At 59.2% G+C, this 57,671-nt stretch carries 43 protein-coding genes and 1 pseudogene (1 of these 44 only partly in view); 14 read left to right on the forward strand and 30 right to left on the reverse strand.

Annotated features, from left to right (window positions below; translation table 11 throughout):
* Positions 1-154 precede the first annotated feature (154 nt).
* Both JIO00_RS14840 and JIO00_RS14845 read left to right on the forward strand, forming a co-directional pair.
* A complete protein-coding gene (locus JIO00_RS14840) occupies positions 155-451 on the forward strand; it encodes a hypothetical protein (protein ID WP_010460363.1) in 297 nt (98 codons plus the stop codon).
* Between the two features lie 382 nt (positions 452-833).
* Positions 834-1,310 carry a hemerythrin domain-containing protein gene (locus JIO00_RS14845; RefSeq protein WP_010460365.1) on the forward strand — a complete coding sequence of 159 codons (477 nt, stop codon included), beginning with the start codon at positions 834-836 and terminating at the stop codon, positions 1,308-1,310.
* Positions 1,311-1,364: 54 nt separating this feature from the next.
* Here the strand turns inward: JIO00_RS14845 and JIO00_RS14850 are convergent, their stop codons facing one another.
* A complete protein-coding gene (locus JIO00_RS14850) occupies positions 1,365-1,901 on the reverse strand; it encodes a hypothetical protein (RefSeq protein WP_010460367.1) in 537 nt (178 codons plus the stop codon).
* A 138-nt stretch (positions 1,902-2,039) separates the two neighbouring features.
* On the opposite strand from JIO00_RS14850, the gene JIO00_RS14855 reads away from it, so the two are divergent.
* Entirely contained in the window at positions 2,040-2,273 is a 234-nt protein-coding gene (locus JIO00_RS14855; protein WP_010460369.1) for a hypothetical protein, read from the forward strand.
* A 12-nt stretch (positions 2,274-2,285) separates the two neighbouring features.
* Here JIO00_RS14855 and JIO00_RS14860 read toward each other — a convergent pair whose 3' ends face one another.
* Positions 2,286-4,208: a hybrid sensor histidine kinase/response regulator gene (locus tag JIO00_RS14860; protein ID WP_200666097.1), complete on the reverse strand. Its 1,923-nt coding sequence runs from the start codon at positions 4,206-4,208 to the stop codon at positions 2,286-2,288.
* Positions 4,209-4,354: 146 nt separating this feature from the next.
* Here JIO00_RS14860 and JIO00_RS14865 point away from each other — a divergent pair, with 146 nt between their 5' ends.
* Positions 4,355-5,110 (forward strand): DJ-1/PfpI family protein, encoded by a 756-nt coding sequence (locus JIO00_RS14865; protein WP_042932060.1) that lies wholly within the window; start codon positions 4,355-4,357, stop codon positions 5,108-5,110.
* On the opposite strand, the gene JIO00_RS14870 is transcribed toward JIO00_RS14865, so the two are convergent.
* From JIO00_RS14870 to JIO00_RS14880, 3 genes are all read right to left on the reverse strand, one after another.
* Positions 5,091-5,987 carry a zeta toxin family protein gene (locus JIO00_RS14870; RefSeq protein ID WP_010460375.1) on the reverse strand — a complete coding sequence of 299 codons (897 nt, stop codon included), beginning with the start codon at positions 5,985-5,987 and terminating at the stop codon, positions 5,091-5,093. The genes JIO00_RS14865 and JIO00_RS14870 overlap by 20 nt on opposite strands.
* A 128-nt stretch (positions 5,988-6,115) precedes the next feature.
* Positions 6,116-8,395: an ATP-dependent DNA helicase gene (locus JIO00_RS14875; RefSeq protein ID WP_200666099.1), complete on the reverse strand. Its 2,280-nt coding sequence runs from the start codon at positions 8,393-8,395 to the stop codon at positions 6,116-6,118.
* Positions 8,392-9,996, reverse strand: a complete 1,605-nt coding sequence (locus tag JIO00_RS14880; protein WP_234452967.1) for a VRR-NUC domain-containing protein — start codon at positions 9,994-9,996, stop codon at positions 8,392-8,394. The genes JIO00_RS14875 and JIO00_RS14880 overlap by 4 nt, the downstream gene beginning before the upstream one ends.
* A 235-nt stretch (positions 9,997-10,231) precedes the next feature.
* On the opposite strand from JIO00_RS14880, the gene JIO00_RS14885 reads away from it, so the two are divergent.
* Entirely contained in the window at positions 10,232-10,456 is a 225-nt protein-coding gene (locus JIO00_RS14885; RefSeq protein ID WP_010460381.1) for a YgdI/YgdR family lipoprotein, read from the forward strand.
* Between the two features lie 84 nt (positions 10,457-10,540).
* Here JIO00_RS14885 and JIO00_RS14890 read toward each other — a convergent pair whose 3' ends face one another.
* From JIO00_RS14890 to JIO00_RS14960, 15 genes are all read right to left on the reverse strand, one after another.
* Complete coding sequence (locus JIO00_RS14890) at positions 10,541-10,903, reverse strand: hypothetical protein (protein ID WP_010460382.1); 363 nt, start codon at positions 10,901-10,903, stop codon at positions 10,541-10,543.
* A 200-nt stretch (positions 10,904-11,103) separates the two neighbouring features.
* A complete protein-coding gene (locus JIO00_RS14895; protein ID WP_200666103.1) occupies positions 11,104-12,957 on the reverse strand; it encodes a polyurethane esterase in 1,854 nt (617 codons plus the stop codon).
* Positions 12,958-13,053: 96 nt separating this feature from the next.
* Positions 13,054-14,742: a polyurethane esterase gene (locus tag JIO00_RS14900; protein ID WP_010460388.1), complete on the reverse strand. Its 1,689-nt coding sequence runs from the start codon at positions 14,740-14,742 to the stop codon at positions 13,054-13,056.
* Positions 14,743-14,766: 24 nt separating this feature from the next.
* Positions 14,767-17,838: an autotransporter serine protease gene (locus JIO00_RS14905; RefSeq protein WP_200666105.1), complete on the reverse strand. Its 3,072-nt coding sequence runs from the start codon at positions 17,836-17,838 to the stop codon at positions 14,767-14,769.
* Positions 17,839-18,053: 215 nt separating this feature from the next.
* Entirely contained in the window at positions 18,054-21,011 is a 2,958-nt protein-coding gene (eprS, locus tag JIO00_RS14910; protein ID WP_200666107.1) for an autotransporter serine peptidase EprS, read from the reverse strand.
* A 72-nt stretch (positions 21,012-21,083) separates the two neighbouring features.
* A complete protein-coding gene (locus JIO00_RS14915; protein WP_200666109.1) occupies positions 21,084-22,451 on the reverse strand; it encodes a TolC family outer membrane protein in 1,368 nt (455 codons plus the stop codon).
* A gap of 2 nt (positions 22,452-22,453) precedes the next feature.
* The gene (locus JIO00_RS14920) at positions 22,454-23,803 is read right to left on the reverse strand and encodes an HlyD family type I secretion periplasmic adaptor subunit (RefSeq protein WP_010460397.1); all 1,350 of its coding nucleotides are present in this window, start codon (positions 23,801-23,803) and stop codon (positions 22,454-22,456) included.
* Complete coding sequence (locus JIO00_RS14925; protein ID WP_200666111.1) at positions 23,800-25,575, reverse strand: type I secretion system permease/ATPase; 1,776 nt, start codon at positions 25,573-25,575, stop codon at positions 23,800-23,802. Before JIO00_RS14925 ends, JIO00_RS14920 begins: the two co-directional genes overlap by 4 nt.
* A 173-nt stretch (positions 25,576-25,748) precedes the next feature.
* Positions 25,749-26,174: an AprI/Inh family metalloprotease inhibitor gene (locus JIO00_RS14930; RefSeq protein WP_077747857.1), complete on the reverse strand. Its 426-nt coding sequence runs from the start codon at positions 26,172-26,174 to the stop codon at positions 25,749-25,751.
* A gap of 74 nt (positions 26,175-26,248) precedes the next feature.
* Positions 26,249-27,706, reverse strand: coding sequence for a serralysin family metalloprotease (locus JIO00_RS14935; protein WP_077747856.1), 1,458 nt, complete (start codon positions 27,704-27,706; stop codon positions 26,249-26,251).
* Positions 27,707-28,154: 448 nt separating this feature from the next.
* Complete coding sequence (locus tag JIO00_RS14940) at positions 28,155-28,409, reverse strand: hypothetical protein (protein WP_083376724.1); 255 nt, start codon at positions 28,407-28,409, stop codon at positions 28,155-28,157.
* Positions 28,410-28,527: 118 nt separating this feature from the next.
* On the reverse strand, positions 28,528-29,613 hold the full coding sequence (locus JIO00_RS14945; protein WP_083376723.1) for a polyamine ABC transporter substrate-binding protein: 1,086 nt from the start codon (positions 29,611-29,613) through the stop codon (positions 28,528-28,530).
* A 51-nt stretch (positions 29,614-29,664) separates the two neighbouring features.
* Positions 29,665-30,006 carry a cupin domain-containing protein gene (locus JIO00_RS14950; protein ID WP_010460408.1) on the reverse strand — a complete coding sequence of 114 codons (342 nt, stop codon included), beginning with the start codon at positions 30,004-30,006 and terminating at the stop codon, positions 29,665-29,667.
* A 42-nt stretch (positions 30,007-30,048) separates the two neighbouring features.
* A complete protein-coding gene (locus tag JIO00_RS14955; RefSeq protein ID WP_200666113.1) occupies positions 30,049-31,455 on the reverse strand; it encodes an NAD(P)/FAD-dependent oxidoreductase in 1,407 nt (468 codons plus the stop codon).
* Positions 31,456-31,505: 50 nt separating this feature from the next.
* Positions 31,506-32,321 carry a helix-turn-helix domain-containing protein gene (locus JIO00_RS14960; protein WP_083376721.1) on the reverse strand — a complete coding sequence of 272 codons (816 nt, stop codon included), beginning with the start codon at positions 32,319-32,321 and terminating at the stop codon, positions 31,506-31,508.
* A 263-nt stretch (positions 32,322-32,584) separates the two neighbouring features.
* Here JIO00_RS14960 and JIO00_RS14965 point away from each other — a divergent pair, with 263 nt between their 5' ends.
* Entirely contained in the window at positions 32,585-32,860 is a 276-nt protein-coding gene (locus tag JIO00_RS14965) for a DUF1652 domain-containing protein (RefSeq protein ID WP_010460414.1), read from the forward strand.
* A 57-nt stretch (positions 32,861-32,917) separates the two neighbouring features.
* Here the strand turns inward: JIO00_RS14965 and JIO00_RS14970 are convergent, their stop codons facing one another.
* Complete coding sequence (locus JIO00_RS14970) at positions 32,918-35,392, reverse strand: UvrD-helicase domain-containing protein (RefSeq protein ID WP_200666115.1); 2,475 nt, start codon at positions 35,390-35,392, stop codon at positions 32,918-32,920.
* Positions 35,393-35,673: 281 nt separating this feature from the next.
* Here JIO00_RS14970 and JIO00_RS14975 point away from each other — a divergent pair.
* A pseudogene (locus JIO00_RS14975) lies at positions 35,674-36,367 on the forward strand (pirin family protein).
* A gap of 188 nt (positions 36,368-36,555) precedes the next feature.
* Here JIO00_RS14975 and pgm read toward each other — a convergent pair.
* The 4 genes from pgm to JIO00_RS14995 form a co-directional block, all read right to left on the reverse strand.
* Entirely contained in the window at positions 36,556-38,202 is a 1,647-nt protein-coding gene (gene pgm, locus JIO00_RS14980) for a phosphoglucomutase (alpha-D-glucose-1,6-bisphosphate-dependent) (RefSeq protein ID WP_102593491.1), read from the reverse strand.
* A 120-nt stretch (positions 38,203-38,322) separates the two neighbouring features.
* Positions 38,323-39,723, reverse strand: a complete 1,401-nt coding sequence (locus JIO00_RS14985; RefSeq protein WP_200666117.1) for an aminotransferase-like domain-containing protein — start codon at positions 39,721-39,723, stop codon at positions 38,323-38,325.
* A gap of 67 nt (positions 39,724-39,790) precedes the next feature.
* Positions 39,791-41,269 carry a hypothetical protein gene (locus tag JIO00_RS14990; protein ID WP_077747844.1) on the reverse strand — a complete coding sequence of 493 codons (1,479 nt, stop codon included), beginning with the start codon at positions 41,267-41,269 and terminating at the stop codon, positions 39,791-39,793.
* Positions 41,270-41,829: 560 nt separating this feature from the next.
* Complete coding sequence (locus JIO00_RS14995) at positions 41,830-42,852, reverse strand: zinc-dependent alcohol dehydrogenase family protein (protein WP_010460426.1); 1,023 nt, start codon at positions 42,850-42,852, stop codon at positions 41,830-41,832.
* Positions 42,853-43,121: 269 nt separating this feature from the next.
* Between JIO00_RS14995 and JIO00_RS15000 the strand changes: the two genes are divergently transcribed.
* The 4 genes from JIO00_RS15000 to JIO00_RS15015 all read left to right on the forward strand — a co-directional run bounded on the left by JIO00_RS15000 (position 43,122) and on the right by JIO00_RS15015 (position 50,220).
* Positions 43,122-44,039, forward strand: coding sequence for a LysR family transcriptional regulator (locus JIO00_RS15000; RefSeq protein WP_008156370.1), 918 nt, complete (start codon positions 43,122-43,124; stop codon positions 44,037-44,039).
* Between the two features lie 311 nt (positions 44,040-44,350).
* Positions 44,351-45,604: a multidrug efflux RND transporter periplasmic adaptor subunit MexE gene (gene mexE / locus JIO00_RS15005; RefSeq protein WP_010460432.1), complete on the forward strand. Its 1,254-nt coding sequence runs from the start codon at positions 44,351-44,353 to the stop codon at positions 45,602-45,604.
* A 15-nt stretch (positions 45,605-45,619) separates the two neighbouring features.
* Positions 45,620-48,802: an efflux RND transporter permease subunit gene (locus JIO00_RS15010; protein ID WP_169857729.1), complete on the forward strand. Its 3,183-nt coding sequence runs from the start codon at positions 45,620-45,622 to the stop codon at positions 48,800-48,802.
* Positions 48,799-50,220, forward strand: coding sequence for an efflux transporter outer membrane subunit (locus JIO00_RS15015; protein ID WP_010460436.1), 1,422 nt, complete (start codon positions 48,799-48,801; stop codon positions 50,218-50,220). Before JIO00_RS15010 ends, JIO00_RS15015 begins: the two co-directional genes overlap by 4 nt.
* Positions 50,221-50,275: 55 nt before the next feature.
* On the opposite strand, the gene JIO00_RS29955 is transcribed toward JIO00_RS15015, so the two are convergent.
* Positions 50,276-50,404: a hypothetical protein gene (locus JIO00_RS29955; protein ID WP_256577972.1), complete on the reverse strand. Its 129-nt coding sequence runs from the start codon at positions 50,402-50,404 to the stop codon at positions 50,276-50,278.
* A gap of 182 nt (positions 50,405-50,586) precedes the next feature.
* Here JIO00_RS29955 and JIO00_RS15020 point away from each other — a divergent pair, with 182 nt between their 5' ends.
* The 3 genes from JIO00_RS15020 (at position 50,587) to JIO00_RS15030 (ending at position 54,938) form a co-directional block, all read left to right on the forward strand.
* The gene (locus JIO00_RS15020; RefSeq protein WP_200666119.1) at positions 50,587-51,642 is read left to right on the forward strand and encodes a tetratricopeptide repeat protein; all 1,056 of its coding nucleotides are present in this window, start codon (positions 50,587-50,589) and stop codon (positions 51,640-51,642) included.
* A gap of 126 nt (positions 51,643-51,768) precedes the next feature.
* Positions 51,769-53,271, forward strand: coding sequence for an ATPase domain-containing protein (locus JIO00_RS15025; protein WP_010460440.1), 1,503 nt, complete (start codon positions 51,769-51,771; stop codon positions 53,269-53,271).
* A 14-nt stretch (positions 53,272-53,285) separates the two neighbouring features.
* The gene (locus JIO00_RS15030; RefSeq protein WP_186353662.1) at positions 53,286-54,938 is read left to right on the forward strand and encodes an ATP-binding protein; all 1,653 of its coding nucleotides are present in this window, start codon (positions 53,286-53,288) and stop codon (positions 54,936-54,938) included.
* A gap of 30 nt (positions 54,939-54,968) precedes the next feature.
* Here the strand turns inward: JIO00_RS15030 and JIO00_RS15035 are convergent, their stop codons facing one another.
* From JIO00_RS15035 to JIO00_RS15050, 4 genes are all read right to left on the reverse strand, one after another.
* Positions 54,969-55,346: a response regulator gene (locus JIO00_RS15035; protein ID WP_059405185.1), complete on the reverse strand. Its 378-nt coding sequence runs from the start codon at positions 55,344-55,346 to the stop codon at positions 54,969-54,971.
* A 77-nt stretch (positions 55,347-55,423) separates the two neighbouring features.
* Entirely contained in the window at positions 55,424-56,605 is a 1,182-nt protein-coding gene (locus tag JIO00_RS15040) for a hybrid sensor histidine kinase/response regulator (RefSeq protein ID WP_010460446.1), read from the reverse strand.
* On the reverse strand, positions 56,599-57,192 hold the full coding sequence (locus JIO00_RS15045; RefSeq protein WP_010460448.1) for a chemotaxis protein CheB: 594 nt from the start codon (positions 57,190-57,192) through the stop codon (positions 56,599-56,601). The genes JIO00_RS15040 and JIO00_RS15045 overlap by 7 nt, the downstream gene beginning before the upstream one ends.
* On the reverse strand, positions 57,189-57,671 hold the 3' portion of the coding sequence (locus JIO00_RS15050) for a CheR family methyltransferase (RefSeq protein ID WP_010460449.1). The gene runs 351 nt beyond the window's last position; the window shows 483 of its 834 coding nt (coding positions 352-834); its start codon lies beyond the right edge, outside the window; its stop codon occupies positions 57,189-57,191. Before JIO00_RS15050 ends, JIO00_RS15045 begins: the two co-directional genes overlap by 4 nt.

Here is a 57,671-nt window from a genome sequence, read left to right on the forward strand (position 1 = left end):
TTTCGCCTCAAAGAATTTGAAATCCCTGTGCAACTCGACAGTCACAACCTTAATTCCGCCTGTTTTCTTTTATACGGCGGAACCCGACAGGTTCGGTTCCACTGTGGCAACGATGCCTATTAAAAGGGACCTCGAAAAAAGTAAGGTGCCGGTCATGGTTCACTATTCAACTCCCGATCAAATCAAAGCCTGCCGGGCGTTTGCCCTGGAATGCAATCGCCAGATGTTCGAAGACGCCCAGGCGTTGAGCCGAAGCGCTTTCGAGATGCTTGAGGACGGCGACATGGACCTGGAACGGTTCGAGCATTACAGGGCGATGCGCAGGAAGGCTGATTTGAAGTTTCAGGAAGCGATTGAGCACCTGCGTTTGCTCAACGCGGACTTCCCACCGATCCCGATGTCCGTGAATAACGCCCACCGGTTGCGCCAGCAGCTTGAAGACCGGGTTTGATCCTGAAAACCCCCGGGGCATCAGCCCTGACGCACTCCATATAGCCGCTGGCGAATTCGCCTTCGGCTATCGCATCAGTTTCCACGCTCCGTCAGCGGAACATCCCTTGAACCCGGTGTCAGGATGCGGCGAATCTGATCGACGGTAACACCGACAATTCACATTTCTCGACGGAAAACTTCGCGCCGCGAACTGCATGAGTCAATTTACAGACTCATGCAGCCTGCACGACCTCAATTCGCCATCAGAGCTTCTAACTTATTGTTTTATATAACGTTACTCATGGCGCTGAAATCGGCACGACAAATGCTCCCAGTGTAAAAGCGACCTACGGCCATGAGACCGTTTGCGCCTATTCCGTGACTATTTGAGAGATTCGACCATGAACGCCATCGACCTGTTGAAAGCCGACCATGAACGCGTAAAAGGCATCCTGACTCAGTTAAGCGAATCCACCGAACGAGGTGTCAAAAAACGCACCGAGTTGCTGGCCAAGCTCGAAATGGAGATCACCATCCATACCCGGCTCGAAGAAGAAGTCTTGTACCCGGCGTACAAAAAAGCCGGTGGCAAGGAACAGGACGTTATGTACTACGAAGCCAAGGAAGAACACCGCACCGTGGATTCCCTGGTGTTGCCGGACCTGAAAGTCACCGACCCTTCCACCCCGGAATTCGCGGGTCGGGTGAAAGTGGTCAAGGAGCTGCTGGAACACCACATCGAAGAAGAGGAAACCGAAATGTTCCCTCAGGCGAAAAAACTGCTGGGCAAGGCCACCCTGGAAGAATTGGGCGCGCAAATGGAAACGCTCAAGGCTCAGTACAAGAAAGAAATGAGCGCGTCCAATCTGGCGGCTTGATTTGGTAGTCGATGTCAGAGAGCCCGGCAAATGCCGGGCTTTTTAGTCTGCGATTCAGCCACCGGGATTGGTGACCTGGATGTAAACCGCATAAGTGCCCAGCAACACCCAGAACGTCGCGAAAATCCACGGCGTCCGCACGGAAAACAGCAGCGATTTGCGGTAGCCCTTGTGGGACGATTCCATCTCACTGAACAGCGGGGATTCATCGTACGCCAGCCCCATCAATGGCTCGCTGCGCAACAGCTCACTTTGCTTGAAGTGCCAGTGGTCGATGATGTCGTAGGCCGCACGAATGCCCGGCCAGGCGTTCAGCGAGCTCAGTAAACCCAGCAGCGCGAGGAACGGCGGCACCACCAGGGTGAAGAGTTTTCCCCATTCGGGATTGAGGTTGGCCATGCAGGAAGCAAAGGCAATCACCAGGAACGACTGCGCGGCCAGGTAAGCGTCGGTTCGATTGGCGAGGATGCTGGTTTCGTACTGGATTTCCCGACGGTAGAAATCCAGACGCTCCTTGGGCGAGCCGAACATTTTGGCGTTGTGTTCGGACAAGGCTTCTTCGGCGGTAGGTTCGGTCAGTATTCTGGGCACGGAAATTACACAAGGACTGGGAAAGCGTTATGACGAAAACTGTCCCGGCAAAGTTCAGCCGAATTTAATGCGCCTCGCTCGAACGCTATTTCGCTGCCGTGGTCCTTCAAGTACACAGGCTGACTTCAAGGATTGCGGATGGACACTCTCGATTGGGTGCAATGGCCAGCGATGCTGGTCACGGTACTGGCGGCGTGGTTGATCGGCTCGCAATCACCCTCGCGCAGGGTGTGGGGCTTCAGCTGCTTTATCGTCAGCAACCTCTTGTGGGTGATCTGGGGTTACCACACCCACGCCTACGCATTGATCGTGTTGCAGTTTTGCCTGTGTGCCATGAACTTGCGCGGTTTCAAGAAGAACGTGAAAGGCTGAGCACGACGCCCGTTACTTCATGGCCAGCGCAATCACCTCGACCAGATTGAGTTGGGTATACGGTTTGGACAAGCGAGGGAGTGTGGTCGCGAAGCCTTCAAGGCGTTCGGCATAACCCGTGGCAAGAATGATCGGTACGTCCGGCTTCAACGCCCGGATGGCATTGGCCAACTGCTCACCGTTCATTTGTGGCATGGCCATGTCGGTAATGACCAGGTCAACATGCTGCTCGCGTTCGAACAGCTCAAGCGCTTGGGCACCGGACACCGCACTGATCACCCGATGGCCGAGATCCTCAAGCAACAGGCCGGTGCTGGTCAGCACCAGGCTGTCATCGTCCACGACCATGACGCACAACTGAGCCACTGGCGGAGCGGCCACTTCCGATACGGCGGGATGATTGAGCGCAGCTGTGGTCGCGGCGGGTATCCACAGTTCGGCGACAGTGCCGATGTCCTTCTGACTCTTGAGAATGAATCGTCCGCCCAGTTGTTCTATGAAGCCATGGATCATCGACAACCCCAGCCCCGTGCCTTTGCCCACCCCTTTGGTGGTGAAAAACGGGTCCATGGCCGACGCCAGGGTGACCTCATCCATGCCCTCCCCGTTATCGGCAACACTCAGGCAAACATAGCGTCCGGGCTCCGGCAATAGTGTCGATTGGTCGCAGACGTCTTCCGTCCGGGTACTGATGACGATTTTTCCGCCGTTGGGCATCGCGTCCCGGGCATTGGTGGCGAGGTTCAGCACGGCCAGTTCGAGCTGATTGACATCGGCCATGACCGGAACGAGGTCGGGGGAAAAACGGGTTTCGAGCTGTACGGAAGGCCCGAGGGAGCTGCGCAACAATCCGCTGATTCCTTCCACCAGCGCGGGTATTTCGACGGATTCGGACTTGAGTTCCTGACGTCTGGCGAACGCCAGCATGCGTTGAGTCAGGGACACCCCTCGCAGGGCACCTTGGGTGGCGTTGTCGACCAATCGAGTGACTTTCGGATTGTCTCCCACGCGTTTACGGACGATTTCCAGGTTGCCCAGGATAACGGTCAGCAGATTATTGAAATCGTGGGCGATCCCGCCACTGAGTTGGCCGATGGCCTGCATCTTCTGCGCCTGGAACAGTGCTTCACGGGTTTGTTCCAGAACCTTCTGTGCTTGTGTGGCCTCGGTGATGTCCCGGGTAATTTTGGCAAAGCCCAGCAACGTGCCCGTATCGCCCCAGATCGGATCGACCACCACATGGGCAAAGAACCGCGTGCCGTCCTTGCGCACGCGCCAGGCCCTGTTTTCAAAGCGCCCTTCCCGCATAGCCGTCTCCAACGCACGTTGGGGTTCCCCGGCTTCACGGTCTTCGGGCGTATAGAAGAGTGAAAAATGCTGACCGATGACTTCTTCGGGTCGGTAGCCCTTGATGCGCTGGGCCCCTTGATTCCAGTTGGTCAATCGTCCATCCGGGGCGAGCATATAGATCGCGTAGTCAGTCACGCTTTGAACCAGCGAACGAAACTGCTGCTCGCTTTGCTTGAGCGTCTCTTCGGCCATTTTGCGGTCGGTGAGGTCCCGGGTGATCTTGGCAAACCCCAATAGATTGCCTGCCGGGTCGCGAATCGGATCGATCACCACATGGCACCAGAAGTGTGTTCCGTCCTTGCGAACCCGCCAGCCTTCACCCTCGAACCGCCCTTCGCGAATCGCCGTATCCAGCGCGCGCTGGGGCAGACCGGCACTGCGGTCTTCTTCGGTATAAAAGCGCGAAAAATGCTGTCCGAGGATCTCCTTCTCCTCATACCCCTTGAAACGTTTGGCGCCAGCGTTCCAGCTGGTGATGATGCCATCGGGGTCAATCATGTAGATCGCATAGTCCACCACGGCATCAATCAACAGGCGAAAGCGCATTTCCTCGATGGCGTTGGTTTTGGACTGGTTATCACTCATCGATCACACCCGTGACTGTTGTTTTGCGAAGTATGCGTCAAACCGTGGGTTTGGTAAGCCAGAAAACGGTTGTGCACTGGAGCATAGCGTTCACTCCGCCTATTCTCGATGCCAAACGCCATTCCTGGCGGTTCCAAGGCGCCCCGATGATCCTGATTCTGTTACCCACGTCTGACTACGATCCCACAGAGAGCAGCGTTCCATGGCAGGCCATGCGTCAGGCCGGCATCGAGGTGCGCTTTGCATCCCCCCAGGGATTGCCCGCCTACGCCGATTCACGCCTGGTGGACATCGGCTTCGGCCTGTTGAACCCGCTGCTGATGACGCGCAAGGCCGACCTTGCCAGCTACGCCAGGATGATCGAAGACCCCTCCTTCCGCCGACCGCTGAACTATGACGATGTGGACCCCGGCGAGTTCCAAGGACTGCTGATTCCCGGCGGGCATGCCAAGGGCATGCGCAGCCTGCTGGAGTCCGAGCAGGCGCGACGGATCGCCCTGCACTTTTTCAAGACAGACAAACCCGTGGCAGCGGTCTGCCACGGCGTACTGTTGCTTGCCCGAACCCTCGACCCCGATACCGGACGTTCGGTGTTGCAGGGGCGCAAGGTTACCGCCCTGGTCGCCAACACCATGGAGCTGCCTGCCTGGGCAATCACCGCCGCCTGGCTCGGACGCTACTACCGGACCTATACCCAAACCGTCGAAGCGGAAGTCACGGCCGCCCTGTCCAGCCCGACGGATTTCCTGCGCGGGCCCGTCCTCGCGGTGCGTGATTCGGCGGACCAGCCACAACGCGGGTTCGTTGTCCGTGATGGCCTGTTGTTGACCGCGCGCTGGCCGGGAGACTGTCATCGCTTTGCCGCCGAGTGGGTTCGCCTGCTTACCGGTTCACGTATTTGACGATGCAGGCGTACAGGTCGTTGTAAACGAAGTCAGGAACAACCTGGGCGTAAGTCTGGGTGTTGAGTAACGCCAGGTGGCATTCTTTAACTATCTCGTCACGCTCACTCAGGGTGTGGACATGATTATTGATGATGCTTTCATAGGCGCTGTATGCCGTTGGCGTCGCAGAGGGCGTCACGCAAGCGGTTGTGGTGTAGGTGATATGAGCACGCGAGACGCGTTCCTTCAGCGCCCCGAACCCGCGTTCATACACCGTGATTTGTGAACGATCGACCGCCTTCGAGGCGGTTTCGAAGGCCAGGATCACCGCTTGCTCATTCCTCATGGAGCTCTCCAGTGTCGATCGCGTGACAAACCTTTCCAGTTCGCGGTTTTCCAGGCTTTTAAAGGCTCTTTTGATGCACGAAACGTGAGCGAACTCCAGCGTGCAGCCAACGATATGCGTTTCGAACTGATAGCCGGCCGCCGTCGCGAGTGGTGGAAATGCCGCGAAATCGATGCTGTCGAACGCACACTCCATGATGATGTTGTATTTGAGTGTGAAGGCTTCGGTGAAGATTTTGGCGCAAAGCTCTCGTACGAAAGCTTCGGTATGTTCATAGGCATGCAGCACGCCAAGCTTGATCATCTCTGCGTATTGAGGATGTTTCTGCCGGTATTCGGGCAGGTAGAGACGAACATACTTGTCGTAGCGCCTGGTCGGCAGGAGTGTGTTTTCCAGCAGGAAGGTTTTACCCGAGCCTTGAAGCCCGGCAACCACCAGGATTTTCGGCGTTTCCTCGGCCGTGATACCGCGGAACAGCGTGGTTTTGATGGCATTGAACGCGGCGCTGACTTGTTCAGTGGTGTAGGTGTAGTTAGGTGCGGAGGACATGCCTTGATTTCCTTATCAAAGAGCCGGCTGAAATTGATTGCCTGCCCTTTGAATAAAGCGCTGTTTCACCGCTTGTTCAAATACGTCTGTCTTTCAAGATATGTACCTGTTTTAAAAGGTAAATAATCCTACGTACCAGAAGCCAAATGCGCCTGTTCGACCGACCACCAACGCGGCAGCAAGTGCTTGACCTTGCTGTAGCCGAACCGGTCATCGATCAACATCACCACCCCTTGATCCTGCTGAGTGCGGATCACCCTTCCTGCCGCCTGCACGACTTTCTGTACGCCGGGATACAAGTAGGTGTAGTCATAACCGGCGCCGAAAATCGCCGCCATTCGATGCTTCATCTGTTCGTTGACCGGATTGAGTTGCGCCAGCCCCAGGGTGGCAATGAATGCACCGATCAGGCGCGCGCCCGGCAGGTCGATGCCTTCACCGAACGCTCCGCCGAGCACTGCAAATCCGACGCCCTGGCTGTGCACGGTGAACTGGTCGAGAAAGGCCTGACGCTGCCCTTCCGCCATGCCCCTGGACTGCGACCACAAACTGATCTGCGGATGTCGTTCGGCCAGTAACTGCGCCACTTGCTGCAAATAATCGAAGCTGCTGAAAAATGCCAGGTAGTTGCCGGGGCGTTGGCTGAATTGGCGGGCGATGAGTTCGACAATCGGTTCGAGGGACGCCTGGCGATGGACGAATCGGGTCGATATCTGGCTGACGATGTGCACTTTCAACTGGTCTGCATGGAACGGCGATTCGACATCAATCCACACTGTATCCGGCGGCGTACCCAGCAGGTCCGCGTAATAATGCCGAGGGCTCAGCGTCGCCGAAAACAGCACGGTGCTGCGCGCAGCCTTCAGGCGTGGGCGGATGAAACCGGCCGGCACCACGTTGCGCAGGCACAGTTGCGACAGGTTTTGTTTGCGTTCGAGGTCGCGCTTGCTGATGTCGAACAGGAACTGTTCATCGAAGAGTTCGGCCACCCGGCAAAACTGCAGCATGTCGAAGTAAAAACTCTGTAGGGCGCTGTCCAGGCCTTGGGGATGATCGTTGAGATAATCGCCGATGCTCGCGCTGCATGACGACAGCGCCTGGAGAAGTTTTTCCGGTGCCTTGTCGTAGGCCTGATACGGCGCCAATTGCAGATTATGCAGGGCATTCCACTCACGATTGACCCGCTGCAACGGTTTTTTCAGGGCGTCCGGTGCGGTTTTTCGTACCCCGCTGAGGGTCGACTGATCGAGCGTGGCGCTGTACATCTGCCGGCCGCGTTCCACCAGGTTGTGCGCCTCGTCCACCAACACCGCGACTTTCCAGTTATTGGCCTGAGACAAGCCGAACAGCAACGCACTGAAATCGAAATAGTAGTTGTAGTCGGCGACCACCACATCGGCCCAGCGGGCCATTTCCTGGCTCAGGTAATACGGACAGACCTCATGCGCCAATGCCACTCGGCGCAAGGCGTCCTGATTCAGCAGGCTGAGTTCGCTGGCGGCCTGGCGGGCGGCCGGCAAACGGTCGTAAAAGCCCTGGGCCAACGGGCAGGATTCACCGTGACAGGCTTTGTCCGGGTGTTCGCAGGCCTTGTCCCGGGCGATCATCTCCAGCACCCGCAGCGGCGGCGCATCGGCGCTCTCCAGGATGACTTGCGCGGCATCCAGCGCCAGTTTGCGCCCCGGCGTTTTCGCCGTCAGAAAGAACACTTTGTCCAACTGCTGCGGCGCCAGGGCCTTGAGCATCGGAAACAGCGTGCCCACGGTCTTGCCGATGCCGGTTGGCGCCTGAGCCATCAGGCAACGACCGGTGCTGACCGCCTTGAACACCGATTCCGCCAGGTGCCGTTGCCCCGGACGAAAGTCGGCATGGGGAAACGCCAATTGCTGCGCCGCGTGATTGCGTGCTTCGCGATGGGCCATCTCCTGCTCGGCCCACAGCAGGAACAGCCCGCAATGATGCTCGAAGAACGACTGCAGCTCTCCGGCGCTGAAGACCTCGACCAGGCAGGTTTCCTTTTCGCTGACAATGTCGAAGTACACCAGCGCCAGATTGATCTGCGCCAGTTCCAGCTTCTGGCACATCAGCCATCCGTAGACCTTCGCTTGTGCCCAGTGCAATTGCCGGTGGTTGGCCGGTTGCTTGCTCAGGTCGCCGCGATAGGTTTTGACTTCTTCCAGGCAGTTTTGCGCCGGGTCGTAGCCGTCCGCCCTGCCCTTGACCTTCAAGGTTTTATACAGGCCTTCGAGGGCGACTTCGCTTTGATAGCCCTCGCTTCGGCGCGAGGCGACAGTGCGGTGCCCGACGATGCCTTCCAGCGCGGTTGGCGACGGAGTGAAACGCAGGTCGAGGTCGCCGACCTTGGCGGTGAATTCACACAGCGCCCGCACCGCAATGCTGTAACTCAAGCGCTCTGCTCCGCCCATTGCACGTAGCAGACGGCGATTGGCATCTGGTGTTCGTGACAGAACTCCAGCCAGCGCAATTGGTTGTCTTGCAGGCGATCGCCGGGGCCTTTGACTTCGATCATGCGGTAGGTCTTGTGCTGCGGCCAGAACTGGATCAGGTCGGGCATCCCGGCCCGGTTGGCCTTGATGTCCAGCAACAGGCGATTGAACCAGTGCTTGAGGTGTTCGGCGGGCAGGCAGTCAAGCGCCTGATCCAGCAGTTCTTCGCTCAGCGCGCCCCAGAATACAAAGGGTGACTGCACGCCCCACTTGGCGACGTAACGCTCACGGATGGTCTGGCTATAACGCCCGTCATCGAGTTCGGCGAGACAGGCCTGAAACACCTCCGCCCGACGCGCATGGAAGTCTTCGTTGAGCAGGTCCACCGGCCCGCGCTGGAACGGGTGGAAAAACGCCCCCGGCAACGGCGCAAAGATCGCCGGCCAGCACAACAGGCCGAACAGCGAGTTGATCAGACTGTTCTCGACGTAATGCACCGGCGCCGAATCCTCCGCCAGGTGCGCCTGAACATGAAATTCGACCGACAGCGCCGGATCGGTCCTGGGCAAGTGCAGGTCCAGGCGCAGCATCTCCCGGGGAGATGGCCGCTTCATTGCCGGGCCGCCCAGTTTGCGCCGCAACCTGGGCAACACACGCAGCACATGCTGATGCTCGGTGGCGCTTTCCGGCGATTGCTCCGCGTGCGTGGCCAGATGCAGGGCCAACTGATATTCACCACAGCGTTCGAGCACACGGATAAGACGCACCCGAGCGCCGGGGTAGGCGCAATCGCGATAAATCGACAGCGCCGTGGAGAAATCCGTCATGCGTTCACAATGCTGACCAATCTGGAACAGCAACTTGCCCCGGCGTCGTTGCAGCCAAGGGTTGTCGAGTAGCACCTCGTTGATCTGCTCGACAATGTCCGCCACCTCTTCACCGGCCTCGAAACGTTGCTGGCAGTGGTGCAGGAACAGGCAGGCGTCCACGTCTTCACGGCTGCGCAAGCCCCGGGATTCAGCGCAGAATTCGACTTTCTCGTAGGTAAAGATGCCGAGATCGGCCAGCACGAACTCTGACCAGTCCTGATAAAGGTTGCCGAAGAACATCAGCCGCAAGCGGTCGCACAGGTCCATGATGGTCAGCGTGAACAGCCGGTCGTTCAGTTGCGGGCACCATTGCGCGAAGCTCTGCGACTCGCAGAACTGCTCGCTCAGGGTCGCCAGCCATTCGGTCTTCTTGCCTTTGGGTTGATCGATGGCGGCACCGAAGCAGTGAAGAATCTCGGCCTTGAGCAGAACGTCGAACAGTTCCTCGATCTGTAGCGGCGATTGCGCAGAAATCCAGCCTGCCGCCAGCAATGGCTCGGCAGCACTGGCAATGTCGCCAATCTCGACGTAACTCAATTTGCCGGCCCTGAAATGCCGGCCCTTGCGCATCACCATCCTGACCAGCAGCGCCCGGGACTCGCGGGGTTGCCGACGAAAATCGCGGATGAAGGCTTGCTCCTCGACGCTCAGCACATCGGCATAACGATGCTCAAGCCAATCAAGCACTTGCATGAAGTTGTTCAAGTAATAGAACGGGTCGTCGAGAGGATTTTCAGTCACAGGAAAAAAGGGCCATGGCGAGCGAGTACTGGTTATGCGTACAGATACCAGTTACAGCGCGTTCGGTGCAAACGGAAAAGGATAAGCGGCGGCGCTATTTGGCTATTTTCAGGTGGCCATCGAACTTTCTGCCGTTCCACGGCACCAACCGGCATAGCGGCTTTTTTCACGCATTTAAGAGGTGGGTATGAATATCAAGACTCTGGGTTTGCCTTTGGCAGCGGCAGCCTTCCTGGCACTGGCCGGTTGCTCCACGCCAACGGTGGTGACGCTGCAGAACGGCACCCAGTATTTGACCGAGGACATGCCGAAAACCAAGACCAAGGACGGGTTTTACGAGTTTGAGGATATTTCCGGCGCGAAGGTGAAGGTCAATGCCAAAGATGTGGCCACGGTCCGCGAGGAAGACTGAGAACCGCATTATCGTTCTTCGTGGGCAAGCCTCGCTCCTACAGGGTTGTGCGATGTGAGGCTGGCCCGCGAAGAGACCGAGAATCTACGGCATCCACGGCGTACTGTTATCGCAGGAGATGAACTTCCCTCCCCGCCTCCTCAGTTCTTCATGAATCTTCTGGCAGCGCTCGTAATCCTGCTGCATCGCGTGGTCGATGCTGATGTTGCCTGTCATCTCCGGCTGCTTTTCCCCCGAGCGAAATGTCACAAAAGGCTCTTCCGGCTGGAGCTGGAAACGGCTTTTTTCTACCAGCGGGTCGGCGGGTTCCGACGGTGCCGGTGTCGGCAGTTGATCTGGCGTCATGCCATAGCGGCTCAAAATCGAGCTATGAGGCAACTCCGCGGCGGCACTTCCTGATAACAGGGCCAGCGCCAGACCAATGAGGTGCTTCTTGCTGTTACTCACGTTGCGTAATCTCCTGATCCAGTACTCAATCCTGTTGTTGCAAGGTATTGGAGTCCGCAGGTGACTGTCGGGTCACGTGCTCAGGCAGGTTTACCGCGTTATTGTTCTTCGCGGGCAAGCCTCGCTCCTACAGGGTTGTGCGATTCCTTGTAGGAGCGAGGCTTGACCGCGAAGAGGCCCTTACCGGCGCCACATCACCCTCAGGCGATTACGATCCCGGCGCCAGACAAACTGTCCAGCCCAACTCCCACCAACGTCACCGAATCCCCGCCAAACGTCAGCACCGTATCCTGCCCCACCGTCGTGGCATGAGCCCGATAGTCATCATTCGGCGCGACCCCCTGAACCCCGAGGAATACCAGCTTGTCGTTTGCCTGATACCCCACCACCCGGTCCTGACCAAACGCACCGCTGAACAGGAACGTATCAATCCCGCCCCCCGATTCCATCAGGTCATTCCCCGCTCCGCCCACAAACACATCGTTGCCCTGGCCGCCGATCAAATGATCGTTGCCGTCCAGACCGAACAACCAATCGCCCGTCGTATGCGCCTTGAGCGTATCGGCCCCCGTGCCGCCCTTCACCGATGACGCGTATGACGTCAGGTTGTTGCCGACGGCAAGTCCATTGGCCGTCACGCTGTGTGTCACATCATCCTTGAACAGCCCCCACAAGAACCCCGGTTCCTTGGTGACAATACTGCCGATGTCTCGGGTGATGCTGATACCGCCATTGGCGTCACGAACATAGAGGGTGCCGGCGCCGTCATTGGCAAAGTCGACATTCTTCACCGACTGCTGCAAGTCCAGCACGTTGTTGCCATTGCCTCCCAGCAGGATGTTGTAGCCGCCGCCGTCACGGAAGGTGTCGTTACCGTCACGCCCCTCCAGGTAGTCGTTACCTTTGCCACCCTGAATCAGGTCGTTGCCGTCGCTGCCGATGATGAAGGTACTGCCCTTGTGGGTTTCGGCGTTGCGATTGAGGTCCTGAACCCAGGTATTGGCGCGTGCCGGGTCCGAGAGATTGGCGACGACGATCGTCGAGTCCTTGCTGGTGAGGTCGTAGAACTTCGATTCGATCACCCGGTTCATGCCATCGCCATAGGCGGTCGGCAAGTGCGAGATCCAGGTCGGGATGTTGAGGATGGAGAACGGCAGCACATTCCATGCGGTCGAGGCGTAGTGATCGTTGAAGCTGACGATGTTATCGGTCGCCGAGGGCTTGGCGGCATCGTGCACACCCACCGACGACAGGTTGAAGGATGAACCGTCGAGGGCCCGAAACACCGGGTCGTTTTCATAGCCGACATTGAGCACTTTGTCGCTGCTGCTCTGGGTCGGGGACGCGTAGGCGATGTAGTTGGAATCCTGGTAGAACCCGGACCACTTCTCCGCGCTCAAGTCCGCCAGGCTGTTGACCGCCAGCCCGCCGAGGCTGTGGCCGCTGACCAGCACGTTTTTGCCCGACAGGCCATTGGCCTGGGCAAATGCCATGACGTCGCCGAGCAGATTGCCGAAGGCTTCGCCCACATAGTTTTTCGCATAATCCTTGGGACCTAGCGCCGCCAGCAGATCGTTGATCACGTCGCCGATGGAATCGCCGATCAAGATTTCCCGCGGGCCGCTGGTGCCGCGAAAGGCGATGCCGATTTCGCTGAGATGGCCTTGAGCATCGTACTTGCCGAGGATTTCGACCTGTGCGCTGGTGTACCCGGCCTTCTCGCCGAAGAACGTTCCGCGAGCGTCGACCTTGCCGTCATAACCCAGTTGCGAGGCCGTGATGGGCGTCCAGCCGGCTTTTTGCACGGCCTCCAGGGCGGCTTTTTCCGAATCGGGGTTCCAGGGAATGCCGGGGATCACGCCTTGAGAGTCGGTGCCGCCCAGCAGCGCGGTAACCAAAGTCGCCGGCAAGCCCAAGCCGAAGCCGTTGTGCTGGTAGCCGGTGGCAAAGCCATTGTCGAGGTTGTGATAGGAATACAGCGTGATCGCCATCGCGTCGGTCAATAACGCTTTGGAATCGGCTGTGCCGAAGTTTTTGTAGTCATACACACCCATTGGTATTGCCTCTCTTTTGTTGGAATTGTCAGAGATAGCTCACAACCAGGACGCCTCATTCACGAGGCGCCCCGGAGCATTTAGTGCATGCAGCCTTTACGCAAACGTGATGCCTGAAGCCGACAGGCTGTCCAGTCCTACTCCCACCAGGGTCACGGCAAAATCGCCCACTTTCAGCACCGTGTCATGGCCCGACTGCGAAGCGTGTTGCTTGTAGTCATAACCCTGCCCCGCGCCCTGAACGCCGAGGAACACCAGCTTGTCGTTGCCCTGGTAGCCATTGATCGCGTCGAAACCGAAGGCGCCGCTGAACAGGAAAGTGTTGTGGCCTCCCGAGGCCTGCATCAGGTCGTTGCCCGCGCCACCGACGAAGGTCACCTGGCTTTTGTCGCTGCGCAGCAGGTCGTCGCCGGCATGACCGAACAACCAATCGCCGTCGACGCTGGCCGCCAGTGTGTTGCCATAGGCGTCACCGTTGAGCGAGTGGTTGTAGTGGGTCAATTCACTGCCGTTGAGCAAGCCATTGGCAGTGACGCTGTAAGTCACCTCCTTGCTGCCCCACCATGAACCCGACTCCTTGCTCACCAGCGAACCGATGTCGCGGGTCATGCTGATGCCACCATAGGCGTCGCGCACGTACAGGGTGCCGTCGCCGTCGTTGGCAAAACTGAAGTTCTGCAACGGCTTCTGCAATTCGAAGGTGTTGCTGCCCTTGCCGCCCAGCAGAAGGTTGTAGCCGCCGTCGTCGCGCAAGCGATCGTTACCGTCGCGGCCTTCGATGAAGTCATTGCCGGCACCGCCCTTGAGCAGATCGTCGCTGTCGGTGCCGATGATGAAGGTGCTGCCGGTGTGGGGTTCGCCGCTGCGTCCGAGGTCCTCGACCCAGGTGGTGCCCCGAGACGACTCCGCCAGGTTGGAGACGATCAGCGTTGAGTCCTTGTCGGTGAGGTCGTAGAACCGCGAGTCGATCACCCGGTTCAAACCGTCGGCATAGCCCAACGAGCCATGGGCTGACCAGTTCAGCGGATTAAGGATGCTGAATGGCACCAGGTTCTGCGCGGTGGACGCGTACTGGTCGTTGAAGTTGACGATGTTGTTGGTCGCCGAATCCTGATGACCGTCGTGCTTGCCCAAGGACCCACTGCTGAACGTGGTGCCGTCGAGCACCCGGAACACCGGGTCGTTCTCGTAGCCGATGTTCAACACGTTGTTGCCGGTGGCGCTCTGGGTCGGTGAGGCGAACGCGATGTAATTGGCGTCCTTGTAGAAGCCGCCCCAGTTGTTGCCGCTCAACTCGGCGAGGCTGTTGACCCCCAACCCGCCGAGGCTATGGCCGCTGACCATGACATCCCTGGCGCTCAGGCCATGGGCGATGGAAAACGCGGCAACGTCCTTGAGCAAGTTGTCAAAGGCGTTTTTCGCGTAATTCGTCGCGTAATCCACCGGGCCGACGGCGGCCAGCAGGTTGTTCTTCATGTCGCCGAAGGTGTCGCTGTACCCCAGGCCTCCGGTGCCCCGGAAGGCAATGCCGATACCGATCAGCTTGCCCGCCGTGTCGTACTTGCCGAGCACTTCGGCTTCGGCGCTGGTGAAGCCGTCCTTCTCACCATAGAAAGTGCCCTGAGCACCGACCTTGCCTTGATAACCCAGTTGCTTGGCGCCAATCGGCGCCCACGCGGTGGCCGGCAGTGGCTGACCGGTTGGCGTGTACGCATACAGCGTCAGGGCGATGGCGTCGCTGTACAGCGCCTTGCCGTCAGCATTTTTGTAATCAAACAGTCCCATGTTGTTTGCTTCCTTTGCGTTAAATCAGAACTGCCAGTCGAGTGTCAGACCTACACCGTGGTCTTTTTCGTTGGAGCCCAGCAGTCCGTTGTAATCCAGGCTTACACGCACATCCTTGGCCACCGCCAGACCGGCGCGCGCACCAATGACGGCGGCGTTACGATCCAGAGACACGCTCTGCACGCTGAACCCGGTGTTGCCGTTGGCGAAGGCCAGGTGGTCTTCGGAACGGGTGTTGCTCAGGTTGTGCTGCCAGCCCAGGGTGCCGGACAGTTCCAGTTGCTGTTTGTCCGACAGGGCAATGGCTTTGCTCGCCCGCACACCGAGGGTCGAGAGCACGGCGTCGCGGTTGTCTTCGCCCCCCTTGAGCGCGGCGGCATCGCCTTTCTCGGTGAAGCTGTCGCGGTTGAGGTGCACGTAAGCCAGGTTGGCAAACGGTTCCAGGGCCAGCGGTTGCAGGTCCAGGCGATACGCGGCTTCGGTAAACAGCTGGGCGGTGGTCGCATCGCGTTTGGATTTCTGTTTGCCGCTGACGTCACCGAATTGCAGGTCACGTTTCACATCGATGCGATGCCAGCTATAAGCGCCGCCGACACTCAAGCGCAGTGCATCGATTTCATGGCCCAGGTAGGCGCCCAAGTGGTAGCTGTCGACCGAGGCCGACGAATGCGTGCCATCGCCCATGCTCAACGAGCTGTCGCTATACCCGGTGACGAAACCGAGCCGCGTATCTTCAGTGATCAGACCGTCGACACCGGCCAGCAAGCCGCCGATGGAGCTGGTGGAACTGGCGTTGTCATGCCCGCCGTCGCTCTTGCCCCAGGCGCCGAGGACTTTGACCCAGGCATTGCTGCGGTCATCGGTGGGTGCCGCGGCATCGAACAGATCACGCTCACGCAGGCGTTCGCCGACGGCATCGCGCAGGTAACGGCTGTCGTTGATCAGCAACGTGCCGATCGCCGGATGAATCTCACCGGACAGTTGCTGGAAGGCTTGTTGCGCGACGGCAGCGGTTGGCGACAGCAACAGGGTTTCATAGAGCGGATTGCCCGCGCCCAGTTGCTCGGCAGCGGCAGCGACGGCACGTTGGTTCGGGGTCTGGCCGATGCTGGCGAAGGACGCGGCGTTGCGCTCTACCGCCAGTTGGATGCCAGTAGCCGAGTAGTCGAGCGCGCCGCCGATGAACAGGTAGTTCGGCAGGACTGCGCCAAACCGCCCTTCGATGCCGCCAGCTGCTTGCAGGATGTTGTATTGATTGCCAAGCAGCGATTGCACGTCGCTGGTGGTCAGCAAGGTCGGGCTGTTTTCCAGGGACAGGCTGACAGTCGCGCCTTCGATCACCGCTTTACCGCCCGCGATGATCTGGTCGCTGCTGGTCGGCGACAATTCCACGGCGTAGGTCGAGCCCGGCTCGAACGTCACGTCACCCGCGACCTGCAAGGTGCCGATGGAATTGCCGGGGGCCACGGTGCCGCCGCTTTTCGCGGTCAATGCGCCGATGCGGCCGTTACCGCCGAGGATCCCGCTGTCGTTGACGGTGACCGCCGAGAGCAGCGAGCCGTTGATCGCCAATCGCCCCTGATTGACCAGCGTCGGGCCGGCGTAAGTGTTGGCGCCGGTCAGCACCAACGTGCCGATGCCCTGCTTGGTCAGGCCGCCGTGGCCGGAAATGTCGTTGCGCCAGACGTCCCGGCCACACTGCACGTCATTACAGACGCGCTCGGTCGGTTTGCCCGCATCGATAATCGCGCCGATGCCGGGCAAGTCCGCGACAAACTGGCTGGAGCCGTAGGCGCCCTGGATGCGGAACTCCTCGGGAATGTCTTGCTCGGTGACCAACATCGCCGGGCCATCGATGCCTTTGCGCAGGTTGATCATGCCCCAGCCATACAGCGCGTCGACACCCGGTGCGCCCATGTCGGTGGCCGTGGTGCGCAGCACGCTGGCAACCTGGGCGCCAGTCATGTACGGGAAGCGTTCCATCAGCACCGCCACCGCGCCCGCGACGTGCGGCGCCGCCATGGAGGTGCCGTTTTTGTTGGCGTAGCCGATGGTCATGTTATCGGCATTGGTGCCGCCGATGACTGCGCTGAAGATCTTGCTGCCCGGTGCCGACACGCAGAAACTCGCGGTGTAGCCGCAACGCGACGAGAAGATGCTGATGTTGTAGAGGTCCGGGCTGTTGAGGTCCGGGTTCTTCTGCAAGGCCGCGACGGTCATCCAGTTCGGTGCGATTTCGGGGACGAAATAACCGAGGCCGGCAATGGCGTCCGGGTTGTTGAGGTTGTAGTCGTTGCCGGCGGCGAAGATTGTCACGATGCCGCTGCGAGCGGCCGCGATCGCACCGTCATAGGCACCGCCCTGGCGCGTGCCGAGGATGGGCTGGATCTGATTGAATTGCAGTTGCGCGTCCTGCACGGTGAAGTGCGGATACGCCGGGTCGCGGCCCCCCAGGTCGAAGCGATCGGTGATGCCGATGCCCCAACTGTTGTTGATGATCCGCGCCCCGCTGGCGATCAATGCATCCCAACCGGCCTTGTACACTGCGCCGTCGTTGCCGAGGATGATCCCGTCTTCGGGGCCCGGGTCGCCGTTGTCGGCACTGATGATTTGCGCGTTGTACGCCACGCCGTGCATTGGATTGCCGTCACGGCTGCCCGCGGCGATCCCGCCGACGTGAGTGCCGTGGGAGCCGAGCTTGCCGTCGTAGCCGACCGAGGGCGAACCGTCATACACAAACGCATCGCCGGCTTTGACCGGGATGTATGGGTCGGTGTATTCGCGGATGCCGCGGGTGACCAGAGTGACGACCTTGTTGGCACCGGAAAACTCCGGATGCTGGGCGTAAACCGGTTGATCGAAGATCCCCAGTTTCACGCCTTTGCCGCTGTAACCGGCGGCGTAGGCATCCTGGGCATTGATGGCGCCCAGGCCCCAGTCAGCGTTGAACTCAGCGCTGCGCCAACTGTTGGGATCGCCTGCTTTGCCGCTTTCCACGTAGGGCACCGCTTGTGCGGTGCCTACTGAAGCCAGCGCACAAAGCAGGGCTCGGTTGAGTGCTTTCAAGGCGAATAAGTTGTTGTTCTTAACTTTCATACAGCGACCATCCTTAGTTGTCTTGCCAAAATCCCCGTGGCGAGGGGGCTTGTCGGAACGCCGCATCGTCCCGTTCGGCTGCGCAGCAGTCGCGAGCCCGGCAGATGCGTTTTGTCTGCCAAATCACCGCTGCCTGTTTTGGGGCGGCTTCGCCACCCAGCGGGAGCAAGCTCCCTCGCCACATTTAATGTTTGCCACGTTTTTTGTTCGTGTTTTTAAAACTGCCAATTGAGGCTTAGCCCTACGCCATGGCTCTTCTCGCGGCTGGCCAGTTGGCCGGTGTAATCGAGGTTCACGCGAATGTCCCGGCTCAGGGCCAGGCTGGCATGCGCGCCTACCAGTGCCGCGTCACGTACCATTGGCGTCCCTTCCACCGAGAACGCCGTGCTGCCGCTGGCAAATGCCAGATGTTCTTCAGCATCGGTATTACTCAGGTTGTGCTGCCAGCCGAGACTGCCGCTCAGGTCTAGTTGCTGCTGGCCGGACAGGTTCACCGTTTTCAATGCGCGCACGCCCAGGGTGCTGAGCACCGCATCCCGCGTGTCGCCAGTGCTTTTCAGTGCAGCGCCATCACCTTTCTCGGTGAAACCCTCGGTGTCGAGGTGCACGTAGGCCAGGTTGGCGAAGGGTTCGAGCGCGAGCGGTTGCAGATTCAGGCGATACGCCGCTTCACCGAACACTTGAGTGGTGCCGGCATCGACCTTGGCTTTCTGCTTCGCGCTGACGTCGCCGTATTGCAGGTCACGTTTGACGTCGGCGCGATGCCAGCTGTAGGTACCGCCGGCACTCAGGCGCCAGGCGCCCAGTTCGCGGCCGGCGTAAGCACCCAAGTGATAGCTGTCGACCTTGGCCGATGAATGCGTGCCCGAGCCCATGCTCACCGAACTGTCGCTGTAACCCGTGACCAGGCCGATCCGGGTTTGCTCGTCGATCGCGCCATCGACACCGGCAAGCATGCCGCCGATCGAGGTGGTGTAACCGGCGGTGTCATGGCGGTCATCGGTCTTGCCCCAGGCCCCAAGCGCCTTGATCCAGCCATTGCTTTGCGCGCCTTTGGCGTCAACCAGTCGCTCACCGATTGCATCGCGCAGGTATCGACTGTCGTTGATCAGCACCGAACCCAACGCCGGGTAGATTTCCCCCGACAACTGCTGGAACGCCTGCTGTGCGGACGTCGCGGTGGGCGACAGCAACAGGCTTTCGTACACCGCATTCCCCGCCCCAAGCCCCTCCACGGCGGAAGCGACGGCGCGTTGGTTCGGCGTCTGGCCGACGCTGGCGAACGTCGTGTCGTTACGCTCCACGCTCAGTTGAATACCGGTGGCGGCGTAATCGAGGCTGCCGCCGATGAACAGATAGTTGGGCAACACCGCACCGAACTGACCTTGAATGCCGCCGGCCGCTTGCAGGATGTTGTATTGCTGACCGAGCAGGCTTTGCACTTGTTGAGTGCTGAGCAAGGTCGGGCTGTTTTCCAGTGACAGGCTGACCGTCGCACCGCTGACCGTGGCCGTGCCGCTCGCAACGATCCGGTCGCTATCGGTCGGCGACAGCTCCACCGCGTAGGTCGAGCCGGGTGCAAACGTGACGTCGCCGGCGACCTGCAAGGTGCCAATGGAATTGCCCGGCGCGACGGTAGCGCCGCGGTTGGCCGTCAGATCCCCGACTCGTCCTGAACCGCCCAGCGTGCCCCCGTCATTGACGGTCACACTGGATGCCAACGAACCGTTGACCGACAGCAGGCCGCCATTGACCGTGGTTGGCCCGCGATAGCTATTGTCACCAGTCAGCATCAAGCGTCCGGCTCCTGACTTGATCAGGCTGCCTTCGTAGACCCGAGTGGTGGCGGCAAGATCGCGGGCCATGCCGACGGCGTAATCCGTCTGATCCTGCTGACTGGCACCGGCCGGTACGCCATTCTCCCAGCCCTTGGTCCTCAACGTCTGTTGCCAGGCACTGCGTTCGGCCGCGTCTTCACTCTGCCGCTGGATCAGCGCGTTGTCCGAGATGTCGTTGCTCCAGACATCGCTCTGCCCTGCCCCCAGATTGGCGTCGAAGCGGCCGAGCAATTGCGCCGGCCCGCGCATCGCCCGTTCGAGGTTGGCCACGCCCCAGCCGACGCGGGTATTGGGCGCCTGGGTGACGGAACCGTCGAGTTGGGTGGCGGTGGTCAACAGGGTTTCCAGCGCCTGCTGGTTGGTCATGTACGGATAGCGTTCCATCACCAGCGCCAGCGCGCCGGTGGCATGCGGCGCGGACATGGACGTGCCGGACTTGATCGCATAACCGGCGTCGGGGATGGTGCTGTCGATCTTCGCGCCGGGGGTGGTGATGCACCAATACTTGGCGATTCCGCACTGGTTGTACTTTTGCTGGTTACTTTGATCCAGCCCCGACACCGCCAGCCAGTGGCCTTCCAGGTCCGGCTGGAAGTACGGCAAGGCCGAACGCACGCTGGCATTGGGGTAACCGCTGTTGCCGGCGCTGAACACATTGATCACACCGCGACGTGAAACGTCAGCCGCCGCATCTAGCCAGGTGCCTTTGTTCCAGTGCTGGGCGTAGGCGGCGTGCAGATCGTCGAGGGTGCGATAGCTGACGTCCGCTGGCTGGCTGCCCCAACTGTTATTGATCGCCCGCACACCGGCGTCGGCCAAGGCGTTATAGACCGCTTTGAAGTAGCGCGGATCCGGATTGGGGCCGAACAGAAAACTGTCGTTCTTGTTGGTATTGCCGACGTAGACCTGCGCGTTGTACGCCACACCGTGCATGCCGGTGCCATCGCGGGAGGCACCAATGGTGCCGGCGACATGGGTGCCGTGGGAGTCGTTGTTGGCGTTGAGGGTGCCGTCGACATTGAACAGTGAGCCGTCGACGTAGCTGCCGCTGGCCAGCACCGCGTGGTAACGGTCGGTGGCGAATTCGGGATGGGCTGCATCGAAGCCTGAATCGAGTTCGCCGATTTTCACACCCTTGCCGGTGATGCCAGCGGCGTAGGCCTGGTCGGCCTGCATGCGGGCCAGTCCCCAGTCCCGCTGAAATTCCACCGAGCGCCAACTGGCCGCATCGCCCAGGGTGCCGTTTTCCTGATAAAGCGCCTGGGCCGAGCCTGGCGCTACTGAAATCCAGAGCAATAACGTGCCGACCGACATCGGCTTGATCTGTACGTCCATGTCAACTTCTCGCTTTTTTGGCGTTTTTAGAATTCTGGTTGCCCACTAGGGGCTGCAACGCAACAGCTCAAATCATTGAGATCTCGGGCCTTGACCGAATGCCTCGTCCACCTTTGCCAGATCCTGCTCATTCAAGGTCCCGGCGTAGTAATGCAACTTGGTCCAGGCCATCAGGTAGTCATACCTTGCCTGAGCCAAATCCCGGCGGGTGGTAAATAGTTGTTGTTCGGCATTCAACGCATCCAGGTTCACCCGCTCACCGCCCAGGATGCTTTGCTTGGTCGAAACCACCAGCGCTTCCGCCGATTTCAGGGCTTTCTGATAAGCGCGCAACTTGTTCACCCCCGACAGGCAGGCACTGAATTGCCGACGCAGCTCGATCAGGGTTTCCCGGGTCTTGCCGTCCAGTTCGTACTCGGCCTGTTCCATGGTGCGGCTGGCCTGACGGGTCGACGCCGACACCCCGCCGCCGGCGTACAACGGCACGCTGACTTCAATGCCGATGGTGTTGGTGTCGTAACGCTGGTTGTAGGTATTGCCGCTTTCCGATTCGTTCTGGCGCACCGAAGCGTAGGCACTGACTTTCGGCAGGTGTCCGGCGCGGTTGCGTTCGACTTCATACCGCGCGACTTCCACCGCCTGACGCTGGGAGGCCAGGTTCGGGTTGTTGGCCACGGCCATCTCGTGCCAGGTGTCGTAGTTGGCCGGCAGCAGGCTGAAGGTCTGGAAGTTCTGGTCCAGTGGCGCCAGATCGGTGATGTCGACGGCCGGCACGCCAATCAGCGCGCCCAGTTCGCGCAAGGACGCGTCCTGCTCGTTGCGTGCCTCGATTTCCTCGGCGGTCGCCAGTTCGTAGCGAGACTCGGCCTCAAGAATATCGGTGCGCGTGCCCTCGCCCTGGCGGAACATCTGCTCGTTCTGCTGGAACTGCTGTTCGAAGGCCTTCTTCTTCGCCAGCGCGATGTCGATCTGATCCTGGGCGAACAGCGCATTGGTGTAGTTTTCCAGCACACGAACCAGCAATTCCTGGCTCTTGCCGCGGAAGGCTTCGTCGGCAAACAGCGACTGCGCCACGCCTTTGCGATACCCCGCGTAGGCTTCGTAATCGAGCAACGGCTGTTGCAGGGTCAGGTTCGAGCCGTAGCTGCCGTAGTTGCGGTCCTCGGTGAAGTCCGGCCGACCTTCATTGATTTGGGTGACCTTGGAGGTGTTGCGCCCCTTGTTGTAGGTGTAACCGATCCTGGGCAACAACCCGGCCCGGCCTATGATGCGGTTTTCGAGGCCGGCATCGCGTTCCTTCATGGCGCCAAGGAACACTGGGTCATTGCGCAACGCTTGCTCGTAGATATCGAACGGCCCCATGGTGGCCATCACACTGTTGCACGTCAGCAACGCCAGGGTGGCTGTGAGCATTGAAAGCTTATTCATACAGCCGAACATCCTTATTCCTCGGTCAACGCGGAGCCTGCCCGGTCGAGCAGCGGTTTGAACAAATAGTTGAGGAGTGAACGTTCACCGGTGCGCACGAACATTTCCGCCGGCATGCCGGGCTTGATCACCAGCCCGTTGAGTTTTTCCATGGCCTGGTCGCTGACGCTGCTGCGCAGCACGTAATACGGCGCGCCGGTTTTCTCGTCGACCATCTGGTCGGCGGAAATCAGGCTGACTTCGCCGGGTACGCGCGGTGTACGGCTCTGGTTGAACGCGGTGAACAAAATGTCCACCGGCAAGTGGGTGCCGACCTTGTCGATCAGGTTGATCGGCAAGTGCCCTTCCACTTCCAGGCGGGTGCCTTGCGGCACGATCTCCAGCAAGGTGTCGCCCTGGCGGACCACCGCACCTTCGGTGTGCACCCCAAGGTTGACCGCGATGCCGTCGGCGGTGGCGATGATCTCGCTGTGTTGCAGATCAAACCCGGCGGAAGTCAGCTGCTCTTCCAGGGTCACGCTTTTGAGTTGCGCGTCGGCCAGTTGCGTGCGGACTTCTTTCTGGTATTCCTCGATGTGCTGTTGCAGCTTCAGGCGCGACTCGAGGATGCCCTGCTCGACCCGGCCGCTTTCGCCGCTGTTTTCCGCCAATTGCTGCTGCACCTGCGACAGCTGCCGCTGGAACTCCATCAAGCGATTGCGCGGGATGTAGCCGTTGTCTGCCAGGGGCTGAAGGTTACTCAGTTGTTGCTGCAAGGAGCTGGCCTGAGCCGAAAGGTCGGTACGCGCGCGGCGCATGCCGGCCAATTGCGCGCTGGCGCCTTCGATGCTGGCGCGCAGACCCGCCTGCTCGCGGGAAAACGCTTCGCGGCGGCTGCTGAACAATTGCCGCTGGCCTTCGAGGACCAGCGCCAGGCGTGGGTCGGGATCGTTGCTCAGTTCCGCGGGGAAATTCACCTGCTTGAGGTTGTCCCGCTCGCTCTGCCAACGCGCCAGGCTGGCCCAGGCCATGCGGTATTGCGCTTGCAGCGATTGCACATCGGCCGCGACCTGGGTCTGGTCGAGCTGGAACAGCGGTTGGCCCTGCTTTACCACCTGGCCTTCGCTCACCAGGATACGGCTGACCACGCCGTTGCTCATCGATTGCACGGCCTTGCGCTTGCCCGAGACCACGACTGTGCCTTGCACCGGGATTCCTTGGTCGAGCGGCGCGAGGCTGGCCCAGGTGAAGAAACTGCCAGCACCGACGATCGCCAGAATCCAGCCCATGCGGGAGAAGAAACGAGCATCACGCTCAGGGCGTTCGGCGATGTAATCGTGTTCCATCGTCGCTTCGTTTTCAGTGTTCATGCGAGCGCTGGTCATACACCCGAATTCCTTGTCGTAGGCTGATACTGGCGACTCATGCTGAGCCCGCCCGGTGCTTGCGCCGGTTTTTCACGTTGCTGTTCCTGGGCGCTGGAGAGTGCCTTGAGCACTTCCTGGCTGGGGCCAAAGGCCTGTAAACGACCGTCGTTGAGCACCAGCAACTTGTCAGCCTGAGCCAGCGCCGAGGAACGATGGGTCACCAGAATCACGCTCGTGCCCTGAGCCTTCATTTGCGCGATGGCGCCGGCCAGCGCCGCTTCGCCCACGGTGTCGAGGTTGGAATTGGGTTCATCGAGCACCACCAGGCTTGGCTTGCCGTACAGCGCGCGGGCCAACGCCACCCGTTGCTTCTGGCCGCCAGACAAGCCACTGCCGTCCTCGCCCAGCACCGTGTCGTAGCCCTGCGGCATGCGCAGGATCAGTTCATGGACGCCCGCCTGTTGCGCCGCTTCGACGACTTTCTGCGAATCCGCTTCGCGAAACCGGGCGATGTTTTCCGCGATGCTGCCGCTGAACAATTCGATGTCCTGGGGCAAGTAACCGATGTAGGGACCCAGATCGTCGCGGTTCCAGCGATGGATGTCCGCGCCATCAAGCCGCACCGTGCCGCCAAGGGTTGGCCAGACGCCAACCAGCACCCGGGCCAGGGTCGACTTGCCGGAGCCGGAGGCGCCGAGTACGCCCAACACTTCGCCGGCACTCAGGCTGAAATTGACCATGTGCAGGGTCGCCGCGCGTTGCCCCGGAGGGCCGGCGCTGACTTGTTCGAAGGTGATCTGCCCCTTCGGCGCCGGCAGCGCCATGGCTTCGTCACTCGGTGGAAAGGCTTGCAGAAGCGAATCAAGACGACGATAAGCGAGCTTGGCGCCGCTCCACTGTTTCCACACCGCGATCAGCTGATCGATGGGGCTCAGGACGCGGCCCATCAGAATGGAGCCGGCGATCATCATACCGGCGGTCATATCGCCCTTGATCACCAGTAACGCGCCGAGGCCCAGGACCAGGGATTGCAGGCACAGCCGCAAGGTTTTGCTCAGGGAGCTGATGATGGCGCCGGTGTCGCTGGCCTGATTTTGCAGGCCGAGAAAACGCGAATGCACTTGGAACCAGCGCTTGCGCAACACGCCGAGCATGCCCATCGCCTGGATGGTTTCGGCATTGTGCAGATGACTGGTGGCCAGTTGGCTGGACTTCTGGGAAAACCCGGCGGCTTCGCCCAAGGGCTTTTTGGTCATTGCCTCGTTCAGACACGCGAGGCCGATGAGCACCAGCGCGCCCACGGTCGCGAACACACCGAGCCAGACGTTGAACAGGTAAATCACGAAGAGGTAGACCGGAAACCACGGCGCGTCGAAGAAGGCAAACAGCGCAGGACCGGTGACGAATTGGCGAATGTGGGTCAGATCGCCAAGGGACTGACCGGCGTTGCCCTCGCCCTTGAGCAGGTTGCGCTCGAACGCGGCCTGATACACCCGCAGGTTGAAACGGCGCTCCAGCTGGCTGCCGATGCGGATGACGATGAAGCTGCGCACGATCTCAAGCAACCCGATGAAGGCGAAAAATCCGACCACCATCAGCGACAACATGGCCAGGGTGGTTTCGTTTTGCGAAGACAACACGCGGTCGTAGACCTGGAGCATGTAAATCGACGGGACCAGCATCAGCACATTAATTAACGCGGTAAAACAACCGACGCTGATCAGGATGCTCTTATAGTCGCCCAGTGCCTTGAATAACGGTGCGGTGGCCGGGCTCATTGCCATCTTCATGGTTTCTTCCTGAGGTGTTAATCCTCGTCATGCCTGACGAAGTTTCCATTAACTGTCCGCGCAGAGGCAGATATAGGTTTGGCGCATCAGCGCTTACAAACCAATAACAACTTTTATTCTGGTTTGGTGCTTATAACGATAATGACCGTCGCTCTTTCGCCGTTGCCTTTTAATTACTGCGTCTGGCGCACAAGTGTTATGACCAGCGCGGATTTCAATGTGGCTTTATAAGCGCCGTCACGTTGACGGCTGAGAAATAGAATCTTCGAACCTTCGTTGCCGGTGATCGCAATGCCGTCCGGTTCCGGGAACCAACCGGTAGCGGTTTTGCCATCCAGCCAGGCGCTAAGGCAGCTGGCGCCCTCACCCAATGTCTGGGTTTGCTGAAAGTCGATGACGCACACGTTGGACGGTTTGTCTTGCAACGCCCGGGACTCTGGCGAGTCATCTTTGGCGCTGAGAGTCGCCTGCCATTTGCCGGCCAGTTCCGACGGATCCGCTAATTTCAGGCTGCTTGACATGGCTGTCTCTCCAAAAAAAATCATCAACGTCGCCAGGAGCCACGCGGTTGTAAGGTTGGTAAAGGCTTTATGAGCCATAGGTTGTTGTACTCCGGCTGCGGTCTTTGGCACAGAGGGCGGCGCATCGGCGCCACCCTCCTTATCGCGCTACATCACGCGGCGATGTCCGAGAACGCCGCCTGGCCAACGGTGCTGACCAGGAAGTCAGCCACGCCATGCCCGGAGAAGTCCACCGCCAACTGGCTGTTACCGCCCGAAGAGGTCAACACGGCATCGCCTGCCGCACCGGTGAACGAATTCACGAAGTGCAGGCCCGCGCCTTTGGTGATGGCGGTCAGGTCGATCTTGTCCAGGCCACTGACAAAGTCGAGGATCTGATCAGTCGCACCCGGCTTGGAATCGCTGCTCGCTGCGAACACAAAAGTGTCCGAGCCGGTACCGCCCCACAGCTTGTCCGCACCGCCCGCGCCGAAGAGGATGTCGTTGCCGGCACCGCCCTTCAGCTCGTTGGACACGCCATTACCAATCAGCAGGTCGTTACCCGAACCGCCAATCGCGTTCTCGATGGTTGCACCCTTGGCAATGGAAACGTTGCCAACCATGCCGCCAACATCGGAGAACGAGGCCTCATTGAGGTTGATCTTCTGGTTCTGGGTAAAACCGGAGAAGTCCAGCGTGTCTTTGCCGCCCGCATCCCACACCGAGAACACGACCTTGTCCGACGACGAAGACGCGCTCAGGAAATCGCGACCGGCATTGGAGTTGAAACCGTAGGTGGTGTCACCGGTGCGGGTGGTGGTGTTGGCACCGTAGAGTTTCTGGATGGCGGCAATATCGTCCAGCAACGGACCGGACGCATAGGCTTCGACGCCGGCCTTGCTGAAGTTCTGGTCGGTGTTGCTTTCACTCCAATAGCTCATGAGGCTGTAGCCGCGGGTGTCTTCCGCGTAGGTCGCGTCGTTGTAAGTCGGCGCGCCTTCACCGGCGTTGTAGTCGCCGGGGTGGGCCAGGCCCAGGGAGTGACCGATTTCGTGGGTCAGGGTTTGACGACCGTAGTTGTTCAGGTCCGGTGTCTTGTTGGGCGTGTAGCTGCTGTTGGTCAGGTACCAGGAAGTACCGTCATAACCGGCGCCGGTGCCAGGCAGGTAGGCGAATGCCGCTGCGCCGTCCTGGCCGCTGCTGTAATTGCCGAAGGTCATGTGACCGTCGCCGCCTGTGGCTTTCTCGGTGAAAGTGACTTTGGCCACATCGGCCCAGGATTGCATGGCGAGCACGGCCTGGGCTTTCTGCTGGGCGCTGAACTGACTGAAACCGGAAATCCCGTGCTTGTTCATGGTGCTCGACGACGCCGAGGTCAGGAACGTGTAGGTCAGTTCGATTTTGCCGCTGCCGTCCTTGTCCTGATAGGCAGCGCCGTCACGCAGCAATTGCGTCGCTGCCTCGTCGACGGAGTAGGACGGTTTGCCATTGACCGTGAGATTGCCACCCCGGTCATACTGATGGCTGAAGCTGTCGATCTGGTTGTACGCAGAACTGGGCGCAGCCAATGCTTGCAATGGCGAAAAGGCCTGTTCGGCAAGATCAATAGCGTTGTTTTTAACTTTCGACATAAACACACTTCCTTGTTTAGCAATGGAACAGTTTTTGTCAGATAGCGACAATCTCTGGCGAGATCGTCCTATCACTCGCCCAATGAAGGCGAAAGAAAACTGACACAATTCGAAATCGAACGTCTACATTTTTTTTGACGTCAAATTGTTCTGCCCCGGCAAGTACCCGGAAACAATGCCTGCGCTGTCGAAATATAGTTTTTAGTTGAGGGTTTCGGACTAATTGTCTGACAATTGCGTATTTAAATATTAAATAGAGGTAAGTTGGTTTTTGTCGAGAGCGTCTCACTTTTCCGTGACTTATTAATATGAGTGCCAGTGCAATGCCATCAGCCAAATCAAACGCCCGATGAGGGCAGTCATCCGCGATGACTTCCAGACGAACAGGAGCCAATGGTGAACACGTTGCGTGTTCACCATCGCATTTACCCACCGCCATCACTGCTTTCTAAACCTCATCAACAACGGACAAGACCGTTTCTCGACTGTCCAGAATCCCCAGTTGCTGGAGGATGTCATTGATGCCCCCCCATAGGCCGAGATCCTCAGGTGTCGGGGCTTCGACCAAGATACGACGCAAGCTCAGGTTGACCGTCAACCTGCCATAGGCGATTTCATCGGACTGGGCGCCTTTATCGATGATTCGCTTGGCAGCGAGGTTAATCTCTCCTTCAACGTAAGCTTGCAAAGCTGATTTGTTCATCGCGATTCTCCTTTGCAGACGTTATGTCTGTGCCGGAAACGCTACAAAGGATTTTGCCAGCCATCTACTGTCAGAATTTACAGGTCCAGACGGTCAATGCCGCGATTGGGGTATGGCCTCAACTCCCCGTCCGAATCTTGTTCCACACCCTCGTCCGAATCCGGTCGATACTCAGCGGCATCGCCTCCAGGGCGAACAGCTTGCCCATCATTTCCGGGCTCGGATAAACCTTGGTGTCATTCTTGATGGCCGGGTCGATCAGGCTGTCGGCCTGCTGGTTGCCGTTGGCGTAGTGAACATAGTTACTGATGCTGGCCATGACGTCCGGGCGCAGCAGGTAGTTCATGAACGCGTAGCCGGCCTTTTCGTCCGGGGCGTCGGCGGGCATGGCGACCATGTCGAACCAGATGGCGGCACCTTCCTTGGGAATGGCGTAGCCGATGTCGATACCGTTCTTGGCTTCTTTGGCACGGTTTTCGGCTTGCAGGATGTCGCCGGAGAAACCGACGGCCACGCAGATGTCTCCGTTGGCCAGGTCGCTGGTGTATTTGGATGAGTGGAAATAGCTGACGTAGGGCCGGACTTTCATCAGCAGCGCTTCAGCCTTTTTGTAGTCTTCCGGGTTCTTGCTGTGGTGCGGCAGCCCGAGGTAATTCAGCGCGGCCGGCAGCAGTTCGGGGCCGTTGTCGAGGATGGCGACGCCGCACTTTTGCAGCTTGGCCATGTTCTCGGGCTTGAAGATCAGGTCCCAGGAGTCCACTGGCGCGTTGTCGCCCAGCACGGCCTTGACCTTGGCGATGTTGTAGCCGATACCGGTGCTGCCCCACAGGTATGGGAAACCGTGTTCGTTACCCGGGTCGTTGGTCTGCAATGCCGTGAGTAATACCGGGTTGAGGTTCTTCCAGTTCGGCAGCTGGTTCTTGTCGAGCTTCTTCAGCGCCCCGCCCTGAATCTGCCGTGCCATGAAGTGGTTGGACGGGAATACCACGTCGTACCCGGATTTTCCGGTCATCAACTTGCCGTCCAGGGTTTCGTTGCTGTCGTAGACGTCGTAGCTGAAGGCGATGCCGGTTTCTTTCTGGAAGTTTTTAGTGGTATCCGGCGCGATGTAGTCCGACCAGTTATAGATCTTGACGGTCTCGGCGGCATGGCTGAGGGACGCGACAAGCGCAAGGGGTGCCAGGGTCAGTGTCTTTCGGATCATGAGTCGATTCCTGTATGGGTTGTTTTTGGCAGGCAATCAAAGGATCAAAAATCAAAAAATCAAAACGTAGGTCTTGCGCACGGTTTCCTGGATATCCCAGATGCCGAGGCTGTTGGCCGGCAACATCAGTGCGTCGCCGGCTTCGATGTAGAGGGTTTCACCGTCGTCGGGGGTGAAGGTGCAGCGGCCCTGAATGAAGTGACAGAATTCCTGGGCAACGATCTGCCGACGCCAGCGGCCGGGCGTGCATTCCCAGACGCCGGTTTCGACGCCGTCGTCGCGTTCGACGCTGGTGGTCGAAGCCACCGCCACCGGCGCTCCCAACGGCACGGCGACGGGGTTCGACTCCTCCAGTTCCAGTGTTGCGGTGTTCTTGAATTGCGTGATGCCCATGGGAGTACCTGTCGATTGAGCCTGTAGATGAAAGCGTGCTGTTCAGTGCATGAAACCTTCCATGAACCCCGCCACCTTGCTCGCCAGTTTGCGGCGCCAAGGGGCTGTCGCCGGGTTGGCCAGGGTCTGGTCTTCGTGGACGAAGCTGCGGATGATTGCGTTGTAACCCAGCCAGCGGCAGGGTTCGGGTTCCCAGGCCCGGAGCGTGTCCAGACCGCGTTGAGGCATGACCCAAGGCTGGTGAACCAGTTCGGTATCGCGCTCAAGAATCAGATCCGCCAGGGTTCGGCCGCCCAGGTTGCTGGCGCCGACGCCCTCCCCGCCATAACCGCCGGACAAGGCAATGCCGCTGGCCTGATCGCAGAGCATGTGCGGCTTGAAGTGCCGGGACATGCCCAGGTTGCCGCCCCATGCGTGGGTAATCTGCACGTTCTTGAGTTGCGGGAAGAGTTCGCTGAACAGGTAGCGCCGCAACTCCACTTCCCTGGTGGTCAGGTCAAAGTCATGGCGCAATTTTCCGGCAAACTGGTAGCCGCCCCGGGCGCCGAACACCAGGCGGTTGTCGGCCGTACGCTGGCCGTAGGTGACCTGTCGACTGCTTTCGCTGAACGCCTGGCCGCGGCTCAGGCCGATTTCGTCCCAGGTCGCGGCAGACAATGGTTCGGTGGCGACAATCAGGCTTTGTACCGGTAACTGATAACGACCGAGGGGTGGCAACGTGACCGAATAACCTTCTACCGCCGGCACGATCCAGCGGCTGCGGACCTGAGCCTTTGCCGTGCGCAAACTCCCCGACTGCCACTGCGTGACCGCGCTGTTTTCGTAGATTTTGACACCCATGCGCTCGACCGTTTCTGCCAGGCCTCGCACCAACTTTGCCGGGTGAATGGTCGCAACGTGCGGTGCATAGATACCGCCATAAGGCTTCGCCACTCTGATCTGTTGCGTCAGTTGCTCCGGGCTGAGCCAGCGGTAATCGCTTTCGGTCAGGCCTTGGCGGTAAAGCTTGTCCAGATAGTCGCGCAGGCTGGTTTCCTGCTCGGGATAACGCGCGGCACAGTACAGCACCCCGCCTTTGCGATAATCGCAGTCGATGCCCTCCCGTTCGATGACAATCTCGACTTCATCAGGAATGCTGTGCAGCAGATCGAAAGAGGCGCGGCGTTGGTCTGGCGGCAAACCCGCCAACAGACGGTCCTCGCCCAGCAAGTTACCCATCAGCCAGCCGCCGTTGCGGCCCGACGCGCCAAAACCGGCGGTTTGCGCTTCGACGATGGCAATGTCCAGGCCTGGCGCCAGGCGCTTGAGGTAATAAGCGGTCCAGAGCCCGGTGTAGCCTGCGCCGATGATGGCCACGTCGACGTCCAGGTCATGTTCCAGCGCAGGACGCGCCAGCAACGGCTCGTCGAGTTGATCCATCCACAAACTGATAGTGCGCCACGCCGACATGCCAGACTCCGCCACTCAAACTTCGATGGCGTCGATCCTAGTGCGTGACCTCAGGGGCTGTCGTGCGCGCGTGCACGCAAAGAAATTTGTTTGACGTAAGCCTTGGGCGACAGCCCTGTGTGCTGGCGAAAACAACTGTAGAACGCCGACAAGGAGTTGAAGCCGGCGGCAAACGCCAGCTCATCAATGCGCAGCGGTGGCATGGCGGCGTCCAGCGCCGCGAGTAAATGCTGCAGCCGCGCCTGATTGACATAGCGATAGAAGCTCTGGCCCAACACTTGATTCAGCAGATAGGAAATCTGATTGCGGCTGTACCCGCACTCCTGCGCCACCCGTTGCAGATCGAGCTCGGGATCCAGATAAGGCTGCTGGCGCTGGAAATACTGTTGCAGGTCCTCAGCCATGAAACTCAGCTGGCGCGGTGAAAGCCCAAGTCGGCTGGCGGCCGGGCGCGAATTCGTAGCGGTGTTGCGTTGCGGTTGTTCGCGCACCAGTGATGCGTATTCGTTGACTCGCCAGATCAACCCGTCGCGCACCGTGATCGCTTCACTGGAACGGAACGACACCAGCCCTTCGCCGCCGCGCAAGGTCATCTGGTACTGGATGAACGCAGTGTTGCCGTCCAGCCGTATGCGATCGGAATGCTCCAGCGCTTCGTCCGGGTTACGCGGCATGCTGCCGCGCACGTACTCGCGCAACTCATCCAGGCCCATGACCCGGTTCTGGAAAAAGTCGTTGTACTGAATGTCCGGGTGATAAAGCGCCATCACACCGTCCAGATCCCGGTGTTTCCAGCACAGGTGGTAGCGCATGACCGTCTCGCCCGTGGCCTGGGTTTGCAGGGGGCCATCATCATCGGCGTGCATAAGGGACTCGACGAAAAAAGCCGAGCTTGCCGAAGTTCGGCCGCGGCTTCAATGACCACGCCTGGTCGCCGGTAACGCCGAGCAAGGCCCGGCACGTGATCCATATCAAAAAAACGGTAGCAATCGCCAAACGGACTGAAAAAAATCACATGGTTTTCACATCCGGGTGCTACTTTTAAAGGCAGTCACCGGTTGAGCCATTGAAGGCTCTTCCCTCCTAACATGAGCTAAAGGAAGCGCTCGATGAAGAAGGCGGGCAACACATGAATAAAGGGTCTTTCAGCAAAGTTACGTTTCCAAACGCCTGTCAGCTGATGCGCTGGCATTTCCATCCCATGGGATTTGAGGCGAGCATGGACGCGCCGGGCAGCATGATCGCCCGCCTGTTTGACCGCGCCAGTGGCGAGACCATGATCGCCATTGCAGGCATTCCATGCGCAACCGTGATGAATGCCGCGGACGTAGAACGAATAATCGAAGCCGTGGAAGACGAGCTAGAGTCTTTCATACCTCCCCAGGCCTTCAAGAGTTATGCCTGAAGGCCAAACGCCCAACAAAAAGCCCACATCATGTGGGCTTTTTTGTGGGGCTCGGGTTCAGGCCAGTTTCTGACCCTGGCGATGATCAGTAAAGAATGGCTTGTCCTTGCCAATCCGGTCAGACGCCTTGGGCATGTTCGCCGCCTGAGTATCCTGCCCGTCGACATACCAGTAGCAATGACTCACCGCCCGAGTGATGCCGACGTAAGCCAGTCGCAGGATTTCGTCTTTCTGTGCGTTGTCGTATGGCTCGTTGTCGCCCGTCTTGCCAAGGCCCGCCATGCGATAGACCTGATTCTTGTAGGGAGAACTGGTCAGATGCTGACAATCACCCAGCAAAAACACCGCGTCAGCCTGCAAGCCCTTGGCGCTGTGATACGTCAGCTGTTTGATGCGCCGCGCTTCATACGGCAAGTTAGAATCCACATTAACTACAGACTGAATATGTTGTTCAATCAATAACTTATCGCTGCTTTTTCGATAAAGCATCAAGATTGAATCACCTTGTCGGTAATGCTGGATCAGGCGTTGAGCCATGCCTTGATCATCCCGATCCATGACGTTCACCGGCAACAGTGCCTTGGGTTCACCGCTGGCCTTGGCCTTCTTCCCGGCGATCGACGGCGCTGCGCGGACGATATGCTCGGCCGCATCAATGATGTGCTGATGACTGCGGAAATTGTCGCTGAGCATCACTTTGGTCGTGCTCGGTGACGGGAATTCCTTGTTGAACTCCATGAAATACGCTGGAGAACTGCCGCGCCAGCCATAAATGGACTGCCAGTCATCGCCGACGCAGAGCAAGGACGAACGTTGCGCGCCTCGCCCCACATGCATCGCCGGGCCGCGACTGCGGATCTCGGCCAGACTGGCACGGATCCACGAGACAATTTGCGGCGATACGTCCTGAAATTCGTCGATCATCAGGTGTGACAAGGGCCTTAGCAGCTCATCGCTCAGCAGCTTCAGGTTTTCCGGGGAATGCTCGCTAAACAAGGCAAACATCCGGTTGTAGGTCATCACCGGTGGTTTTTGATCAAGCAAATGATCTTCCAGGGCGCGCCAGAACAGGCTCAGAGCTTCGAAGAAATACCGGTCCGGGTCATCCTTGGCGAAACTCATCTGGCCTACGGCACTCGGAACATCCAGGCCGAGGTTCTCGATAAACCCGGCGGCGGCCACAAAACAATCCAGCAAGGGGGCTGATCCCAGCTCACCCTTGACCTTGTAATCGAAACCCGGACCGGCACTGGCATCCCCTGCCAGGGAAGCCAGTACGCGCTTTGATGATTCGTAACTATCCAGCCATATCAACGGTTTACGACAGAAAGCTTGAAACAGGGTGCGCTTCACCGCCCATTCCGCGCGGACAGTTAACTTGGCATTCGGGCGGCAGACCTGCGGATTTTCCCGTGGGTCAAAACCGAGTACGACCCAGGCGTCCAGCGTGGGGATGTAGCCGTGACAATGGAAAGTCGCACCATTGATATCGAAAGCCTGCCGATTGGGCTCGATGCCTTTTATTGGCCAGGCGCCGGCACGAAACCACAGGTCTTCAATCGTGTCGCAGAGCTCCTCGTCACGTTTGGCCGCCAACTCGGTCACCGCCACGCGCTTCTGCACGTCGGGGTGATCGCGCTCAAGCTCCTTGAGTTGCAAGGCATGACGGGACAATGGCTTGATTAGTTCGCGAAAACGCTCATCGCGAGTGTGCAGGCTGTGAAAACACGCATTGAGTTGCTGACGCTGCGCGTCATTGATGCGCAGGTCGAAGGGATTGCTGTCGACGTCCTCATCGCCGTTTTGCGCGCGATTGCTGAGGTTTTCGAATGCTTGCAGGCGCTCGAAGCCCGGCAGGCTGCGCACCATCGGCAGGATTCGCGAGTGGAAGGTGCGCACCAGGTCGCGCGCCTCCTTGAGGCTCAGTGCCCGACCCCACACACCAAACAATTCGATCAGCTTATTAATGAAGTCCTTGCGCGACTCACGGGTGAAGGTCACCACGGTCATCGAGCTCAGCTCGAAGCCCAGGTAATGGGTCAGCAGCAGGATACGCAGGACCAGTGTCGTCGACTTGCCTGCACCCGCCCCGGCAATCACCGACGTCGAAGGCGTGTCGCTGAAAATCATTTTCCACTGGGCGGCGCTGGGCTGGGCGTGAGGTGGCAGCAGTCGGGCGACATCGGCCTTCATGCGCTTCTTCAGGTCAGTGCCGAGTGGCAGGCGCCAATCGTCGAACAAGTTGTGATCGACATTAGGTGGCCGGTGCTCGGTGGAGCGCGAATCGCGGATCAGCAGGACCTGCCGGCCTTCTTCCAACCCCTCGGCTTTGCCTTCCTTATAGCCGTAATCGACCCCGGCGCTGTGACCACTGCGAAACCCATCGGCTTGCCCGTGCAACCACGAGGCACGGTGTTGCGCGCGCAGCCGGGTCAAGCCATGGCCAAAGAACCGGGCGGCGAGGCGCTTGAGCAGTGGCATCTCGGCCAGGGGACGAAGTTCGGGAGGAAGATCGGGGGTGTGTTGCGGCACGCGGGCTGACTCCAGGGTGTGAGGCTGACGAGGGCTATGGTGTCCGTATTTGCCGTTGAGTTCTAGTGAAATGCTTACAGGTCATTGGCTTATACGATGAAGTGAAGGCTGGATGAGAACGTTTCGAGGTTATTTGATATCAACTTATCCGATCATGATGAGGCATTTTTTACGCTTTTTATCGATTGGTGCCTGATAGATGATGCCCGCCATCAACCACCGGTTCTCGTTTCGTGGCTCAGGCGCTCTGCCCCATGACGAACCTTTTTCAGGAGACGATCATGCTTGAACTCAGACCTTTCAGCTCCCTGGGCGGCGCCCACCATGGCTGGTTGGATGCCCACCACCACTTTTCGTTCGCCGAGTACCACGACCCGAAACGCATGAACTGGGGCAACCTGCGGGTATGGAACGACGACGTGATTGCCTCCGGCACTGGGTTCCCTAAACACCCGCACCGGGACATGGAAATCATCACCTATGTTCGTGAAGGTGCAATTACCCACGAAGACAACCTCGGCAACAAGGGCCGCACCGAAGCGGGCGACGTTCAGGTCATGAGCGCCGGCACCGGGATCGCTCACAGTGAATACAACCTGGAAGCGAACGAAACCAGGATCTTTCAGATCTGGATCATCCCGAACGAATCCGGCCTGGCCCCCTCTTGGGGCGCCAAGCCATTCCCGAAAGGCCAGCGAGAAGGCTTCGTGACGTTGGCCAGCGGTAAGGCGGGTGACGATCAAAGCCTGCGAATCCGTGCCGATGCACGGCTGGTGGCCGCCAATCTGAAGGCCGGTGAATCCGCCGAGTATCGCCTGGACAGTGGCCGTCGCGCTTATCTGGCCGGCTACCGGGGTCATTGAAGTCAATGGCTTGCGTGCACAAGCTCGAGACGGTGTTGCCGTGGCGGATGAGCAGGTGTTGCGGGTAACTGCGATTGAGGACAGTGAGATCGTGTTGGTGGATCTGGCTTGATCGGGTAAATGCAGGGCAAAAAAAGGGGCGACCGTTGATGGTCGCCCCTTTTTTTACATCTGAATCCTGAGTGGCCGTGCTGGCGTCTTCGCGGGCAAGTCTCGCTCCTACAGGATAGATATCGCTCACAATCATGTGATCGACTCCGCCCATGCAGGAGCGAGGCTTGACCGCGAAGGGTCGCTCAATCACTTCGCAGAAATAGCGCCATCCACCAGGGTCTGAGCTTCTGCAACCAACTGCTTGAGGTGCTCGTCACTGACGAAGCTCTCAGCGTAGATCTTGTAAATATCTTCAGTCCCCGAAGGCCGTGCTGCGAACCAGCCGTTCTCGGTCATGACTTTCAAACCGCCAATGGCCTGGTCGTTACCCGGCGCGTGGCTGAGGATGCTCTGGATCGCTTCGCCCGCCAGTTGGGTCGAGGTGACCTGATCCGGTGACAGCTTGCTCAACAAGGCCTTCTGTTCAGGGTTGGCCTTGGCGTCGACGCGCACCGAGAACGGTTCGCCGAGCTCGTCAGTCAACGCACGGTAGGCCTGGCTCGGGTCGCGACCGGTACGAGCGGTCATTTCTGCCGCCAGCAATGCCGGAATCAAGCCGTCCTTGTCGGTGCTCCAGACGCCGCCGTCCTTGCGCAGGAACGAGGCCCCCGCGCTTTCTTCGCCGCCAAAGCCTAGCGAACCGTCGAACAGACCGTCAGCAAACCATTTGAATCCGACCGGCACTTCGTACAGGCGACGGCCCAGGCGCTTGGCCACACGATCGATCAAGCCGCTGCTGACCACGGTTTTGCCCACGGCAGCATCGGCGCGCCACTGTGGACGGTTCTGGAACAGGTAATCGATGGAAACGGCGAGGTAGCTGTTCGGTGCCAGCAGACCACCGGACGGGGTCACGATGCCATGGCGATCGTGATCCGGGTCGCAAGCAAACGCTACGTCAAAGCGCTCTTTCAGACCGATCAGGCCTTGCATGGCATGGCTCGACGAGGGGTCCATCCGGATTTGCCCGTCCCAGTCGACTGTCATGAAGCGGAACGTCGGGTCGACCTGTTTGTTCACCACTTCCAGGTCCAGACGGTAGTGCTCGGCAATCGCCGACCAGTAGCGCACCCCTGCTCCGCCCAGCGGATCAACGCCCAGACGCAGCTTGGCACCACGGATGGCATCGAAGTCGATCACGTTGATCAGGTCGGCGACGTAGGTATTGAGGTAATCGTGACGATGGGTCGTGCCGGCCTTCAATGCCTGCTCGTAGCTGATGCGTTTGACGCCGGCCAGCTTGTTGCCCAGCAGCTCGTTGGCCTTCGCTTCGATCCACTTGGTGATGTGGGTATCGGCCGGTCCACCGTTGGTGGGGTTGTATTTGTAGCCACCGCTTTGCGGCGGATTGTGCGATGGCGTGATGACGATACCGTCCGCCAGGCCCGAGGTACGGCCGCGGTTGTAGCAAAGAATCGCGTGGGAAATCGCCGGGGTCGGCGTGTATTCGTCACCCTCGGCGATCATCACGGTCACGCCGTTCGCGGCCAGCACTTCCAGGGCGCTGGCGCCGGCCGGTGTGGACAGTGCGTGGGTGTCGATGCCGACAAACAGCGGACCATCGATACCCTGGGCTTCGCGGTACAGGCAGATCGCCTGACTGATCGCCAGAACGTGCCATTCGTTGAAACTCAGATCGAACGAGCTGCCTCGGTGTCCGGACGTGCCGAAGGCTACGCGTTGGGTAGAGATGGCGGCATCAGGCTGGCCGGTGTAATAGGCCGTTACCAGTCGCGGGATGTCGACCAACAATTCTGCCGGTGCCGGTTTGCCCGCAAAAGGACTGAGTGTCATGCAAAACCTCTGGAATAGAGTGGTTCAGGAGTAGGAGCGCAGTTTACTGGCAGTTTGACCGCAGCGCGACGTTATCGATCCCGAGGGAAATGTTATCAATCGCCAAAGCCCCACCCCTGCTCAATCGATCGATTCCAGGCGCAAGGCATCGCCCAGCAAACCCATGGCCGCCGCGAGGTCGTGGTCGCCGCCGAAGGTATGGCTCAGGCGCAAGTGTTGCGCGTGCAACCCTTGGAGGCTGAACAGCTCCCCTGGCGCAATCACCACCTGGTGCCTGAGCAGGCGCTGGAACACCCGACGCACATCGACCTGACGCAGCGATTGCACCCAGATCGTCGCACCGCCCAAGGGTTCGACAAAGTGCAAGGCATCCCCCAGACGCTCCTGCAACAGTTGGGTCATGTGCACCTTGCGGTCCTTGAGCAGCCGGCGCAATACCAGCAAGTGCTGATCGATTCGTCCATTGCTGTAAAGCCGTGCGATGGCTTTCTGGCGAATCGGTGACAACCGGAATGAACGTAACAGGAAATGCCGCTGCAGTTCGACGCTCAATTGCCGCGAGAGCAGATAACCATAAGGCGCTTCCGGCCCGATGGATTTTTCGAAGGTGGAGAAAACGATCAGCCGGTCCGGGTTCAGCAGATCGCGAAACCGCAGGCCGTCGGGCTCGAATGCGAGCTCGCCATAGCAGTCGTTCTCCAACACCCAACTGCCATGACGCTCCAGCAGTTCAGCGGTTGACTGCCTGTTGCTGTGGGAAGCCACGCTGCCGCGCGGCATGTTGAGGCCGGAAGAAAGCATGACCAGCCGCACCGGCTTGGTCTCCAGCAGTTGCTTGAGCTGCTCAAGGTCCAGGCCGCCATGGGGTTGCAGGGGCAACTCTATGACCTGGACGTCAGCGTCCTGGAGCAAGCGCAGGATCATCCAGTCGCAGGGCGATTCGACGACTACAATGGCATCTTTGAGACACAGTACAGCGATCAGTATTTCCAGGACACCACGCAAATCGGCGCCAATGTAGACGTTATCGGCGTGCCAGCAACGTGCCGGAGACGAGGTATAGCGTGCGGCCAGTGCGGCGCGCAGTTCCAGTTCGCCACAAGGTTGTGAAGTCGGTTGCGGCTGACGCGGATATTGACGCAGCAGTTCTCTTTCAAGCAGCAACAACGGGCTGTCCAAGGGCTGCAACAACGCCGGTTCATCCGCACTCAACACCAGCATCCCCGGTCGCCTGGCGTTCACATAAACCGTCTCGAGCAGGTCATTGCCGCTGCTGAGCGGGTGAATGGACGACACCGGCAGCGCGTAATAGCCGGATTTGGCGACCGAATACACCCGCCCTTCCTTTTCCAGCAGCGAATAGGCGTACTGAATCGTCGAAATCGATACGCTCAAACGGTCCGCCAATTGCCTTAATGAAGGGAGGCGGACCCGCGTGTCGCTGACGGGCTCGTTGATGAGGTTAGTCAGGTAACGGTACACCGCCTGATAGGCAAAGTCGGTTTCGCGGGGTCCTTTCATGGGTGATGACCAAGCACGCCACGCGCCGCGTGGGGTGGGTGGATGAGCGCGGTAACCCCGAGAATTTTCAACGACCCGTTGACCGTTCGCCATTTGCGGCGTTGCCCGCGTCGAGGTCCAGCGCAGGCTCATCCGCATTACCGACTGCCGGGCCCGGCCCTTCGCCCCTCGCAACCGGTCCCATCCGGTAAAGCGTGCCGATCAACTTGACGGTCAACCCGCTGACGTCGACCATCCATTGCAGCACCTGCTCGGGAGCCGACTTGCCCTGCATCGCCCGGTGCAGATCAGGCAACGCCACGAGCATACCGGGATGGCATTGGCGTAGAAAACGCTCAAGCGAGGCGCCGTTATCGACGAAGGGCGCGAACAGCAAGCACACCAGTTGAGCCTCACTCAAGCCCAGGCTTTTCTGGGCCTGCGCCGCTGCCAATGCACGCTGGTCGGACATTGTCGTCGGGTTAACGAACGTTTCCATTACCTGCTCGCAATAGCGCTCGGGAAGCTGTTTGCGACGCATCATGACCAAGGCCCGCTGTACGTAATCGGCGACGCCTGCTTCATAGGTGCGGCCATGAACAAAACACGCCTCCAGCCCCCGAACGTGCGCAGAAATCGTCAGGCTGACAAACTCGTTATCACTAAGCTGGGCCGCCAGTTCGTCAGGCTGAAACCCGAGGAAATCGGTGAGTAGCGGCCAGCGATCTTCCAGATTGCTGACCAGCATGTCGTGAATATCGATGAAGGTTGTGCGCCGACACGCTTCAAATGATTCGGCCGGCCGCCACTCAGCCTGCCCATGCTCAGAATAAAACTCGCGGTAGCAATCGCTGCCCAGTTCATCCAGTCGCGCGAACAGCTCCTCGTAACCGGATTCAGGGGCATTCGATGCATTGAGGCCAGCCTTTTGCGCCGCACGGGTCAACCCATGCATGAACTGCTTTTGCTGACGAGGTGTATCGCTGCTGACCAACGCATCGACGCCTCGGTCCCAACGGCAGATTTGCCCATAAAACTCGCCCGCCGCCAGGTACCCGTCATCCCACAGGTCAAGCGGCCCGTTCCAGGTTCGCCGATGACCCACCATCAACAGATTGAGGCGATTTGACTCGCGACCTGCATCGGAGACCGGCGCCAGATGGCTGAATGGCAGGACTTCCCGGTTATCGACCATCACCACTTCGACCCGAGGATCGTCGTAGAGAAACAGCGCACTGCAACTGTGATGGATGTTTTCAAGGGCCATCGGGCTTGCGCCATTCGTGCGCAAGGTCGCGACTCTCAGCTGGAACGTCGCAGGCGCCCGGCCAGCGATGCTCAATTGTGCGGCGCGCAGCAATGCCAGCGTGTAGCAACAGTCGCGGGTTCCGGACTGGATCGACAACACCTTGTATTCGCCGATCCGCTCCATGCCACCCGCGGAGACCACCAGGCGCTGAATCATCAGCTGCAGTGCCGTGCGCTCGGCGCGTGAAAAAAAACTCAGCAATCGCTGCAATACTTGCTGATAAACATAGTTCATTGCCTGTTCATGGGTATGGGTCATCATTGTTTACCTGTTACGCATAGGTTCGATGTCACGCAAACAACTGTGTGCATTGCGCACACGGCTGACTGACATGATTAAAGTGTTTCGATTGATATGAAATCCTAACACTTAGTTTTGAGTAATTATTTGAAATGAATCGAGCTTACTTGTGACCCTGTCCGCACACGATGGCAGGAAAGCCCCGCAGGACAAGGGTCCTGCGACCACACGAGGGATCCTAGGAAATGTCCGACAGCGTCCCACAGACATGTAGCACGAGAAATAAAGAAAGAAGTCGCAATTAATTTTTCGGCAATTGATCGATAACACGCTATTTGTTGAGCTTGTATTACCGGAGTGCGAAGAAAAGTATCTGTCCAATACCCAGCCATAGCTCATTCCTTGAGATGAAAGTAATCATTCAATTATCGGGGCTTATAGGGTGATTAGAAGATACAGATTGAGAGCAAAAACCAGTTCAGTTGCTGAACTGACTCGTCGCAGGTTGAGGGGGACGTCTCGGAATTTCGGAGGGGGAAATGCAAAAGTCCGTGCAAGCACGGACTTTTTCAGTGGTGTTACGCCGGATCGACCTGGAGCGCAACCCGTTCGCGACACGGGCATTCATCCATGTAGCGGTGCGCCTCGACAAACTCGGAAAACGGAAAGACCCGAGTCTTGAGTGGCAGCAACACGCGGTCTGCGGTCAGCTGGTTGATGTCGCGCAAGGCACGTTGCAGTGCGACCTGATCCTGGATGATGCCCAGCTCCGGCTTGCCAGTGAAGTTGCCGATGCAGTGAACGAAGAACTGAATGTTCTTCTGGAACGCTGCGCAGGCCGGGAACGGCGTCTGGTTACCACCTTGCAGGCCGTACAGCACCAGGCTGCCACGAGGCGCGAGCACATCGCCGAGCAGTGACATCTGCGGACCGCCGAGGCCATCGAACACCACATCCACGCCGCGGTTGTCGGTGATTTTGTTGATCCGCATGAGCAGATCCTCTTCCTCGGTGACGATTACTTTCTCGGCACCCAGTGACAGCAGGTATTCACGTTCTTCAGCGGTCTTGGTGGCGGCAATTACCCGCACGCCCAATGCCTTGCCCAGTTGCACAAACGATGGACCGGCACAGTGGCTCGCGTCAGTCACCAAGGCAAATTGCCCAGGTTTGACACGCGCCAGATCGACATAAGCGAAGTAGGCAATCAGCAGCGGCGTGTAATGCACGGCCGCTTCAATCGGGCTGAGCACGTCCGGATAACGGGTCAATGCCGAGCGAGGCAGAACGATCTGCTCGCCGTAGACCGGATAGTCGTTGGGGCTTTCAGCCGGGAAGCTGGCGACCTTGTCACCGACTGCCAGGTCATCGACGCCCTCGCCGACTGCTGTCACGACGCCGGACATCTCATGGCCAAGGCCAGAAGGCAGACGAGCATGGGATGAGGCCAGGTTCTGGCGCCAGAGAATGTCGTACCAGCTGATGCCAATCGCCTCGACGCGCACCTGCACTTCGCCCGGCGCAGGGAGAGCGGCCGCATGCTCTTCGCATTTGAGCACCTCGGCTGGACCAAACTTGTGAAAACGGATCGTGCGGGACATCGCAAACCTCGTCAAAGAAACCTCTAATGCCCTGAACTCTATCTGGGCTTTCTACCCAAGACTATCAGTGGCTATTAATAGTCGACATGCCTGTCATTGATTCCGCAGCATCCATTGGATCAACGGTTATCGTAAAAATCCGGAGCATCCGTTCCAGGGAAACTGAATTATTCGGTGCAGAGTAGCAGCCTTTCCCCGTAATATTCATGCCGGCCATTGTTCTCATATGGCCGCTCTCGTCAAGCTTGATGACTCTGCCAGGACTCCAGATGAATCGTAATGACCTGCGTCGTGTCGACCTGAACCTGTTGATCGTTTTTGAAACATTGATGCACGAACGCAGTGTGACCCGTGCTGCGGAGAAATTGTTCCTCGGCCAGCCGGCCATCAGTGCGGCGCTCTCACGCCTGCGCGGGCTGTTCGATGATCCGTTATTCGTGCGCACCGGGCGCAGCATGGAGCCTTCCGCTCGCGCGGTGGAAATATTCGCCCTGCTCTCTCCTGCCTTGGATTCGATTTCCACGGCAGTCAGCCGTGCGGCAGAATTCGACCCGGCGACCAGTACGGCGGTGTTCCGCATTGGCCTGTCGGACGATGTCGAGTTCGCGCTGCTGCCGATGCTGCTCAAGCGTTTGCGTGCGGAATCGCCGGGGATCGTATTGGTGGTGCGTCGGGCCAACTACATCCTGATGCCGAGCCTGTTGGCCTCGGGGGAGATTTCCATCGGCGTCAGCTACACCGCCGACCTGCCGGCCAACGCCAAGCGCAAAGTGCTGCGCCGCAGCATGCCGAAGCTGTTGCGCGCCGATACGGTGCCGGGGCCATTGAGCCTCGATGACTTCTGCGCCCGCCCCCATGCGCTGGTGTCGTTTGCCGGTGACCTGAGCGGCTTTATAGATGAAGAACTGGAAAAGCTCGGGCGCAAACGTCATGTGGTGCTCGCGGTGCCGCAGTTCAACGGGCTCAGCACACTCATCAGCGGGACCGATATCGTCGCGACGGTGCCTGACTATACCGCTGAGGCGTTGACGGCGGCTGGCGGGGTGCGAGCTGAAGATCCGCCCTTGCCGGTGCGCAGCTTTGAATTGCACATGGCGTGGCGTGGGTCGCAGGATAATGACCCGGGTGAACGTTGGTTGCGCTCCAGGATCCAGATGTTCTTCGGGGATCCGGATAGCCTGGCGTGATCCTGATCTTTTGTTGGGGCTGATGGCCTCTTCGCGGGCAAGCCTCGCTCCTACAGGGATTTAATCAGCGCCACAATTCCCTGTGGGAGCGGGCTTGCCCACGACTCGGTCTCAAGCCAATCCCTTGCATTCTGCGCAACATAGAATTGTCATCAATCCAATTGATCGCCGTTCAATGTAAGGCGCATGCTAGAGGGCTGGCTTCAGACTTATATCATTCCGAATGATAGTTACCTTTGCTTCATTCGATTCGTGCGATACCACCCCGCCGCTCATCATCCGCCCATCTCAATACATTGGCGGATGCATCCATGGAACAGTCACTCAAACATTTGCGCTTCCCATTGGCCATGTTGGCCGTACTGGTGATGAGCGCCTGCGGCAAGGCTCCGGAGTCTGCCGCTACCATGCCTGCGGCGAAAGTCAGCGTCGCCAAGGTCCTGGAACAACCGGTCAACGAGTGGGACGAATTCACCGGGCGCCTTGAAGCGCCAGAAACCGTAGAAATTCGTCCACGGGTCTCCGGCCAGATTGATGAAGTGGCCTTCACCGAAGGCGCACTGGTCAAGAAAGGTGACCTGCTGTTCCAGATTGACCCACGCCCATTCCAGGCCGAGGTCCGCCGCCTCGAAGCACTGGTGGCCCAAGGCCGCGCCAACGCCACCCGCAGCGAAAACGAAGCCCAGCGTGGCGAACGCTTGCGCACCAGCAACGCGATCTCCGCCGAACTGGCCGATTCGCGCACCAGTGCAGCCCAGGAAGCCCGCGCCGCCGTCGGCGCTCTCCAGGCTCAACTGGACCTGGCCAAACTGAACCTGAGCTTCACCCGCGTCACCGCGCCCATCAGCGGTCGCGTCAGCCGTGCGGAAATCACCGCCGGCAACCTGGTGACCGCCGACACCACCGCGCTGACCAGCGTTGTTTCCACCGATAAGGTCTACGCCTACTTCGACGCCGACGAACGTGTGTTCCTCAAATACACCCAGCTCGCTCGCCAGGGCAAACGCGGTGCAACCACTCCGGTTTACCTCGGCCTGTCCAACGAAGACGGCAACCCGCATCAGGGCGTGATGAACTTCGTCGACAACCAGGTCAACCCGAAAACCGGCACCATCCGCGGTCGCGCGGTCTTTGACAATGCTGACGGACAGTACACCCCAGGCTTGTATGCCCGTTTGAAACTGGTCGGCAGCGGCACTTACTCCGCCGTGCTGATCAACGACGAAGCGGTCGGAACCGATCTGGGCAAGAAATTCGTGCTGGTGATGGATGCCGACAACAAGACGGCCTATCGCTCCGTCGAACTGGGGCCGAAGATCGAAGGCTTGCGCATCGTGCGCAGCGGCCTGAACAAGGATGACACCGTCATCGTCAAGGGTCTGCAACGGGTTCGCCCTGGCTCGCCGGTCACCCCTGAAGTGATCCCGATGGCCAGCGAACAAACCCTCGCGGCACTCGCACAACAACGACAAGCGCTGGAAGCCAGCAACCTGCCCCAAGTCGCACCTGCCAAGGTCGCGCCGGGTACGGTTGTGAAACTGGCTGCTGCGACTCCACGCGGTTAAGGGACGACAACTCCGATGAATTTTTCCCAATTCTTCATTTCACGGCCGATCTTCGCAGCGGTGCTTTCGCTGCTGATCCTGATCGCCGGTGCCATCTCGCTGTTCCAGTTGCCGATCAGCGAATACCCGGAAGTCGTGCCACCGACCGTTGTGGTCCGTGCGAACTTCCCCGGCGCCAACCCAAAAGTCATCGGTGAAACCGTGGCCGCTCCCTTGGAGCAAGCCATTACCGGCGTCGAGAACATGCTGTACATGTCCTCGCAGTCCACCGCTGACGGCAAGATCACCCTGACCATCACCTTCGCACTGGGCACTGACCTGGACAATGCACAGGTGCAGGTTCAAAACCGCGTGACCCGGACCGAGCCGAAACTTCCAGAAGAAGTGACGCGCATCGGTATCACCGTCGACAAGGCGTCGCCCGACCTGACCATGGTTGTGCACTTGACCTCGCCGGACAAACGCTACGACATGCTCTACCTGTCCAACTACGCCTTGCTCAACATCAAGGATGAGCTGGCGCGCCTGGGCGGTGTCGGTGACGTGCAACTGTTCGGTATGGGCGACTACTCGCTGCGGGTCTGGCTCGATCCGAACAAGACCGCTTCGCGCAACCTGACTGCCACCGATGTGGTAACCGCGATTCGTGAACAGAACCGTCAAGTCGCTGCCGGTGCACTGGGTGCGCCCCCTGCGCCGAATGCCACTGCGTTCCAGCTGTCGGTCAACACTCAGGGCCGTCTGGTTTCTGAAGAAGAGTTCGAGAACATCATCATTCGCTCCGGCGACAACGGTGAAATCACGCGCCTGAAAGACATCGCTCGCGTTGAGCTGGGCTCCAGCCAATACGCATTGCGCTCGCTGCTGAACAACCAGCCTGCGGTGGCGATCCCGATCTTCCAGCGCCCTGGCTCCAACGCGATCGAGATCTCCAACGAAGTTCGCGACAAGATGGCCGAACTGAAGAAAAACTTCCCGGAAGGCATGGACTTCAGCATCGTCTATGACCCGACGATCTTCGTGCGCGGCTCCATCGAGGCGGTGGTCCACACCCTCTTCGAAGCGCTGATCCTCGTGGTTCTGGTGGTGATCCTGTTCCTGCAAACCTGGCGTGCCTCGATCATTCCGTTGGTGGCGGTGCCGGTTTCGCTGATCGGTACGTTTGCGGTGATGCACCTGTTCGGCTTCTCGCTGAATGCCCTGTCACTGTTCGGCCTGGTATTGGCCATCGGTATCGTGGTGGACGACGCCATCGTGGTGGTGGAGAACGTGGAAAGGCACATCGAACTGGGAGAAACGCCCGTAGAAGCCACCAAGAAAGCCATGCGAGAGGTGACCGGGCCGATCATCGCGACGGCGCTGGTGCTGTGTGCGGTATTTATCCCGGCGGCGTTCATTTCCGGACTCACCGGCCAGTTCTACAAACAGTTTGCCCTGACCATTGCCATCTCGACCGTGATCTCGGCGTTCAACTCGCTGACACTGTCCCCTGCCCTGGCCGCCGTGCTGCTCAAGAGCCACCATGCGCCGAAAGATGGCTTTACCAAAGTGCTTGATAAACTGTTGGGCGGCTGGCTTTTCCGTCCGTTCAACCGGTTCTTCGAACGCGCCAGCCATGGTTATGTCGGCACCGTAGCCCGGGTTATCCGCAGCAGCGGTATTGCCCTGCTGTTGTACGCAGGCCTGATGGTGCTGACCTTCTTCGGTTTCGCCCACACCCCGACCGGCTTCGTACCCGGCCAGGACAAGCAATACCTGGTGGCCTTCGCGCAACTGCCGGACGCTTCGAGCCTTGACCGCACCGAGGACGTGATCAAACGCATGTCCGACCTGGCCCTGAAACAGCCTGGCGTGGAAAGTGCGGTAGCGTTCCCGGGCCTGTCGATCAACGGTTTCACCAACAGCCCGAATGCCGGCATCGTGTTCGTGACCCTGAAACCGTTCGACGAGCGCAAAGACCCGAGCATGTCGGCCGGTGCGATTGCCGGTGCATTGAACGGCCAGTTCGCCGGGATCCAGGAAGCCTACATGGCGATCTTCCCGCCGCCGCCGGTACAAGGCCTGGGCACCATCGGCGGTTTCCGCCTGCAGATCGAAGACCGGGGCAACCTGGGCTACGACGAGCTGTACAAAGAAACCATGAACATCATCACCAAGAGCCACAACGTGCCGGAACTGGCCGCGCTGTTCACCAGCTACACCGTGAACGTGCCGCAGGTCGATGCCGCCATCGACCGTGAAAAGGCCAAGACCCACGGCGTGGCTGTCAGCGACATCTTCGACACCCTGCAGATCTACCTGGGTTCGCTGTATGCCAACGACTTCAACCGCTTCGGTCGCACCTATCAGGTCAACGTCCAGGCTGAACAACAGTTCCGTCTCGAACCGGACCAGATCGGTCAGCTGAAAGTGCGTAACAACAAAGGCGAGATGATCCCGCTGGCGACCTTCATCAAGGTCAGCGACACCTCGGGCCCGGACCGCGTGATGCACTACAACGGTTTCATCACCGCTGAAATCAACGGTGCGGCAGCCCCAGGCTACAGCTCCGGCCAGGCTCAGGCAGCGATCGAGAAACTGCTCAAGGAAGAACTTCCAAACGGCATGACCTACGAGTGGACCGACCTGACCTACCAGCAGATTCTGTCCGGCAACACCGCGCTGTTCGTGTTCCCGCTCTGCGTATTGCTGGCGTTCCTGGTGCTCGCGGCCCAATACGAAAGCTGGAGCCTGCCACTGGCGGTGATCCTGATCGTACCGATGACCCTGCTGTCGGCCATCATCGGTGTGATTGCTTCGGGAGGCGACAACAACATCTTCACCCAGATCGGCTTGATCGTACTGGTGGGACTTGCGTGTAAGAACGCGATTCTGATCGTCGAGTTTGCCAAGGATAAACAGCAGGACGAAGGTCTCAGCCCGCTGGCTGCGGTCCTGGAAGCATGCCGTCTGCGTCTGCGTCCGATCCTGATGACTTCCTTCGCGTTCATCATGGGTGTTGTGCCTCTGGTCTTCTCCAGCGGTGCCGGTGCCGAAATGCGTCACGCCATGGGTGTGGCGGTGTTCTCCGGGATGCTCGGGGTGACCTTCTTCGGTCTGTTGCTGACACCCGTGTTCTACGTATTGATTCGTAACTTTGTGGAGCGCGGTGAAAAGCGCAAAGCGGCCAAGGTCCTCAAACTGGAGGCGCAACAATGAGCCTTAAAGCCTTCCTGCCGAGCCTTCTGGTACTGGCCTTGAGTGCCTGTGCCGTCGGCCCGGACTACAAGACACCCGCCACAGAGCCGGCCAACATCACCACTGCCACTGACGGCGCTGCCGGCCAGAAAAACTTCGACCGCTCGCGTTTCGAAGGCATCTGGTGGCAGCAGTTCGAAGACCCGACCCTCAACCAGTTGGTGACTCAATCGCTGCAAGGCAACCGTGATCTGCGCGTGGCCTTCGCCCGCTGGAAAGCGGCCCGGGCGATTCGCGATGACGTCAGCAATGACGCCATGCCCACCATCACCAGCCGCGCCAGCAGTGACTTGGGCAAGGGTCAGATCCCGGGCCAGACCACCAAACGGGTCAACAGCGAACGTTACGACCTTGGCCTGGACATGGCGTGGGAGATCGACCTGTTTGGGCGTATCCAGCGCAACCTCGAGTCCGCCGATGCCGAACAGCAGGCGCTCGAAGCCGATCTGTACCAACTGCAAGTCACCATGATTGCCGAACTGGTGGATTCTTATGGCCAATTGCGCGGCGCACAGTTGCGCGAAAAGATTGCCCTGGCCAACCTGAACAACCAGCAGGAGTCGCGCAAGATCACCGAAAGCCTGCGTGATGCCGGCGTCGGCGATCAACTGGACGTCGAGCGTGCCGATGCACGCCTGGCCTCGGTCGAAGCCAGCGTGCCGCAGTTACAGGCCGAACAGGTTCGACAGAAAAACCGTATCGCCACCCTGCTGGGAGAGCGTCCGGACAAGCTGACTGTCGACTTGAGTCCAAAAGACTTGCCGGCCATTGCCAAAGCATTGCCGATCGGTGACCCGGGGCAGTTGCTGCAACGTCGTCCGGACATCCTCAGCGCCGAGCGCAAACTGGCCTCCTCCACCGCCCGTATAGGCGTGGCCAAGGCGGATCTGTTCCCTCGGGTCAGCCTCAGCGGCTTCCTTGGTTTTACCGCCGGCCGTGGTTCGCAGATCGGTTCTGCGGCGGCCAATGCCTGGGCGCTCGGCCCGAGCATTACGTGGGCTGCGTTCGACCTGGGTAGCGTGCGAGCCCGTCTGCGCGGCGCCGATGCCGATGCCGAAGGCGCGCTGGCGACTTACGAACAGCAAGTGCTGCTGGCGCTGGAAGAATCGGAAAACGCATTCAGCGACTACGGTAAACGTCAGCAACGGCTGATCTCGCTGATCCGTCAAAGCGAAGCGAGCCGCGCCGCCGCAGACCTGGCGCAAATCCGCTACCGCGAAGGCACCGTGGACTTCCTCGTCCTGCTGGATGCCCAACGTGAGCGTCTGGCGGCTGAAGATACCCAGGCCTCGGCGGAAACCGATCTTTATCGCGGCATTGTCGCGATCTACAAAGCCCTTGGCGGTGGCTGGCAACCAGAGACGGTCGCCAGCAAGTAATTTTTAAAGAGCTCCTTTGGTTGGCCGCAACCAACCAACTTTTTAGCCCTGCGCCTCATTCGGTCGCGGGGCTTTTTTTTGCTTTTTCAGAAGACAATGTGAGCCCGTTGCCATAGCAGGGATCAGGGTCGGTTTTGAGCCCGGGGTTGATCATCGCCTTGAAGTACTGGAGCAGCGGTTGCATGGGAACACTCTTCGAGCCATCTCCAGCAAGCGTAGTCACTGCTTCAGGGCTTCGACGGGTTTCAATGTCGACGTGACTTGTAGGCAAAATCGCCAGCATCGGACTGAGTCAGGGTTTGACTCACACGCCCACCTGACCGAAGCTGACAGCTTTGCAAAAGCTGCCAGCCCCCGGATTCCTGCATGCCCCAGTCCCGCCGCTACTTGCTCATCAGCCTCTGTGTCCTGTTCGCCATCGCTCTTGCCTGGTTTTTCCTGCGCAGCACGACGCCCGTGGTGCCGGAAGCCATCAAGCGCGGCTATAGCGAAGCGTTGACCCAGGCACGTGCCGGGCAACCGGGGGCCGCACGGGTGCTCTACCAGCAGCTGGGTCGCCCTGACCTGTCGCCCAAGCGCCGTGTCTGGCTGCATGCCGAACTGCCGAACTACCCGAGCCCGCAAGCCTTGAAACTGGCGGATGCAGACCTGCAAAACCCGTCGGCCGACGTGCGCATCGCCGCCATCAAAAGCATTGGCGGACTGGTGCCCAGTGGGCAGCGCAGTTTGCTGATCGGACCATTACTCGACGACAGCGAACAAAGCGTCCGGTCTGCCGCGATCAACGCGCTGCTGGGTTTATCGCCGGATGACCTGGGCTTGTATTTCGGGCCGTTGCAGCAAGCCATCGATGCCTGGGAACGGGACCTGAAAAGTCTCCCGGAAAGCGCCGAAACCCAATACCAGCTGGCCCGTCTGCACTTGCACAATGCCGAACTGAAAGATGCGCAGCAGGCGCTGGAACGCACGCTGCAACTGGAGCCGGGCAATCTGCCTGCGTTGGTGATGCAGATTGAAGTGCTGGATAAACAAGGCCAAAGCGACGCAGCCCGGCAATTGCTGGCGAAACAGTTGAAGGCTCAACCCGACTCTGCCTACCTGCAACATGCCCTGGGGCTTTGGTTGCTGCATCACGGGCAAAGTGAATTTGCCCTGCTTGGGCTGTCCAAAGCGGTCGAGATAGAGCCGAACAACAAGGATTACCGCTACGACCTTGCGACTACGTTGCACGGTGAGCAAGAGCTGGAAGCGGCGCAGAAACAGTTGCAGGAAATCGTCCAGCGCCATCCGACGGATCGCAAGGCGCGTGTGCTGCTCATCAACTACTGGAAAGAAAGCGGACAATTGCAGAACGTGCAGATCCTTCTGGCGCAGCTGGAACAACTCAATCCAGACGATCCGGCGTTGCAGCAGGGTTTATAACGCCACTGATATCACACCGGCAAAAAGGTTGAACCGTCGCCACGGCAAAAGGTCAAGTGATCAGGCAGTCCATTCAGGCACTTCAAGCCTGCTGCCTCGCTTCCCCTAGTCATGAGAGGGTTTTTTTTGTCTACATCTAACGAGTTGTTCAGTGCAAAAGCCGCCACCGGCATCGACGGTCTGGATGACATCCTGGCCGGTGGATTGTCCCGCGGCCATGTGTTCTTGCTGGAGGGTGAACCCGGAACCGGCAAAACCACCGTCGCTTTGCATTTTCTGTTGGCCGGCGCCCGTGCCGGCGAGCGCTCGTTGTACATCACGCTTTCAGAAACCGAGCGCGAACTGCGCCAAGGGGCGTTGTCCCACGGTTGGGAGCTGGATGAAAACATCCACATCTTCGAACTCACACCGCCAGAAAGCCTGCTCAATGCCGAGCATCAGCAGAGTCTGCTTTACTCCTCGGACCTTGAACTGGGCGAAGCAACCAAACAGATTTTCGAAGTGGTCGAACGGGTCAAGCCGACCCGTGTGGTCCTCGACAGCCTTTCCGAAATCCGTTTGCTCGCCCAGAGTTCCCTGCGATATCGCCGGCAGATTCTGGCGATCAAGCACTACTTCGTGCGCTACGACGCAACCGTGCTGCTGCTCGATGACCTGACCACCGAATCCCTCGATAAAACCGTGCACAGCGTGGCGCACGGCGTGGTTCGTCTGGAAGAACTGACGCCCAACTACGGCGCCGAACGCCGGCGCATTCGTGTCGTGAAGTACCGCGGTCAAAAGTACCGTGGCGGTTTCCATGACTTCACCATCATGGGCGACGGTGTGCACGTGTTCCCTCGTCTGGTCGCCGCTGAACACCGCGGCGGTTATATCCGCCAGCAGTTGACCAGCGGCATCAAGGAAATGGACGCCCTGCTCGGCGGGGGCATCGAGACCGGTTCGAGCACGCTGATTCTCGGCCCGGCCGGTACCGGCAAGTCGCTGATCTCGATGATCTTCGCCGCCGCGGCCGTCGCCCGGGGTGAGAAAGCCGCGCTGTTTATCTTCGATGAAGAGCTGGGACTGCTGTTCGAACGCATGAAAAACATGGGCATCGACCTGCAGGCGCTGCAAGACACCGGCAACCTGCTGATCGAGCAAGTCGACGCCGCCGAACTGTCCCCCGGCGAGTTCTCGCACCGGGTTCGTCGTTGCGTCGATGAGCGCAACATCAAAACGGTGGTGATCGACAGCATCAACGGCTATCAGGCCGCAATGCCCGAGGAAAACGCGCTGGTGCTGCACATGCACGAGTTGCTGCTGTACCTCAATCGCCGAGGCGCCGCGACGTTCATGACCGTGGCCCAACATGGGCTGGTCGGGGACATGCAGGCCCCGGTCGACATTACTTATCTGGCTGACACGGTGATTCTGTTGCGCTACTTCGAAGCGGTAGGCAAGGTTCGCCGGGCCATTTCAATTATCAAGAAACGCACCGGCAGCCACGAATCGACCATTCGCGAATACCGCATCGGCAGCGCAGGCATGACCATCGGCGAGCCTTTGGATGCATTCCAGGGTGTATTGCGCGGCGTTCCAACCTATCTGGGTGCCAGCCAGCCACTGCTCAAGGATGATGAACGGTGAGCGTTGTCGAGGCGATGTCCGAGCGCGCGCTTATTCTCGCGCCGCTGGGACGTGACAGCCAGATTGCACTGATGATGCTTAACGAGGCGGGATTCGAAGGTCTTGTGACACGGGATCTGGTCACGCTGTGCAGCGAGCTGGCACAAGGTGCCGGCCTGTTGTTGATTTCTTCGGAAGCCTTGCTGGGTTGCGACCTCGAACCGCTGCTGGGCTTGATCGAGGAACAACCGGCCTGGTCAGACCTGCCGATCGTACTGTTGACCCACCACGGCGGGCCGGAACAAAACCCCGCGTCACGTCTCGGACCGCAATTGGGCAACGTGACCTTCCTCGAGCGCCCGTTTCATCCGGTCACATTGATCAGCCTGGTCACTACCGCATTGCGTGGGCGACGACGGCAGTATGAAGCCAGGGACCGGTTGATTGACCTGAGCCAAAGCGAACTGCGTCTGCAAAATACGCTGGAAACCCTCGAACAACAGGTCGAGGAACGTACCGCCCAACTGCGTCATAACGAAGAAGCCCTCAGACAGTCGCAGAAAATGGAGGCTGTCGGCCAACTCACCGGTGGTATCGCCCACGACTTCAACAACATGTTGACCGGCATCATCGGCAGCCTCGAGTTGCTACGTCGACGCCTGGCCCGAGGTCGCACCGATGACCTGGACGGCCTGATCGATCTGGGGGTGACCTCGGCCAATCGCGCGGCCGGTCTGACCCATCGTCTGCTGGCGTTTTCCCGACGCCAGTCGCTGGATTCAAAACCCGTGAATATGAATACCCTGGTGGTGTCCATGGGCGAACTCCTGCAGCGCAGCATCAACGAAAGCATTCAGCTGGACATGCAGTTGAGCGAGGACTTGTGGGTGGCCGAGGCCGATCCCAACCAGCTCGAAAGCGCCCTCCTCAACCTGGTGCTGAACGCCCGCGACGCCATGCCCGAAGGCGGGAAACTGGTGGTCAACACCTCGAATCAGCATCTGGACAAAGGTTTCACGCAGGTTCACAGCAACCTGCAACCGGGTGATTACGTCGTGCTGCGCGTGACCGACACTGGCTGCGGCATGCCGGAAGGCACCATCACCAGAGCCTTTGATCCGTTCTTCACGACCAAACCGATCGGCCAGGGCACCGGTTTGGGCTTGTCGATGATTTACGGTTTCAGCAAGCAATCCCACGGCCACGTCACCATCGAGAGTGAAGTGGGCAACGGTACGACGGTGAGCCTGTATCTTCCGCGCTACAACGGTGCGCTAGTCGAGGACACGCTGATCGACATCGCACACGCGCCTCATGCTCAGGACGGAGAAACCGTGCTGATCGTTGAGGATGATCCGGCGGTACGGGTGTTGGTCAGCGCGGTACTGAGTGAGTTGGGCTACGCCTTCGTCGAAGCAGGCGATGCCGACAGCGCGGTGCCGATTCTCGATTCCGGCCAGCGTATCGATTTGTTGATCAGCGATGTGGGATTGCCAGGGATGAATGGCCGGCAACTGGCGGAAATCGGTCGGCAGTACCGGCCTGATCTGAAAGTATTGTTCATTACCGGTTATGCCGAACACGCGGCAGTGCGCGGTGGATTCCTTGACCCGGGCATGCAGATGATCACTAAGCCGTTCACCTTCGACCTGTTGACGGCCAAGGTGCGGGAGATGATCCGAATCTGAAAGCCCCCATGACGGGGGCTTCGGGGCTATTTACGACAGCATTTCCTGCATCAGCTCTTGCAACACGTCCAGATCGAACGGCTTGCCGAGGATCGGCGCCTTGCGCGTGATCGGGCTGTCGGTCTCGCGGATCTCCTGCGGATAACCGCTGATAAATATCACTTTGAGCTCTGGTCGCAGCTTTACGGCAGGCTCGGCGATCTGCACGCCGGAGATGCCGCCAGGCAGGCGAAAATCAGTGATCATCATGTCCAGGTGCGGCTTGCTCGCCAATATTTCGAAGGCCTGCTCGCCGTTTTCGGCCTGCAGCACCCGGTAACCCTCACCCGACAAGTAAGCGGACAATACCATCAGAATCGAGGGGTCATCCTCGACAATGAGTACTACATCTTGTGCATCTTCACTCATGGGAAGCCTTTGTTCGGTCAATAGCTGCTGATACGACCATGGGGTCGATCAGAGGTTGCGTTTATCCGGCTGTTTTCCTACAACGGCAGACAAACGCGAAATAAGGCGCCCTCGTTGATCTTGCTCTCGACGGCGATGGATCCGCCATGGGCGGCGACGATCTGCTCGGAAATAAACAGCCCCAGTCCCAGCCCCGCGACCACGGTTTTGGCTGACACCCGTTCGAACTGTTGAAAAATGCGCTTCTGGTTTTCTTCACTGATACCGATCCCGCGGTCCTGCACTTCGACCCGTGCCTGACCCTCGTGACTGTAGACCCTGACATCAATCAGGCTCTTGCCACCATAACGCAAGGCGTTGGTCAGCAGATTTGAAATCACTTGTTCGATACGAAATTCGTCCCAGTTGCCGACCACTGGCTGCTCGGCGGTAAACGCAACGGAACACTCGGCGGCGTCAACTTGCGGCGCGAAGTTTTGCAGCAGGTTGCTGACCAACTGCACGAGGTCAAATCTGGTCGAGCGGATCGACAACTTGCCGGTGCGGATGCGTGACACATCCAACATGTCTTCAATGAGACGGATCAGGCTTTTGATCTGCCGCTCGTCACGGTCGACCATGGCGTGCATCTTGTCGAGGGTGAACGCCGACGCGTTGTCCCGGGCCAGGTGCATCTTGCGCAGCTGGGTTTCGAGGATCAGGCCATTGAGCGGCGTGCGGACTTCGTGGGCGACGATCGACATGAAGTCATCGCGCATGCGCACCGCTTGCTCCAGTTCATTCTGGGTGGTCTGCAACTGCTTGAGCAGCGCTTCCTGCTCGCGGCGAGCCTGCTCCAGCTCTTCAACCTGTTGCTTCATCGCCTTGCTTTGGCGGTAGAGGTCGACGAAGACGTTGACCTTGCTTTTGACGGCGTGAATATCCAGTGGCTTGTGCAGGAAGTCCACGGCCCCGCTTTCGTAACCCTTGAACGCGTAGTTCAGCTCGCGGCCCGCGGCACTGACAAACACAATCGGGATGTTCTTGGTCTTCTCTGTACCGCGCATCAACTCGGCCAGTTCAAAGCCGTTCATGCCCGGCATCTGTACGTCGAGAATGGCCATGGCGAATTCGTGTTGCAGCAGCAACGACAAGGCTTCGTCGGCGGACAAGGCTTTGTAGACCATGCGGTCTTCACGCTTGATCAGCGCCTCAAGTGCCAGCAGGTTCTCCGGCAGATCGTCGACAATCAGCAATTTGGCTTGGATGTTACTTAGCATGCTATTCGTTCCAGCTCGACAAGCAGACGGCCGATGCCGCGTATTGGGAGAATGTGGTCAGGGCAGTGCAAATCCAGCGCCGCCCGAGGCATGGTCGCGACCTGGGCTTCGTCCGGGTCCTGCACGATGGTCAGGCCGCCACAACGTTTGACCCGCGCCAATCCGTGTGCGCCATCACGGTTCGCGCCAGTCAGCAGCACGGCCGCCAGGCCTGGGCCATAGACATCGGCCGCCGACTCGAACAGAAAATCAATGGAAGGCCGCGAGTAATGCACGCGATCCTCAAGGCTCAGGGAAAAACTGCGGTCCTGCTCCACTGACAAGTGATAGCCCGGAGTGGCGAAATACAACGTTCCGGCTGCCACATCAATTTTGTCGCCAGCTTCCTCGACAGGCATGCAAACCCGGCGGGCAAAGACTTCGGCCAGTTGGCTGCGCCGCTCGTCGGGCAGGTGCAGGACTACGATGATCGGCAGCATGAAACCTTTACGCAACGGACTGAGAATGTTGAGCAATGCCTCCACCCCACCGGCCGAAGCGCCGATCACGATAGCTTCTATCGAAGGCAAATCCGCTGCATTGTTCATGATTTACGGTAAATCCGTTCTTGTTTGACCAAGGGCGAAAACTGGTTGCCGAAGGCGGAAAAATCCGGGGTTTCCTTACTGCCCAGCACCAGGAATCCCCGGTGACAAAGGGATTCATGGAACAAACCGAACGCGCGATCCTGAAGCTTTTTATTGAAATAAATCAAAACATTACGGCACGAAATCAATTGCGTTTCTGAAAAGACGCTGTCCGTCGCCAGGCTGTGATCGGCGAACGTCACGTTCTCACACAACGTCTTGTCGAAAATCGCGTAGCCATACGCCGCCGTATAGTAGTCGGCGAACGAACGCTGGCCACCGGCCTGCTGGTAGTTGTGAGTGTAGGCGCGGACATTCTCCATGGAGAAAATCCCCTGTTTGGCCTTCTCCAGCGAGCGCGGATTGATATCGGTGGCGTAGATGATCGTGCGATCGAGCAAGCCTTCTTCGCGCAGCAGAATTGCCATCGAATAGACTTC

This window comes from Pseudomonas sp. SW-3 (assembly GCF_016615645.1).
In the GTDB taxonomy this organism is placed as follows: Bacteria; Pseudomonadota; Gammaproteobacteria; order Pseudomonadales; family Pseudomonadaceae; genus Aquipseudomonas; species Aquipseudomonas mandelii.

Coding starts and splice junctions, on each gene's coding strand:
- JIO00_RS14940 (WP_083376724.1), bottom strand. CDS start 28,409: ATGAACAAATCAGCTTTGCAAGCTTACGTTGAAGGAGAGATTAACCTC.
- JIO00_RS14950 (WP_010460408.1), bottom strand. CDS start 30,006: ATGGGCATCACGCAATTCAAGAACACCGCAACACTGGAACTGGAGGAG.
- JIO00_RS15030 (WP_186353662.1), top strand. CDS start 53,286: ATGTCCGAGCGCGCGCTTATTCTCGCGCCGCTGGGACGTGACAGCCAG.
- JIO00_RS14995 (WP_010460426.1), bottom strand. CDS start 42,852: ATGTCCCGCACGATCCGTTTTCACAAGTTTGGTCCAGCCGAGGTGCTC.
- JIO00_RS14985 (WP_200666117.1), bottom strand. CDS start 39,723: ATGAAAGGACCCCGCGAAACCGACTTTGCCTATCAGGCGGTGTACCGT.
- JIO00_RS14900 (WP_010460388.1), bottom strand. CDS start 14,742: ATGGGACTGTTTGATTACAAAAATGCTGACGGCAAGGCGCTGTACAGC.
- JIO00_RS14860 (WP_200666097.1), bottom strand. CDS start 4,208: ATGAGTGATAACCAGTCCAAAACCAACGCCATCGAGGAAATGCGCTTT.
- JIO00_RS14930 (WP_077747857.1), bottom strand. CDS start 26,174: ATGGCTCATAAAGCCTTTACCAACCTTACAACCGCGTGGCTCCTGGCG.
- JIO00_RS14920 (WP_010460397.1), bottom strand. CDS start 23,803: ATGACCAGCGCTCGCATGAACACTGAAAACGAAGCGACGATGGAACAC.
- JIO00_RS14880 (WP_234452967.1), bottom strand. CDS start 9,996: ATGCAAGTGCTTGATTGGCTTGAGCATCGTTATGCCGATGTGCTGAGC.
- JIO00_RS15015 (WP_010460436.1), top strand. CDS start 48,799: ATGAGCCTTAAAGCCTTCCTGCCGAGCCTTCTGGTACTGGCCTTGAGT.
- pgm (WP_102593491.1), bottom strand. CDS start 38,202: ATGACACTCAGTCCTTTTGCGGGCAAACCGGCACCGGCAGAATTGTTG.
- JIO00_RS14960 (WP_083376721.1), bottom strand. CDS start 32,321: ATGCACGCCGATGATGATGGCCCCCTGCAAACCCAGGCCACGGGCGAG.
- JIO00_RS14905 (WP_200666105.1), bottom strand. CDS start 17,838: ATGAAAGTTAAGAACAACAACTTATTCGCCTTGAAAGCACTCAACCGA.
- JIO00_RS14915 (WP_200666109.1), bottom strand. CDS start 22,451: ATGTTCGGCTGTATGAATAAGCTTTCAATGCTCACAGCCACCCTGGCG.
- JIO00_RS15010 (WP_169857729.1), top strand. CDS start 45,620: ATGAATTTTTCCCAATTCTTCATTTCACGGCCGATCTTCGCAGCGGTG.
- JIO00_RS15020 (WP_200666119.1), top strand. CDS start 50,587: ATGCCCCAGTCCCGCCGCTACTTGCTCATCAGCCTCTGTGTCCTGTTC.
- JIO00_RS14865 (WP_042932060.1), top strand. CDS start 4,355: ATGATCCTGATTCTGTTACCCACGTCTGACTACGATCCCACAGAGAGC.
- eprS (WP_200666107.1), bottom strand. CDS start 21,011: ATGGACGTACAGATCAAGCCGATGTCGGTCGGCACGTTATTGCTCTGG.
- JIO00_RS14990 (WP_077747844.1), bottom strand. CDS start 41,269: ATGACCCATACCCATGAACAGGCAATGAACTATGTTTATCAGCAAGTA.
- JIO00_RS14895 (WP_200666103.1), bottom strand. CDS start 12,957: ATGGGTGTGTATGACTACAAAAACTTCGGCACAGCCGATTCCAAAGCG.
- JIO00_RS14840 (WP_010460363.1), top strand. CDS start 155: ATGGTTCACTATTCAACTCCCGATCAAATCAAAGCCTGCCGGGCGTTT.
- mexE (WP_010460432.1), top strand. CDS start 44,351: ATGGAACAGTCACTCAAACATTTGCGCTTCCCATTGGCCATGTTGGCC.
- JIO00_RS15035 (WP_059405185.1), bottom strand. CDS start 55,346: ATGAGTGAAGATGCACAAGATGTAGTACTCATTGTCGAGGATGACCCC.
- JIO00_RS14845 (WP_010460365.1), top strand. CDS start 834: ATGAACGCCATCGACCTGTTGAAAGCCGACCATGAACGCGTAAAAGGC.
- JIO00_RS14855 (WP_010460369.1), top strand. CDS start 2,040: ATGGACACTCTCGATTGGGTGCAATGGCCAGCGATGCTGGTCACGGTA.
- JIO00_RS14870 (WP_010460375.1), bottom strand. CDS start 5,987: ATGTCCTCCGCACCTAACTACACCTACACCACTGAACAAGTCAGCGCC.
- JIO00_RS14945 (WP_083376723.1), bottom strand. CDS start 29,613: ATGATCCGAAAGACACTGACCCTGGCACCCCTTGCGCTTGTCGCGTCC.
- JIO00_RS15045 (WP_010460448.1), bottom strand. CDS start 57,192: ATGAACAATGCAGCGGATTTGCCTTCGATAGAAGCTATCGTGATCGGC.
- JIO00_RS15000 (WP_008156370.1), top strand. CDS start 43,122: ATGAATCGTAATGACCTGCGTCGTGTCGACCTGAACCTGTTGATCGTT.
- JIO00_RS14885 (WP_010460381.1), top strand. CDS start 10,232: ATGAATATCAAGACTCTGGGTTTGCCTTTGGCAGCGGCAGCCTTCCTG.
- JIO00_RS14935 (WP_077747856.1), bottom strand. CDS start 27,706: ATGTCGAAAGTTAAAAACAACGCTATTGATCTTGCCGAACAGGCCTTT.
- JIO00_RS15040 (WP_010460446.1), bottom strand. CDS start 56,605: ATGCTAAGTAACATCCAAGCCAAATTGCTGATTGTCGACGATCTGCCG.
- JIO00_RS29955 (WP_256577972.1), bottom strand. CDS start 50,404: ATGCAACCGCTGCTCCAGTACTTCAAGGCGATGATCAACCCCGGGCTC.
- JIO00_RS14955 (WP_200666113.1), bottom strand. CDS start 31,455: ATGTCGGCGTGGCGCACTATCAGTTTGTGGATGGATCAACTCGACGAG.
- JIO00_RS14925 (WP_200666111.1), bottom strand. CDS start 25,575: ATGAAGATGGCAATGAGCCCGGCCACCGCACCGTTATTCAAGGCACTG.
- JIO00_RS14965 (WP_010460414.1), top strand. CDS start 32,585: ATGAATAAAGGGTCTTTCAGCAAAGTTACGTTTCCAAACGCCTGTCAG.